We start from the raw sequence: 57,671 nt of genomic DNA, 5'->3' as shown, positions 1-57,671 counted from the left end.
GGAAAATATTAGTAATGAATTGGAGCCATGGGCTAAAAAGAATATGGCTGATGCGTTTCTGAAACTGGAATTATATCAAAATGCAGAAGATATGTATAAGTCTATTTCAACCGATTCAGTGCTATTAAATACAGAAATCGGCTTACAGTTATTTTCCCTTTACAAGAACCAAATGAAGTTGGATTCAGCCTTTACGGTCATAAAAAAAGTGGTAGTGTTGAACCCAGACTATTTAAATGTAACAGAAATGGCCCGTGTCTTTTTTGAAGAACATCATGATTGGCAAAGTGCGATAGAGCTAGTGACAAGCGAAGCGGTACGAACAAAATTTTTCCATTGGTTTGATTTCCTAAAGGGATATGTGGAAGATGGGCATGCTCAATCGATCCAACCTCATTTTTATAAAAAGGTGTTAACGGTCCTATACGAAGTGGATCATAAGCGTTTTGAAATTTTAATCACGCTTTTATCAAAAAACTATAAGAATGATTTTTTATGGATTGAGATGATGAATGAACTGTTTAGTGAAATAGAAGATGGCAGCCATAGCGTTTCGCCGAAGATTTCCATGCTTTTTAAAGAAACTTACTATGACTTAATGGATGGGCAATTTCTGTTAACACAATTAAATAGTGTTATTCCGCAGCTATTAACTAACTGGTTAAAAGTAACAGATTCACAGATTGCATCGGCAGCTATTTTGGCTTGGAATGATCTCTTCCCTACAAGTTTCACTACGCCAACTGTGAATGAAGCTGAGAACATATTCCACCATTCTCCAACGCAGAAAATAAACTCTTTGGAAATCATCCAGTTTTTTGATTCGATTATGAAATGGGCAACGGAAAAAGAAATCAAAATTTCGTACGATATGCATGGCTTAATGGATGAACTACCTGAATTGCGAAGTATAGATGACCTGAATAGCAATATGGAAGCTTCTCTGCCGCAGATTTATGTTAGTCATGATAATAGTGAAAAACTATTAAATTTTATTCGAAAAGCCATCGCAGATCTTTTAGAAAAAAGAGTGCAAGTTGAAAATAGCTTAACCTCTTCTATAAACTGGGGAGAAGAAATGTTAGCTAAATTAAATGGGGCCATTCATCAACTAGAAGATTTAGAGGATGAAAAAAAGAAAACCATTCAAAAATTCTATTCTGAGCTCAGGGAAGATATTAGAACGGAATTAGAGGAAAAAGTACCAAATTTAATACGTGGTTGTTCTGATTTAATTTTAGAGGAAAGTGATTTTGGGAATATTAATCATTTACTTAATGAAGAAATGAATAACCGTATCCAAGAATATCTACAGCAAACAGCTCTACCTAGGTTTTATGAATTACTGACGTACTGGATAAATTTTTCAGAGGAAGAACTGAGGAAAAGTCAGGCATTGCTTGAAGAAAGAAGTGAGGGCTTTAATATACTCTTTGGGGAAGAGAAAATGAAGCTGGAATGTGATTTTAAAGTGGTAGAGGATTGGCGCAGAGATGCTAACCGATTGACAAGTGGAGTGAATGTTGACAAAGTCAACATTTTACTCAAATTCACCCCGACTCAATTTTTACTAAGAAGTGCAGGAAAACTCTTTGGATCGATTTCGCAAAATAATACGATGTTATTTAATAAATACAAGTCCTACGTTGAAAATGAAAACTACGAGGAAGTGACGAATGAAATTGTCACAAAGTTTCTTTTACAATTTGATTTATTTGAAAAAGCTTTAAAAAGGGATATTAAATTATTCTTTAAAAACCCCTTTCAACTATTAAATAAGACGTTGGATGAAACAAAGCAAATGAAGATGAAAAATGAAGCATCACTAACCAAAATGAAAGAGAACCCAGAAATGTTCCGTGATCCATTAACTGTATTTGAAGTAAGGCTAAGACAATATGAATGGATGACGATTGCAGGCAATAACCACACCTCTAATAACTAGTATGAATATTGATAAAAGGTTGTCGAACAGAGGATTCGACACCTTTTTTTTTTACTTTCGATTAGAATTATCTTAATACAGATAATGAGTACATATTTAACAAGATTACTAATACCTATAAAAAACTGAATATTCAGTAAGGTAAAATATTAGGGGGATTTTTATGAAGAAAATGTCAGGGTTATTGTTTGTTATCATTACCTCGCTTGTGCTTATTCTAGCAGCATGTGGAACGAGTAAAACGAATACTAAAGAGGAAAAAAACGGTTCAGGTGGAGAAGAGAAGAAAACACTTAGAGTTGTAACAGATGCGGCTTACGCACCATTTGAATACCAAGACAAAGGTAAAATCGTTGGTTTTGAAATTGATTTTATTAATGCTGTTGCAAAAGAAGCGGGATATGAACTTGAGATTGTACATGTAGGTTGGGATCCGGTATTTATTGAAATCGGTCAAAAAAATGCCGATATTGGTATTTCTTCGATTACGATCAATGACGAACGAAAACAGACATATGATTTCTCCCTTCCGTATTTTCTTTCAACTAATAAGATTCTAGTACCTGAAGATAGCGATATTCAAAACGCTGCAGACTTAGTGGGTAAAGTAGTTGCTGTTCAAAAAGGAACGACAGGTGATGCAGCAGTAGAAGGCATTCTAGGAAAAAATCATAAGGATATCAAAAAATTTGATGATAACAATTTAGCGATTCTAGAGCTAATTAATAACGGAGCTGACGCCGTAGTTGCTGATAACGGTGTAATCGAAGCATATGCAAAAAATAATCCAGATCAAAAATTAGTCGTAAAGGGCGATGGTACTACTTTTGATGCTGAATATTATGGTCTATTGTTCCCTAAAGGTAGCGAATTAAAAGCTGAATTTGATGTGGCAATTAAAACTGTATTTGAAAATGGAACTTATTCAGAAATTTATAATGAATGGTTTGGTATGGACCCAGACCTTGAAACGATAAAGGCAGAGCAAGACAAACAATAACTCAATATGAAAAATGTGAAATGGCGTAACTCTGAAATGCGTTACGCCATTTTGGTATTTGAGGGGGGACATCATGGATTTTCGGTTTGACATCATAGTAGAATATGCACCGTTGTTTTTAAAGGGTACCTTACTGACAATTGGTCTTTCACTAGTAGGAACTGTTATTGGGACGATCCTAGGATTATTTATAGGACTAGGAAATATGATGAAAAATAAATGGTTAGCCTTTCCATTTAAAGTGTATATTACTTTTTTTCGTGGTACACCATTGCTCGTCCAAATATTAATCATTCACTTTGGTGTAGTGACATTTTTCGTTGATGGTACAAATGCAATTTTGGCTGGGATTATGGCTCTTTCATTAAATGCAGCCGCGTATATATCTGAAATCTTCCGAGCTGGTATTCAATCGATAGATAAAGGACAAATGGAAGCTGCACGCTCTTTAGGAATGAATCATGTTCAAGCGATGCGATATGTTATTTTACCTCAAGCTTTTAAACGGATGATACCACCTCTAGGAAATGAATTCATCGTCTTACTAAAGGATTCATCTTTAATTTCGATTGTGGCAGCTCCAGAATTAATGTACTATGTTGGACTTGCAAAAGGACAATATTACCGAGTTTGGGAACCTTATTTAACTGCCGCTGTCATTTATTTAGTTTTGACTGTGACCTTAACTTACTTCTTAAACCGTCTTGAAAGGAGGCTGACAACGGAATGATTAAAGTAGAGAAATTGAAAAAATCATTTGGTCAACATGAAGTTTTAAAGGATATCAATGTTGTCATCCAACCGCAAGAGGTTGTAGTAGTTATTGGTCCTTCAGGGTCTGGAAAATCTACCTTCCTTCGCTGCATTAACCAACTAGAGACGATTACAGATGGGCATATTTTTGTTGAAGGAAAAGATGTTGCCGATAAAAAAACAAATATTAATGAAGTAAGAACAGAGGTTGGGATGGTATTCCAGCATTTTCACTTATTTCCACACATGACAGTTTTAGATAACATCATGTTGGCACCACTAAAGGTTCGTAAATCTTCAGTCCAAAGCTCAAAAGAAAAAGGACTTCAATTATTACAGAAGGTAGGCTTAGAGGATAAAGCAAATGCTTATCCAAGCTCCTTATCTGGAGGACAAAAACAGCGTGTAGCGATTGCTAGGGCACTCGCGATGGAGCCAAAGATTATGCTGTTTGACGAGCCAACCTCGGCATTGGATCCTGAAATGGTCGGAGAGGTTCTTGAGGTCATGAAGCAGCTTGCTAAAGAAGGAATGACCATGATCGTTGTAACTCATGAAATGGGCTTTGCTCGCGAAGTAGGGGATCGAGTTATTTTTATGGATGGCGGAGTAATTGTTGAAGAAAATGAACCGAAGCAGCTATTTGAAAATCCACAACACAATCGGACAAAGTCGTTCTTAAGTAAGGTGCTATAGCTTAATGGGGAAATTCAATCATACTTATGATTGGATTTTTTTGTGTGTTAAAATAGAGTTTATCTAAAGGTAGTCTAGTTTGCTTGGATTTTTGCCATACAGCTATTTAATTTTAAACTTTAATTTTAAACAAAGAGGGTAGTTAAAATGATTCGCTTCGGTATTGTTGGCACAAATTTTATTACTGTACAGTTATTGGAGTCTGTAAAAAATTTAAAGGAATTTACTTTAAGTGCAGTTTATTCAAGAAAAGAAGAGACAGCGAATGAGTTTGCAGCCAAGTATGGAGTAGAGGTTTCCTATACAAACCTAGAGGAAATGGCAAAAAGCGATAAGATTGATGCCGTTTATATTGCAAGTCCAAACTCGTTACATGCCAGTCAAGCGATTACGTTTTTATCGAATGGTAAACACGTACTATGCGAAAAACCAATGGCTTCGAACACAAAAGAGGTAGAGGCGATGCAAAAAGCAGCCCAAGAACATAAAGTTTTACTTATGGAAGCAATGAAGTCCACGGTAACGCCTAATTTTAAAAGTATTCAAGAAAACTTACATAAGATTGGCAAAGTTCGTCGCTACTTTGCAAACTACTGTCAATATTCTTCCCGTTATGACGCCTATAAACAAGGGAACATTTTAAATGCGTTTAATCCTGCCTTTTCCAATGGCTCGATAATGGATCTTGGGGTATATGGCATCTATCCAATGGTTGTATTATTTGGAAAGCCAAAGGCAGTAAAGGCAACAGGGGTCATGCTAGATTCAGGCGTAGATGGGGAAGGGAGTATTCTTTTTCAATATGAAGAGATGGATGCAGTCGTATTGCATTCTAAAATCAATCATTCCTTTATTCCTTCTGAAATCCAAGGGGAAAAAGGAAGCATTCTAATTGATCAAATTTCTACTCCGGATAAAATCGAAATTAGGTACAAGGATGGGACAGTGGAGGATATTAGCCAGGTACAGGAACACCCACATATGTTTTATGAAGTGGAGGAATTTATTCAACTCATACAATCCAATAAGACTGAGTCACAAATAAATTCATTTTTTCATTCGAAACTAACGGCAGAAATTACTGAAGAGGTAAGAAAACAAGTTGGGCTAGTCTTTCCTGCGGACAAACTGTAATAGTCATTATTAGGCTTTCATGTGAAAAATAAAAATACCTCGGAGTCTCCGAGGTATTTTATCTAGGTTTATAACCTTTTAAAGCCTTCTTCAAGTAAATATTCAGTTGCTTCCTCATACGAGTTAAACGTATTATCTAAATTTAATCCAAAATATATATTCCACATCTCATCTTCTTCTATAAGGATAAGGGAGTTGTTTTCGGCATCAATCCATTTTTCTTCCTTATTATCACCTATAATGGCATCCTCTACCGAGCTTTTTGGTGTAAGAGAGAGAATCGACTTTTGAATGATAGAACGAAGCTCCTCAGCCGAGAAGTCACGGATGTTAACCATCCCTTTATCGTCAATTTCATATCCTTGTAAATATTCAGCATATACAAATCCATTTCCCTTTGGGTGTAAATGGTACACAACATTTTTTTTATCTGATGCACTTTCTTCGAAGTGGTAATTCACTCGACCTAGTGACACATTTTTTCGTTGTAATTCTGGGAATGATTCAATAATGGCAATTTTTTCTTCAAAAGTAAGCAATAGACCTTCACATCTTTCTAGTATGATTGGTTCATTATAGCATATATAGAGTTCCTCACCAAAAGTAGTGGAAAAGTACTGAAAGGGAAATAAACCATAGGTAGATATTGCTAATATACCCAATGAGAAGTTAATATTAAACTGTTGTAATAAAAATTCTACAAATTTCGATAAAAAATACCAACATTCTACAAATTTTTCGTATAAAATGGAAGTGATGTCATAGGGTATGGACCTTATTTTCTATCATAAAGGGAGTTTAACATGAGTGCTGAAAATAGACTAAACAAATTCGTAACTGAAGAAATTAAGGCAGCAAAGCTTTTTATATGGTTATTTTATATAATTTTTTTATCATATGACTTGTTTTATTATTATGGGTTGCCGATGGTAAATGATAATTATGAAACAGGGTTCCCAAAAGGAAGTATGGGTATTTGGTTGCATATAATTGTTTTAGGTTTGCTTCCAGTTGCAATTTATTTACTAAAAAGGGGAAATCCCTATGCAGCAAAATACCTAATATTTATTGTCTATAATTCATTAGACTTAATAAGTAATTTAATGCTGTACATTGGAAATGATGGTCCATTTAATTCTGCGAATATCGTTGAAATGTTTGCTATTCTATTTACGCCCTTATTTATGAGTAAAAAATTCTTTTGGGTTGTTTATGGGTCAATTGCATTTAAATATATCGTATACGGATTCGTGTTACAAGATTCATATTTATTATTAGGACTTGTTATATTTACAGTATTAGCTGCAATTTCTTATTTGTTTTTATCTAGATTTATTTCCTATATTAAGACAATGGAAAAAGTTAATGAGGATCTTCGTCAGAAGGAAAAGCTAGCATTAGTAGGCCAATTAGCTACTTCTATTGGTCATGAAATTAGAAATCCTTTAGCCTCATTAAAAGGCTTTACTCAACTTCAGCGTGAAAAATTTCCAGATGAGAAAGAGTTTTTCAAAATAATGGAAAATGAAATCGAGCGAATCAATTTAATTGTTAATGATTTAATGTATGTAGGTAAACCTAAATTATCTGTGATGGTAAGTAATAACATTGAAGGAATTATTGAATATGTTGCTAAAATTCTAAATCCAATTGCACAATCAAATGATGTGATTATCAATATGGATATTAGCCATCTTCCTTTAATAAATTGTGATGAAAACCAGCTTAAGCAAGTTTTCATCAACCTTATTAAAAATGCGATAGAGTCCATGCCATCAGGAGGAGTTATTAATATTTCATCTAAGATAAAAGAAAACGAGACGTTAGCTATTTTAATTGAGGATGAAGGCCAGGGAATAGAGGAAGAAAAATTGCCAAAAATAGGTCAGCCGTTTTTTACCACTAAGGAAGATGGTAATGGTTTGGGATTATTAGTAACTTTTAATATTATTGAGAAACATAACGGTAAGATAAATTTTAAAAGCAATGTTGGCAAAGGAACAGTAGTAGAAATTAATTTACCTATGAATTGAATTAAAATTTTATTAATAAATATGAGGTATAGCATGCATAAACAAAGAATTGACTCCGAGCTAAGAAATGAAGAACAGCGTACATTAACCTGGTTTATTACCTTGTTTTATTTAATTTCGGTATCATATGACTTATTATATTATTTAATTAGGCCGTTGTATTTTACTCATGAAAAAATAGGGTTTCAAAATAATCTCTATTATGTGATCTATGTCATTATCATTGGTTTATTGCCCTTAGTTTATTATTTAAATAGAAATAATAAGGGGTACCTAAGCAAGTACATTATTTCAGCAACCTATTTATTTCTAACGACGGTCAGTGATTTAATTTATTATTTGGGTAAAGATATTGATTTCAAAAGTGGCAATATTGCAGAAATGTTTATTATATTATTTGCCCCAATTTTTGTGAACAGCAGGTTCTTTTGGTTTGTCACATTAGGAACTATGGCAAGATATATTTTGTTAGGTATTGGTCTTCAAAACCCTCAAATAATGACGGCGATTATTGTTGTTTTTGTAGTGTCATTCATTTCATTTATCTTTCTTAATCGGTTTAAAGGGCATGTTGATGCAATTAAAAATTCGTATGATCAACAGCTTATAGGCATTGTAAAAGGTGTAATCGCAACGTTAGAGCTTAAAGACCCATATACAAGAGGTCATAGTGAAAGAGTTGCTGAATATGCACAAGTTCTCGCAAAAGAAACAAGGTTATTCTCAAAGGAAGATTTAAAAGCTTTTAATTATGCATGCTTACTACATGATATTGGTAAAATCCATATTCCAGATCAAATACTTATGAAGCCAACTCAATTAACAAATGAAGAATACGAAATAATTAAGACACATCCTGCAGTTGGGGCAGAAGCGGTAAAAGATGTGGAAGGGTTATCAGCTCATATTAATGTTATTCGCTCACATCATGAGCGTTGGGATGGAAATGGATACCCAGACCAATTAAAGGAGAAAGATATTCCTATATTAGCAAGAGTAGTTTCTATTGCAGATGCCTTTGATGCCATGACTTCTTCTAGATCTTATAGGTCTGCGCTTTCTATAGAAGAAGCGTACTCTCGTATTATTGAAGGAAAGGGTACACAATTTGATCCAGATCTTGTAGAAGTATTTATTAAGTCGTTCTCTAAATGGACAAAAACGCACAGTAAATTCCAGTAGACGAAAATATTTTAGATGGTAGAATGTATATTAGAAAGAATTTTTTTCGGAGGGGTGAAAATAGATGAAAATCCGAAAGCTATCTAAGTTGAAATTAACCTGCTGGTGGTGTTTATGGGGTTAAGATAATAAATATTATCTGAGGATGCAATTGTTTGCATCCTCTATTTTATTTCTTTATCTTCTAATTATATTTTCATAAAAGTGGTGACTAAATGGAAATTAATTATCATTCTAAAATAAAATTGCATCCATTTGAAATTAGAAAAGAAAAAAAGTTTTATATCATAGAGGACCAGACTACAGAAGAATTTTATGAAATGCCCGAGATTTGTGTTGCTGCTATTCATAAAATATCTGAAGGCTTTGGATTGGAAGACATTGAGCGGAAATTAAAGGCAGAATATCCCCAAGAAGATGTTAATATCATAGAATTTGTTGAGCAGTTATTAGAACTTGAATTGGTTGAAGAAGTTGATGGTGAGAAGATAGGAACGGGATTGAGAAAGAAGGAAAAAGAAAAATTAGCTTGGGTCTCCCAGAAGTTTGCTAACCTATTCTTCAATAAGGCCGCTATAATTGGTTATTGTATTTTATTCTTACTGAATATTTTACTTTTCATTTTAAAACCGCAGCTTTTCCCAAGATACAAAGATGTGTTTGTTTTTGACTACATGTTCCAGAATATTATTCTTTGGTTTGTGTTAGGTGGAATTCTGATTCTAATTCATGAATTTGGTCATATTCTGGCGATAAGGGCACACGGGCTCCCAACTAAACTAGAAGTTGGTCACAGATTGTTTTTGCTTGTTCTAGAAACAGATTTATCTCTGGGATGGAAGTTGCCATCAAAGAATCGCATTCAATTGTATCTTGCAGGTTTGGGCTTTGACCAAGTTATTTTATTTGTTGCTCTACTCACTCCATTACTTTTTCCAGAAGCTCCAGAGATTTTTATTAGTGTAATGGCGTTTATTGTTTTTCATGTTGTTATTAGGTTTATCTATCAATGCTGTGTTTATTTGAAAACAGATTTATATTATGTACTTGAAAATGTCACAGGCTGCCATAATCTTATGGAAAATACTAAAGGATTTATTTTTAATAGAAAAAAAGAAGTGACAGTTTTTGAAGGTGAAAAGAGAATAATCTATATGTTTTCAGTTTTTTATATCATTGGATTATTGATGACTGTTTTGTTATTTTTCTTTTATTATTTTCCGCAAGTCGTCTATACTTTATTAAAAGTAACTCCAGGGTTAAAATCACCAATTAATAGTGTAGAATTTTTAGATTCTGTTTTTGTAATTATCCAGGTTGTTATTGTATTGGGACTTCTCACCTACTCGTGGAGCAAGAAATATAGTAGAAAGTCTCGAAAACAAACGGAATGGACAGAATCCATATAAGGTATTGCTTCTTTAGCTATTTTTATATAAGCTTGCGATAAATAATGAATGTTTCTAAAGAGGTAAATTAATGAAGACTGAATTAGTGGAAACTTATGAAATCATGGAGGTTTGTCTGCTTGCTGGAAAGCTTATGCTTCAAAGTGGGGGGGAAACGTATCGAGTGGAAGATACAATGACGCGTATTGCTGCTTCATTTGGAGTGGAGCAATCACATAGTTATGTGACTCCTACAGGAATCGTTTTCTCAATTGAAGCTGTTGAACCGACTAAGACAAAACTCATTCGGATAGTGGAACGTACAACAGATTTAACGAAGGTAGCTCAGGTTAATAGTATTTCAAGAAGGATTAGTAGTGGTGAGCTCACTGTTTCAGAAGCCCATAAGCTTTTAAAGGATATGGAGAGGGTTAGCGTATCGTACGCTCTTTGGATCCAAGTAGCTGCCGCATCGATTTCAAGCGCCTGTTTCTTAATTATGTTTCAAGGAGGATGGAATGATTTTATTCCTGCCTTGTTTACTGGTGGTTTGGGTTATACTTTTTTCGTCTATTTGCATCGAATTGTCCAGATAAAGTTTTTTGCTGAGTTTTTATCAGCAACGATGATTGGCTTATTGTCATTATTATTTGTCTGGTTAGGGATTGGAAATGAGATTGATAAAATTATTATCGGCTCAGTGATGCCTTTAGTCCCTGGCTTGTTAATTACCAATGCAGTCCGTGATTTAATGGCAGGTCATTTAGTGTCCGGCTTATCCAAAGGAGCAGAAGCATTTCTAACTGCGTTTGCTATTGGGTCGGGTATCGCGGTTGTATTATCCTTATTTTAAGGGAGGGATGTTGGAGATGATGGCATGGGAGCAGATTGTGACGAGTTTTATAGCAACTGGTGCTTTTGGTATTATTTTTAATATCCCAAAGCAATCCCTTTTAAAATGTGGATTAGTTGGTATGATTGGTTGGATGATTTATTATTGGCTCGCTTTTTATAAGCTGGACGTGGTGATGGCTACCTTTGTCGCTTCTTTTTCGATTGGAGTTATGAGCCAACTCTATGCTAAATATTATAGGACTCCTAGCATTATTTTTAGTGTTTCGGGTATTATTCCTTTAGTACCTGGAGGAATGGCCTATAATGCAATGAGAAACTTTGTTGAAAATGACTATAATATTGCTGTTGCACTAGCAGCAAAAGCCTTTATGATTTCTGGAGCTATTGCATTTGGACTAGTATTTTCTGAAGTTATTAATCAAGTGATTCGAAAGGCTAGAATGAACGAATTAGTGCAAAGGAAAGGCTGAATGGAAAATCCCTCTTTCAAAAGAAGAGGGATTTTTTTTATTTTTACAAGGGAAAAAGAACTAGAGAAGAAATAGGACATTGTGTAGATTTAATAGTCTGACAATTTTGATATATTTGAAATATAAAAAGGTGGGAGTGGTGATGGTTTTGTTAAAAGTTTTATCAAAGACGGGTTTATCTTTTGTTTTAGCTGGAAGCCTTGCATTTGCTGGATTTCAACCAAGTGGAGTGCCTTCTGATGAAAACAGTACATATGACTTAGGTTTAGCTCATTTCGTTGGGGCAGCTCCAGAATTAACTGAGAATGCAAAGAAGTTAGGAATTGATATATCAAAAGCCGATCCAGCTGAAAAAATAGCCAACCATGGTTCAAAGTTCCAGAAGCCAGGTGATAATCACGCTGCTTATAAAGCAGCGACTGGGGATGTGCCGGTATTAGTTATTTTAGCGAAGTATAAAGAGGGTGATGAGCCTGTAGGTGATATGCCTGGTCAGGTTCCAGCACATTATTATGAGGATTTAATATTCGGTAATGAATACAATCCGTATGAACTAGAGCAATTTAAACAATATGCAAAATTCAATGGTGTAGATGTTCCAACAGATGCAACGATGCAAAATGCCTATAAAGAGTCTAGCAATGGCAAAATAAATCTAGTCCGCAAAGAAAATACTGAATTTGTTTGGGTAGAGATGCCAAAAGGCGCTTCCTACTATTTAGACCAAGAAGGTAAATATGCAGAGAACGGTAAATATGTTCTTGGGAATGTTAACGGAGACGCGCATACGGGTGAATTTATTAGAGATTTGCTAAAAGCGGCAGATGAACAGGTTGATTTCTCTAAGTATGCTGAGGATGGAGAGGTTCCAAATATATTTGTTATCCACGAAGGGACGGGGGCTGAATTCAGTAGCGATCCTGCTCAATTCTGGTCACATAAGTGGAGTCTATTAAGTGCATTGTACTATGGTAAATACTATGAAACTGGTAAGCCTGCGGATGTACATGCTGGAATGAGCCAAGGAGCTTGGATTAATAAAACCGTGGCTGAGGATATGACCTATGACGGAGTGGTCGTAAACAACTACAACATTCAACCAGGTATCGGTGGGAACGTTGCAGGATTTAATGCAGCTACTGGCGGGTATGATGAAGCGTCAAAATCTGGTCCATTCCCTGCACAAACCGGAGTTTATGCGCATGAATTCGGGCATGCTTTAGGATTACCAGATTTCTATGACACCGTTTATTCTTCTGAAGGAGTTGGAAACTACTCCATGATGGCAGGTGGTTCTTGGATGCGTTACCCAAATAATGCTGCGTATTCCGGTAACTCACCAACTCATTTTGATCCATTCTCTAAGATATTCTTAGGGTGGGTGAATCCAATTGTGGTAACTCCAGAAGATGGTGTTCAAAAAATTACGTTACCTGCTATCAATAACGCAAATTCAGAAAATGGAATTGTTAAAATGGAGGTTCCTGGTTCAAACGGAACAGAGTATTTCTTATTTGAAAATGTTCAGCAAGATGGATTTAATAAGGGTCTAAGCCGACAGGGTGTAGATTCACATGGATTAGTTGCTTGGCATGTAGATGAAAATATTATTAATCTTTATCAAACAGCTGGCTTCCGTCCAAATAATGTTGAAAACTGGATGAATAAACGCTTCCAGTATAATCAATCACAAACAGCTAGCAATGGAACAGTTGTAACCCACTATGGATTATCCGTGCTTCAAGCTGATGGAAAGTATGACTTAGAAAAGAATCGAAATCGTGGGGATTCAGGTGATTTCTTTAAGTCGGGCTCTAAAATAACGCCAAACTCTTCCAATGTCCATACTGGTTCTTATTACTTCTGGAAAGGTTATGGTGCAACTCCAGCAGATTCTGGTATCCATGTAACGGATATTAAGGAAAATCCAGATGGGTCGTTAACGGCAAAGTTCTATTATAGTTTTAGTGAAATGAAGTAATGAAACTAAAAAACCTGAGTCCAGAATGTAACTGGGCTCAGGTTTTTGTTTTGATGGAGTTGGATCTAGAAGCTTTGAGATGATTAGATATTTTGTGCATATCTTTCATCAGGAATTTTATTAAGCATCACATAAAGACTAACTGGTTCATTTCCTGTATTCTTGAAGGCCAATTCTTCCTCAGCTGACGTATGGATGATATCACGCTCTGTAACTTCGGTATCGACACCGTCAATGGTGAAAGTACCGTTGCCGTTTAATACTAAGAGGTAAACCTCTGTCCCAGGATGTTTATGCGCAGGAAGCGATTGTCCAGGCATAAAGTTGAGGATAAATACAGTGCTATCCCCTTTTTTAAAGATGATACGTTTTGTGAATTTTTCTTCAGAATATTCTTGGTGTTCTAGAAGTGATTTTTTTTCCATTTTTATGACCTCCAAAGTATGATGATTTATTTTATATATTAATGATAATCAATTTCAATCTTCTTTAACTTGATTCACATCAAGTTAAAGAAAATTTAATAAAAGGTGATGTGCAACACAGTAGACCCTAATCAAATAGTCTATCCTAATAGTAGAATATTATAAAACGAGGTGAACTAGCATGTGCTGTGAAATACATGAAAAAACAGTTTCTTGTGTTCGCTCGGTCCCAGTGTTTAAGGGCTTGAATCAAGATGAGGTCAATGATTTAGGGCAAGTTGTGAAAAGTCGAACATTCACAAAAGGGGACTATATTTTTCGTGAAGGAGATTTATCCGACTGTTTAGTTGTTGTTCATAAAGGAACGATTAAAGTTTCGAAGTTCTCGGACGAAGGAAAGGAACAAATTCTTCGTATTTTATTCCCAGGTGATTTCTTTGGCCAGTATTCATTACTTGAGAACAAAAAACATTATGCCGATGCAGAGGTATTAGAGGATACAACAGTTTGCTTGCTACACAAGAATGATTTCAAGCTAATATTGGAGCGAAATCCAGGTATGGCGATGAATTTTATGATGGCGCTTAGTGAGTTGTTACAAATGGCTGATGAATGGATTGGAACAATAAGTCTACTTGAAGTGGAACGGAGATTAGCTAAGGCACTTTTGCTTTTCTTTGAAAAAGAAAACGAGAAAGAATTTTTTATGCTACCTGTTCCGAAGAAGGACTTTGCATCACTAATCGGAGCAACCCCTGAAACACTTAGTCGTAAACTCGTACACCTCCAATCGATTCAAGTCCTAGAACTTGATGGCAGAAGAGGTATCCGACTACTAGATATCGAAAAACTGAAAGAAATAGCAGGATAATACATGCATAAACGCAGTAAAGCGCTAGGGGACTGTCCCCTAGCGCTTTACTGCGTTTATGCTTTAGTAGGAATGGGGACTGTCCCTCAATACGTTAATGCTTTAGTATAAGTATGCGGAAGTGGTCGGGTGCGATTTCGTTTACTACGGCGTTTAAGCCTAGTTGTTCAATAGCTGCAACTAATGGTTGCCCAGGTAGCGGTAGGTGTACTTCAATAATTGTTCCTAATTCTGCTTCTTTAATAAATTCAATAATCTCTCCACGCGGATGAATCCCCTGTTTAATCAATTCTCTAGCATCAATGATTGCTTTTGTTCCTTCTCTTTGAACATTTAACATGGAATGAACCCCTCTCAAATATATGTTTTATAGATTTATTATAGGTTTAGCTGGATTACATAGCCTTGATTTATATCAAGGAATATTAGTTAGAAAGTAATAAAGATAGATAGTTTAAGTTCCCCTCCATTAATAAGATGGAGTTTTTTATTTGTTAATATTCGAACTATTTAAAAAAGTGGCAATTAGATGTATGATATAAAAATAAACTTCCGATATTTCGTTTTTCTAAAGAATTTTCAAAAGTCAGGTGGATGAACAGTGTTAAAGGTATTTTCTTATTTAAAACCGTATCGACTTCATATTAATATTGCACTCTTTTTAATGTTAGTTGAATTAATGGTTGAACTTGTTCAGCCATTACTCATGGCAAAAATTATTGATGAGGGGATTATGAACCGAGATCTTTCTATTGTCCTTATTTGGGGAGGTGTGATGCTGGGAATTTCATTAATTGCTTTTACATCAGGAATCGTGAACTCCTTTTTTGCGGCTCATACAAGTCAAAGTTTTGGGCATGAGGTTAGAAGTCAACTATTTATGAAGGTTCAATCCTTTTCCTTTGCCCATCTTAGTCGTTATCCAGCATCCTCATTAATAACGCGAATGACAAATGATGTCACACAAATTCAAAATACGGTATTTATGAGTTTAAGAATCATGCTGCGAGCTCCATTGTTAGTCATTGGTGGAGTAGCTATGGCCTTAACGGTCAATGTTAAATTAGCGCTAATATTTGTTGTGCTCATTCCTTTTTTAATAGTCTTACTCGTTTGGGCGATGAAGAAGGCAGGGGTATTATTTAAGTCTGTCCAAGGGAAACTTGACCGTGTGAATGGTGTGATGCGAGAAAACCTCTCTGGAATGAGAGTTATTAAGGCTTTTTATCGAGGTAAACATGAGGAAAAGCGATTCAGCGAATCCAATGATGCTTTAATGGAAAAAACAATGTCAGCTCTAAGATTGATAGAATTTACAATGCCGGCACTAATGGTCATCATGAATTTAAGCATTATTGTAGTCCTTTGGTACGGAAATATTGACATAAATAGAGGGGATATTAAGGTAGGAGAAGTGGTAGCTGTCGTTCAATATGGAACAAGAGTTTCTCAAGCACTTTCTATTGTGTCCATGATCGTAATGGTTTTTTCCCGTGCCAAAGCTTCGACGGAACGTATTAGCGAAATCTTATCCGTTGAGGAAGACCATCTTGAAAATCATGATCCCGATACTACTGCAAAAAATTTAAACGGCCAAATAGAATTTGTAGATGTCACCTTCCGTTACCCAGGGACCACACGTCCTGTATTGGAAAACGTATCATTAATCGCAAAACCCGGTGAAACTATTGCGATTATGGGTGCAACTGGCTCTGGTAAAACCTCTTTAGTGCAGTTGATATTGCGCTTATATGAACTAGAAAAGGGAGAAGTCCTTGCAGATAATGAGAATATTCGAACGTTAGATCTAGAGAGTATCCGCAGACAAATTGGGTTAGTACCACAAGAAGGATTTCTATTTACTGGAACTATTAAGGAGAATTTATCTTGGGGTAAAGAAGATTTAACCAATGAAGAAATGTTAGAAGCAACAAAAGATGCTCAAATCCATGAGACAATTATGAAATTACATGATCAATATTTAACAAGAATAGGTCAAAAAGGAGTCAATCTTTCAGGTGGACAGAAACAACGTCTTTCTATTGCTAGAGCATTAATCCGAAAACCAAAGATATTAATCCTAGATGATAGTACAAGTGCACTTGACTTAAAAACCGAAGCCAATTTGCTTCTTGCTTTAAAAAAATATACATGTACAACGTTTATCATTACGCAAAAAGTAAGTACAGCGAAGGAAGCAGATCAAATTTTGCTATTGGATGAAGGGATGCTGCTAGCAAAAGGGACTCATGAGGAGCTTTTACAACAATCCAGTCTTTATCAGCAAATCTATCAATCTCAATTTGGAGAGGGGGAAAGTCACTATGCTTAAAGAACTAGCTAAACCCTTCCAGTATGAAAAAATTGTTTCCAGTCAGAAGTCGACAGAAAGTAAATCGGGTAAAAAACGGCCAAAAGCAAAAAACTTCTCGCAAACTTTAAAAAGAGTTTGGATGCTATTATCCTACGAAAAAGGATTACTCTTTACCGTCCTATTCTTGGTTTTGCTTAGTTCAGTGTTAGGTTTACTAGGACCATATCTAATTGGAACAGCAGTCGATGAGTATATAGTCGACAAGAAGCAAAGTGGTTTATTGTTCCTATTAGTCTCGCTAGCGGCTGTTTATATTTTTTATTCCCTTTCACTATGGTTACAAAACTATTGGATGATTGGAATATCACAACGAACTGTTTATAAGCTCCGTTCCAGTTTATTTCGCCATCTCCACCAATTACCGATTAGTTTTTTTGATAAGCGACAGCACGGTGAATTAATGAGTCGTATGACGAATGATATTGAAAATGTGAGTTCTACCTTAAATAGCTCTGTCATTCAAATTTTTTCAAGCTTATTAATGCTGATTGGAACGGTAGCGGTAATGCTTTGGCTTAGCCCTGTTCTCACCTTGATTACCCTACTCATAGTACCCATGATGTTTCTAGGGATGAAATGGATAACTAGTCGAACTAGTGAGCTTTTTAAAGCACAACAGAAAAATATTGGAGATATAAACGGCTTTATTGAAGAAACAATTTCGGGACAACGAATTATTAAAGCCTTTTCCCAAGAGAAAAAGGTTATTGATGAATTTCAAATTAAGAATACAAGATTAAAAGGCTCTGGTTTTTGGGCGCAAACCTATTCTGGTTTTATTCCGAAATTGATGAACTTGTTAAATAATATGAGCTTTACCATTATCGCCGGAATTGGTGGTATATTAGCGCTAAATGGCTATATTTCCGTTGGTGTGATGATTATCTTTGCAGAATATTCAAGACAATTTACCCGTCCATTAAATGACCTCGCAAACCAATTTAACACCCTATTATCCGCGGTGGCTGGGGCAGAGCGAGTGTTTGAAATTTTAGATGAAAAGACCGAAGAGCAAGAAGGGGATGGATTTACGATTCTTCAGGATGTCAAAGGGGAGGTGCGTTTTGAAAATGTCACCTTTTCCTATGAAAAAGGTGGAGATACCCTTAATGATATTAACTTTATTGCTAAAAAGGGCGAAACCATCGCTTTAGTTGGACCTACTGGGGCAGGAAAATCCACAATTCTAAACCTTTTATCTAGGTTTTATGAAGCGGTCGATGGTGAGATTTTTATTGACGGTGTAGCAATCTCTACGATTAAACGTCAAAATCTTCGTGAGCATATGGCGTTTGTTTTACAAGATCCATTTTTGTTCGAAGGGACCATTAGGGAAAATATTCGATATGGAAGGCTAGCTGCAAGTGATGATGAGGTGGAAGAAGCGGCCAAATTAGCAAATGCTCACTTTTTTATTATGAGGCTTCCGGAACAATATGAAACCGTTCTAACCCAGGATGGGAGTGGCATTAGCCAAGGACAGAAACAGCTCCTTTCCATCGCACGTGCCCTCGTGGCGAATCCCAAAATCCTTATTTTAGATGAAGCAACGAGCAATATAGATACGGTAACAGAATTGAAAATTCAAGAAGCACTACAACGATTATTAAACGGAAGAACTAGCTTTGTGATTGCGCATCGTTTAAATACAATCCAAAAAGCAGATTGTATCCTCGTTCTAAAAGATGGCAGGATTATAGAGATGGGTAGCCATGAGGAACTTCTTACTAAACAAGGCTTTTACTCAGACCTGTATCAAAGTCAGTTAAACAAAACGAGCTATGCCTTGAATAGTTAAAGCCAAAGAATCCACTGACTTTATTATTTTTTAAGGCAAGAAGGAAAACTACTTAATAATAATGAATTTATTAAATACCACGAAATGATGGAGGTCATTATGAATAACCAATATTTAGAGCAATATGCTCGCTTAATTGTGAAAACAGGAGTAAATCTGCAAAAGGACCAAACGCTTGTCATTTTTTCACCAATTGAAGTAGCATCCTTTACAAGACTTATTGCCCAATGTGCTTACGATGAGGGAGCGAAGGATGTAGTTGTAAGATGGGAAGATGAACAGCTTTCGAAAATAAAATACGTATCTGCACCTGATGAGACTTTAGAAACGGTTCCGGAATGGCAAAAGGAATTTTATTTGTCATATGCTAGAGAAGGAGCCGCTTTCGTTAGTATTTATGCGGAAGATCCTGAATTGATGAAGGGTGTAGATTCAAGTCGTATCCAGAAGGCAAGCAAGGCAATGGGGACAGCCATTAGAGAATACCGAGAACGACGGATGAACAACCAAAATCGATGGGTGGTTGTTTCAGTTCCGACAGAAGCGTGGGCGAAAAAGGTTTTCCCGGAAGCTTCCGAGACAGAAGCTGTTGAACGCTTATGGGAAGTTATTTTCCAAACCGTTCGTGCAGATAAGGAAAATCCAGTGGAAGCATGGAAAGAACATTGTCAGAACTTGAAAAAGCGAAGAGTATATTTTGATGAAAACCCAGTAAAGTCATTACATATTCAAAACTCTTTAGGAACAGACTTGCAGGTGGAGTTGCCCGAAGGAAATATTTGGCTTGGTGGTTCAGAGTTTTCCCCTGATGGAGTAGAATTTGTTGCCAACATGCCAACTGAAGAATTATTTACTGTACCGAAAAAAACAGGAGTAAATGGTAAAGTTGTTGCTTCCATGCCTTTAAACCATAATGGAAGTTTAATTGAAAATTTTTCGCTTGAATTTAAAGATGGTAAAGTGGTGGCTTTCGAAGCTGAAAAGGGATACGAGACGTTAAAGAATATTGTTGAAACCGATGAAGGGTCTTGTTACTTAGGAGAGTTAGCATTAGTTCCTTATAACTCACCTATCTCTAACTTAAATATTTTATTCTATAATACTTTATTTGACGAGAACGCATCCTGCCATTTAGCCATAGGTAAAGCATATCCTGTATGTATCAAAAATGGAGACAAAATGAGTAAGGAAGAGCTTGAGGCGGCCGGTGTGAACGACTCTTTGACACATGTTGACTTTATGTTTGGCACAGAAGACCTTACAATTACAGGAACAACAATGAATAACGAGGAAATAGCTATCTTTAGAAATGGCAACTTTGTTATTTAAAGAGTACGGCTTATTAAAGGTCATGTCATGACAACCGAGTTACATCCTTATAGTGTTGCTTTATATAATGAGAATTTTAAAGTTGGGGGAAGTAGGTAATGGGAGCACTCGAGAGTCATAAGCAAATAGCAAGCCAATGCTTTAATAGAGTTTGGGATTTCTTAGATTTGCAGGAGCGAACTAAGGCTGAGGAGGAGCAAATGATCCACCTTGCCCATACATCTTTCTGGCATTGGACACAAGTAGAGGAACATACTCCACAGAATCTCTCTATAGGCTACTGGCAATTAGCGAGAGTGTATGCTGTTGTGGGGAATGGTGAGCAATCCCAGTATTACGCAGATCGATGTATTGAAGTAAGTTTGGAAGCAAGTATACCTCCCTTTTATATAGGGTATGGCTATGAGGCTTTGGCGAGAGCGTATATGGTTCTAGGTCAAAATGAAATGGCGCTTGATATCTTTCAAAAAGCATTGCGTTATGCTGAAGAAGTTGTTGTTGAAGATAGCAAGAAAATGCTATTAAAGGATTTATATGAAATTAAGGAAGTAATAACTGCATAGAACTAAATAAACAGGCTTGCCCAAAGTACATGAGGCTAGCCTGTTTTTTATTATTATATTCGAACTGGATCTTTTATCATTGCTTGTGCAGCGACAACTGCCTTTGCTTTTGCCTTTTCCATAATATCTGCTGCTTGCTTAGGGAAATGGTCCATCCCTTCTGCGATTACTGGTTCCATAACTTCCATACCTAGGAATCTTAATGCATTGGTTAAGAAACGATCACCATTTTCCAATTCGACCAATGGTCCTGTTGAATAAATTCCGCCCCGTGTTTGGATGTGAATCGCTTTACGATTGGTCAGAAGTCCTTTTGGACCACTTTCTGTGTTAGTAAATGTTTTATCGGTAATGAACAAGTTATCTAAGAATGCTTTTAATATGGCTGGAGAGCCAAGATTCCATAGTGGAGTGACAAAAACATAGTAATCGGCATCGATAAATCTGTCTGCAAGAGCACGCATTTTGGAGATTTTTTCTCTTTCAATATCAGTTAGCTGGTCAAAAGTAAAACCCATAAAAGATAGCTTTGCACGAGCATATAGAAGGTCCATATCCACTTCTGGAATTTCCATCGTATATAAATCCATTTCATCAATGTTAATGTCGGGTTGTTCCTGGCGAATTGCTTCAAGGAACACTTTTCCGATTTGTCGTCCCTTTGAAAGGGCTACGTCTAATTTAGGATTAACGGTAATATAAAGTAACTTCTTCATAAAATCCCCTCCAAGAATAAGCTTTTCTTTTCCTAATAGTACAATGAATTAAATGTTGGATATTACACAAACTTGTGAAGTTCTTGAACAATTTGTGTCATGGTGTCACTTTTTGGAGAAAAGTTAACAATTTTCTAAATAATTGAGTAATTAACAGGAGAAAAGTCCTAAATATAGAAATAGTTAAATATATAAAAATACATGTGTAAGTTGCCCAAATTGAGGGGATATTCTATCTGTTTTATGTTAAAAAAGTAGGGGGAATTCTATGTCATTAAGAATATTTATAGTCAGACGAATTATTCAATCGGTTCCATTGTTATTTATTATTTCTATTATTTCCTATCTATTAATGAGTCTTGCACCTGGTGATGTTGTGGCAATGTTCGAAGATCCTGCGGCTACTCATTTGGCTACTCAACTGATTAGAGACCGAGTATTAGAAAGACTTGGCCTGGATGTTCCGATTCATATCCAGTATTTTAACTGGTTAAAAGGGGTTGTTTTAGAGGGGAACTTTGGTTATTCATTTCTGGATGGTCAACCTGTAATCCATAAAATAGTAGAAAGAATTCCAGCAACACTTTGGCTTACAGTAACTGCTATCATTCTTTCATTAGTTATCTCAATCCCGATTGGGGTATATACAGCTGTTAAACGAAATTCGTTCTGGGATTTATTATTTTCCTTTAACTCGTACCTCGGAATATCGTCACCTGCTTTTTTTGTAGCCCTGCTTGGGATTATAGTATTTAGTTTAAACTTAGGTTGGCTTCCTGTTAGTGGGATGAGAGTGGTCTACGACCATTTTGATTTTTTTGATCGAATTGAACATCTGATTCTGCCGGCTAGTGTACTTGCTTTTGGTATGATTGCTAGTAATACCCGCTTTATCCGGTCTAGTATGCTTGAGGTAATCAATCAAGATTATATTCAGACTGCAAGGGCAAAAGGGGTATCTGAATTTAAAGTCATTGCTAAACATGCTCTTCGTAATGCATTGTTACCCATCATTACCGTTATTGCCATGCAATTACCAATGATTTTGGGTGGCGCTTTTATTATTGAGTATATATTCGGCTGGCCAGGTTTAGGGCGTCTTGGTGTTATGGCAGTATTTATGCGCGATTACCCAATCATCATGGGTACTACCATGATGGTGTCGGTCGGTGTTATCCTTTGTAACTTACTTGCTGATGTCATGTATGCAGTAGTTGATCCGAGGATCCGTTTTCAAAAATCATGACATTCAAGGAAGTGCCGTTACGGTACTTCCTTTTATTAATGTCTCTTTTCGTAAACTTTGTTCTGCGAAAACAGCCATTAATTATTATATTATTATCTATTTCTTTTGTACCGTGTCGTTGGACTCGATAACAATCAAGTTGGTTCTTTACTACTATAATTAATAGTTTGTCAAAGATATTGTAAATCTACAATTCAAGAAAAAGTTATTGTTCTATAGGATGATTTAATCTATAATTCAAAATGTATGGAATATTCGGATAATGAAAAGGGGGATTTTGTTTGGAGAGTTTTGTTAATTCTTTAAATGGCATTTTGTGGAGTGCACCAGTTATTTACACATTGCTAGGTGTAGGTTTAATTTTTTCCATTATGACTCGATTCCTACAAGTCAGACACATTAAAGAAATGGTTAGATTAATGTTTGAAGGCAAAAGCTCCAAAGCGGGTGTTTCATCCTTTCAAGCCTTAACTATCGCTCTTTCCGGTCGAGTTGGGACAGGCAACATTGCGGGAACTGCTACTGCCATTGCAATGGGGGGGCCAGGAGCTGTATTTTGGATGTGGGCAATTGCGTTTATTGGTGCTAGTAGTGCATTTGTCGAATCCACTCTAGCGCAGATTTATAAAGTGAAACAAGATGGACAATATCGAGGTGGTCCAGCCTATTATATTGAAAAAGGAATAGGAATCAAATGGTTTGCAGTCCTTTTTTCTGTATCAGCTCTTCTAGCAATGAGCGTATTAATGCCTGGTATCCAAGCAAATTCAATTGCTTCAGGATTAAATAATGCATTTGGAATGAGTCCTGTTATTACTGGACTAATCATCGTTCTATTATTGGGATTAATTATTTTTGGTGGGGTAAAACGGATTGCGACAGTCGCCCAATATGTTGTGCCATTTATGGCACTGGCCTATATATTAGTTTCTTTAATTATTGTTATTATGAATCTTTCGGAATTACCTGGTGTTATCAAGTTAATCTTCGAAAGCGCTTTCGCTCTTGATTCTGCTTTTGGTGGAATTGTCGGTATGGCGATTTCTTGGGGAGTAAAGCGTGGAATTTACTCAAATGAAGCTGGGCAAGGTACAGGAGCACATGCAGCAGCAGCAGCTGAAGTTTCACATCCAGCAAAACAAGGTCTAGTGCAAGCTGCCTCCGTTTATATTGATACTCTATTAGTTTGTTCGGCAACCGCGTTTATGATCCTATTTACAGGTATGTACAATACAGCAAATCCAGATGGCGGATTTATTACGGAAAATTTAAAAGGTGTAGAAGCTGGACCAGGATTTACACAAGCTGCGGTTGACACTGTACTACCTGGTTTTGGAGCAGGATTCGTTGCCGTAGCACTATTTTTCTTCGCATTTACGACGATTATGGCTTATTATTACATGGCTGAAACGAATATTGCCTACTTAGCCCGTGGGAAAAATAGTAAAGTAGCAATGTTTCTTTTAAAAGTAGTAATATTAGCCGCTTCATTCTGGGGTGCAGTGAAGACTGCAGAATTGGCTTGGGCTCTAGGTGATGTAGGCTTAGGTATTATGGTGTGGATCAACATGATAGCCATCGTGATTTTGGCAAAACCTGCATTATTGGCTTTAAAGGATTATGAAGAACAAAAACGCCAAGGGCTTGATCCTGTCTTTAACTCGAAAAAGCTTGGCATTAAAAACGCTGATTATTGGGAGACAGAATATAAAGTAGATAAAGAAGAAGCTTCTTAAAAAATCAATAAATAAAAGGACTTTGCGGAATAACGCAAAGTCCTTTTATTTATTAGAGAGTTACCTCCGAAGATCTTCTGGCTTAATATGAGAAATAATTCCGTCGTATTTAGTGATGTAAAAAACAATTTCGGGGTGAATGTCAATGTAATGATCATCATTTAGTAAGTAGTAATTCACTCTACGTAGAGGGTCAAACTTTAAAATAGGGTACTGTTGATTATCTTTATAATAAGCATCTACTGCCTTTTGGATTTTATCCATTAATAAAGGGATATTTTTCTCGCTTTCTTCAAAAATGTCATACGTTTCTTTTGACATATAAAATGGTTTTGAAGGTATGCCTTTTAATATGGGAATGAGTTTTTCAAAGTCTATGCTAAAATCGTCGTTTACCAATATGGTTCTATACACACCCTTTGGTAGCTCTTCCGAATAATTACGGATTGCATCACGAACCTGCTCTTTTGTTACCTCTATAATCGGATATTGGATTTTTTTTTCTTCTGACTTTAATCCCCCTTTACTTGCTTTAATGAAAGGAAGGATTAGAATGATTAATATAAATGCTCCTAGAAAAATCATTATAGTAAGCAGCACTATTCATCTCCTTTCAAAATTAATGGAGAATTTAAAGAATTTCATAGTATTCTTAATCTCATTATATCAGAATGATCGGATTTAATTTTCGGAAAATTATTAATAGTTAGTAAAAATGCAAAAATAAGCATTTGTAACAAGTTAGACATAAAGAATGCCTCAATAAGGGTTTTTTCCCCCTATGATGGGGGAATTCCCCCATATATGAAAACACTCATGAACTCTTACAATAAGAGTATCAATCGTGAGTGTTATTTTTTTTGAGGAGGATATACGATGCAGGCCAATACTTCTACTACTAAAAAAGCAGGATCTATCAATAATGCCTTTGCTTCACATTTTGCCAAGTCAATGTTTTTAAGTGTACTTGGACTTTTAATTTTAAGCTTTATCGGCACACGCATGTTCACGCATGTTGATTTAAACCTTTACGGATATATGGTTGGAACAATTGTTTTCATTGGTGGGTTCTTCTACCGATTTATCGCATGGGGGGAAAGGCCACCAGCAAAGATTTTTATCAAAAAAGGGATCAAGCTACTTTTTAGAAAAAGCACCCCACAAACGACCGCTGAACATCTGATCACTTATCGATTCATTTGGAATCGCGGAATTTACCGTTGGACCCAACATATCTTAATCGGTTTTGGATGTATCCTATCTTGTTTCGTCACGTTTCCACTAGTGTTTGGTTGGATGTACTTCACAATGGATGATAATGGCATGTACAACATCATTTTCATGGGTATTCAAGTCATGACAGTATCAGCTGAAGGAATTATTGCACAGTTATCTTATAATGCATTAAACATAACAGCTGTAATGGTTATTACTGGAGTTTGTATGGTGTTATATCGTCGCCTGAAAAATATGCAAGCTCGAGCAGAACAAACTTTTATGTATGATTTTCTTCCTCTTATCATGTTGTTATTAGTCAGTGTTACAGGATTAGCATTAACCTTTATGAACATGTTCTTACACGGTGCAGGACAGCCGTTCATGTCCCTTATCCACCAATGGTCAGTCATTATTACATTAATTTACCTACCTTTCGGAAAGCTTGCACATATTCCATTTAGACCGCTAAGTGTGTTTGCAAGAAATTACCGCGAACATTATATGGAGCAGGCGCCAAAGCCATGTAAAGTATGTGGAGATTACTTCGTTTCAGTTGAACAGTCTAATGACGTCATTAACGTGCTTGGTACAAATGATATTGAATTTGCAAAGAAGGAAGGCTTCCATCTTGCAGAGCTTTGCTTACCATGTAGACGTAAATATAGAATTGCACAATTTTCAGGATTCCCTACACACCAGGTGAAGGTCAAGGAGGCAAATCAAAATGCAAATGGATAATTTTAAAAACCCTAGAGATCATTTCTTTAAAGAAGTTGAAAATTTAAACCATCCGAATGAAGAATTGGTCAAAACACATTGTAGCTATTGCGCGATGCAATGTGGGATGTACTTAAGGGTGAATACGAAAACGAATAAAATTATTGGTGTAGAGCCTCGATACGATTGGCCTGTAACACTAGGGAAAATGTGTCCTAAAGGAGTTACTGCTTACCAACAAGTTAATCATCAGGACCGTATTTTAAGACCATTAATCCGTGATGACCAATCACTTAAAGGTACTAAAGAGGGTTTCCGTGAGGCAAGTTGGGAAGAAGCTTATGATCTAATTGTGAAAAAGTTTAAAGGGCTTCAAGAAAACTATGGAAAAGATTCGTTATCCGTTTATGGTGGCGTTTCGATGACAAACGAAAAGTGTTATTTAACAGGAAAATTTGCCCGTGTTGGATTACAAACTCGATATATCGATTACAATGGACGCTATTGCATGTCGAGTGCAGCTGGTGGGTTAAATCGCTCGCTTGGTGTCGATAGAGGATCGACAATCCCTTGGACAGATATCCATGAAACAGATTGTTTGTTCATTGCTGGAAGTAACACAGCTGAATGTCATCCAACCTCTATGTTCCGAATTTGGGCTGTACAGGAAAGAGGAGGCTACTTAATTATCGCCGATCCTCGTGAAACACCTATTGCAAGAAGAGCGGATGTTCACCTTGATTTAAGACCAGGAACTGACCTTGCTCTTGCGAATGGAATCTTACATTTATTAATCAAAAATGGTCACGTTGACGAGGAATTCGTAAAAAATCATACGAATGGCTTTGAAGAAATGAAGCAGGTTGTAGAAGAATTTACACCTGAACTTACAAGTGAAATCACTGGTGTAGCGAAAGAAAAAATCATTCGCGCTGCTGAGCTTTATGGTAAAGCGCCAAATGCAATTGTCTTATTTGCACGAGGAATTGAGCAGCAAATTAAAGGTGTAGATAATGTTTCTGCTTACGTAAATATGTCTTTAGTTACTGGGAACATCGGACGTCCGAAGGCTGGTGTTGCAACGATTACTGGTCAAGGAAATGGTCAAGGTGGCCGTGAGCATGGACAGAAAGCGGATGCTCTTCCAGGCTATCGCAAAATTGCTAATCCAGAACATGTAAAATACGTATCAAGTGTTTGGGGCATCGAGCCAGAAGAAATGCCTAAAGAAGGTGTTTCAGCGTATGAGATGTTTGGTCTTATGGAACAAAAGACGATCCGCGGATTGTACCTATTATGTTCAAACCCGGCCGTTTCTTCACCAAACTTAAATTATGTCCACCAACAATTGAAAAACTTAGATTTTATGGTATGTGTGGATTTCTATCTATCAGAATCTGCTGAATTTGCTGATGTAGTGTTACCAACCACAACTTGGGCAGAAGACGAAGGAACAACTACGAATGTAGAGGGTCGTACGATAAAAATCAACCAAGCACAAAAGCCATTAGGTGAATCAAAGCCAGACTGGCAGATTCAAGTGGAATTATCGGAACGTCTTGGTCGAGGAAAGTACTTCTCCCATTTAAAAACAGCAAGAGATATTAATGATGAATTCCGTTTAGCCTCTAAAGGCGGTTATGCAGACTACTACGGTGCGACGTGGGAAAAGATTGATAAACAGGATGGTGTGTTTTGGCCATGTAAGGATGAAAAAGATCCTGGAACGCCACATATGTTTTTAGATAAAAAATTCTATCATCCAGATGGAAAGGCAAAACTATTTGCCCTTCCATATAGACCATCAGCTGAAGAGCCTGATCAAGAATATCCGCTACGCCTAACAACAGGTCGAGTGGTCTATCACTACCTATCAGGTAACCAAACTAGAAGAATTAAGTTCTTACGTGATATGTGCCCAGATCCATTTGTAGAAGTACATCCAGAAACAGCGGCAAAATATAATATCTCCCACGAAGAAAGTGTTCGTTTATTCTCTCGTAGAGGAGAAGCCATTTATAAAGTGAAAATTACTGAGGCAATTCGTAAAGATACGGTATTTGTTCCATACAGTTGGGGACATGAACAATCTATCAATCTTTTAACTATCGGTGCACTCGATCCAATTTCTAGAATGCCAGAGTTTAAGGCATGTGCAGCTCAAATTGAAAAAATAGATATGAAGAAGGTGAAATAAATGAACAAGAGGCTCTACTTAGAATTAGAAAATTGTATAGGTTGCAGATCCTGTCTAGCAGCATGTACACAATGTGGTGGACACGATGAGCGAAATAGAAACTATGTGTACGATGTTAACCCGCTTGTTAATACACAAACGATGCCTCTCATGTGCCTTCACTGTGTCAATCCAGCTTGTGCAAGAAGCTGTCCAGCACAGGCTATCCAAATTCATGAAACAGGAGCTGTTCTTTCGGCATTAGTAGAAAAGTGTATCGGCTGTCAAAACTGTACGATTGCCTGTCCATATGGAATACCTAAATTCGATACAGAACAAAACTTGATGTATAAATGTGACTTATGTATTGACCGTAGTAAAGATGGAATTCCTCCAATGTGTGCTAGTGTATGTCCAACAAACACATTGCAATGGTTAACAGATGAAGAAATCGAACGTAAACAAAAGCAATTCAATGTTAAAAATGATAAATGGGTAACGAGTATTCATTTAGAAAATGAAACAAATGTACGTGTGAATCTTCCTGGTATTTTACAGGGAATAACTAAGTTGTACTAAGGAGGGATACTTATGACGGATAAAAATAACCGAATCCCGTTTGATGAAGATAATTATACACATAATATAAACCGTGATAATGAAAGAAAGCTAGATCGCCGTGGCTTTATGAAAACGTTAGTAGGTGCAGCGGGTGTGTTCGCTGTATCCTCCCTACCATGGGGAGCAGTAGCAGCAAAAGAATTATTAGGATTGGGAAATAAAGAGTATCCACATCAAAAAATTGCTGATTTAAATGCAGTAGCTATTGGTGATGCAGTAGAGTTTCATTTTCCTGGAGAACACGATAGTGCCTTATTAATTCGCTTAGGTGATGAGAAATTCGTTGCCTATCAAAATGCTTGCACTCATTTAAGATGCCCTGTTTTCTGGGTGAAAGATAAAAATGAAATGATTTGTCCTTGTCATCACGGTAAGTTTGATGTCGAGACTGGGGCACCAACCGCTGGACCACCAAGACGTCCACTACCGGAAATTGAAGTAGAAGTTAAAGATGGTGCAATCTTTGCAGTAAGGGTGAAACGTTATGAAGCGTAATTATATTAGTGTAGCTCTTCTTTGTGGAATACTATTGCTCAATATCGTATTTACTCAATTCATGGTCCATCAATATTTCTATGAGAATTATGTAAATACGCTAATTTTTATGAGCTTAAATATAATTCTTTTTCCAATAGCCTGGCTTGTTTATAAGCGTGATCGAAGAAAAGCGTAAAGCGCTCAGCTTTCGGCGACGAGCCGATGGCGCTTGGAGCTAGAAATAGAAAAAAAGGTGGCGAGCGTGCATGAATAGTGAAGCATACTTAGATTTTTGTTTTGTGCGAGAAGCACGTGGGGGCTTTGCAGTTGAAATAGAAGCGCTAATGGAATCGGTTTTTCAAGGTATCCGAGTGAATTGGTACTTAGAAGAGAAGAGTGCAGAAGGTGCAGATATCGTAGTAGCAGAAGTGAAGGGGATGGCTCCTTGGAAAACGGAGGAGGAAACCCTTCACTATTTGGAGGAACATGCGGGAGAAGCGTTTTGGGAGTATTTGCAAGGCTACCAAATGTATATTTATCCAAACAATCCAAAAGGGTGTGGAAGCTGTGGAACTCATTAAGGATTTAGAGCCATTTTTAGGTGGAAAAATAGAGGTTGCGATTCACGATGCCGAGACGGATACACAGCCACCTTGGGTCGAAAAACAAATTAAAAAGCTAGAACTATGTCCAGATAAAACACATCTGCGCATTTATTTTGATACGTATTATTTTTTTGCTATTCCTTTGACGAGCAGTGTGAGTTTAAGTGATATGGATTGGTCAGCATACGACCCACACAGTGGTCTTTATTATTTAATTAGAAAAAAATAAAATGAGGAAGGGAGTGCGGAATCCGATGGGACTTTTACCAGAAAAACAAGAAATTAGCTCCTATATTATTCAATCTCAAGAAGAAGAGATTAAACGAATCGCATTGGAGCTACATGAAGGTGTAGGGCAATCATTATATAGCATGTTTACTGGATTACAATTTATAGAAGCTGGAGTGGAGCAGCCACATTTAAAGTCCTATATAAAAGAAATGTCCCAAATTATGGAAAAAACCATTCAAGAGATACGCCTTCTATCTGTTGAATTACACCCTCCCACCCTTACAACCTTAGGACTATTACCAGCTATAAAAAGCTATGTAAAATTGTATACATCTACCTTTGGAATTGAGGTAGATATTAAATCAATTGGTGAAGAACGGTCGATAAATGAAAGCAGTAGCATAGCTATTTTTCGAGTTTGCCAAGAGGCTTTATCGAATATTGCCAAATATGCAGATATATCTATTGTGAAAATGACTTTTATTTGGTCAGAACAGTCTCTTCAAATTAACATCCAGGATTATGGAAGAGGCTTCGAAATAAATGAAATTCAATCCTTTGGTATTGCTGCGATGAAGGAGAGAATGTTTCTAACTGGCGGAGATTGTGTGGTATCCTCTAAGATAGGAGAGGGAACATCAATCGAAATTTCTCTTCCACTTAAAGTTGAAGAGGAACAAAGGGGAGTTAACATTGATCAGAATTCTGCTAGTTGATGACCATGCAGTTGTACGTATGGGTTTGAAAATGCTTCTTAACACAAATCCAGAAATGGAAGTAGTCGGAGAAGCTTCTGAAGGTAATGAAGGAATTCAAAAAGCGCTAGAACTACTCCCTAATGTGGTGGTGATGGATCTAAGTATGCCCCATGGAAAAGATGGTTTATCGGCCACGTCTGAACTGAAAAAGCTAATGCCTGAGGTCAATATTTTAATATTAACGATGCATGACGATGAAGAGTATTTATTTAGAGCGATTCAAGCGGGAGCGTCAGGTTGTATATTAAAAAGTGCCCCACATAGTGAGCTTTTAGCAGCGATTACCGATGTCGCAAAAGGGAATGCTTACCTACATCCATCCGCTACAAAAAGATTAATGGAAGAGTATTTAGGAAGTATGAAAAATGGGCATGCACCTGACAGTTTTAATCTTTTATCTGACCGTGAGAAGGAAGTCCTTACATTAATTGCAAAAGGTTTCTCGAATAAAGAGATCGCTGAGCAGCTAGTCATCAGTGTGAAAACGGTTGAAACGCATAAAGGAAACCTCATGGAAAAGCTCCAAATGAAAACGAGACCTGAGCTAGTGGAATTTGCTTTGAAAAAGGGGTTATTAGGTTATGGTTTGTAAAGGATATGGTCTAATATGGAGGAATTAAAAGAGTGTCTCATTGCCGTTCAAACCTGTTCAGAGGTTTTAGAGGTTATGGAAGCAGATTTTGTTGGATTAGCAATCCAAAATGAAGTTGGACCAGATGTAAGGTGGCATTGTGCGGCTGGAAATATTACAGATAAATATAAAAGAATTACGGTTCGTTACGGGAAAGGTATTGCAGGAAGAGTGATTTCAAGCGGTAGTCCAATGATGATTACGAGTTTTCCTGAGAATATATTAGGAAAATCTACGGATTATCCGATTATGCTAGCTGAGAAATTAGTTTCTTCATTTGCGGTGCCTTTATTTTTTAATGGGATTCCTAAAGGGGTATTGCTAGTTGGTCATCGTAATGGCATTCATAAATTTTCCGATGAAGAACAGCAGCACATCAAAAAATATGCTCTTCTTTTAGAAGAGGCAATCAAAAGCCATATCCATTTATAATACAGGAGGGCTATTATTTATGAACCGTGAACAGAACAAAGAATTAGATAAGATTAGTTCTCCAGAATCTTATGTCCAAATTGAGGACGAATTAAAAAAATCGATGCAGGAATTAGTGGATTTAAAGTTTGCTCTTGATGAATCATCGATTGTTGCGATGACGGATGAAAAGGGAATTATTAAATATGTAAATGATAAGTTTTGTCACATTTCTGGATACACTCGGGAAGAGCTGATGGGGCGAGACCATCGGATTGTAAATTCTGGTTACCACTCCACTGATTTCTTTAAGGGAATGTGGAAAACAATTGGAAGTGGGTCTGTTTGGCAAGGGGAGATTCGCAACCGAGCTAAGGATGGAAATATTTATTGGGTCGATACAACCATTGTCCCCTTTTTAAAGGAAAATGGTAGGCCTTATCAGTATTTAGCCATTCGCTATGAGATAACAGAACGAAAACGGGTCGAGGAAGAGCTTCAAAAGACGATGACTCGAATTATTGAGGTTCAAGAGGATGAACGGAAGCGCATTTCACGTAATTTACATGATGGTATCGGTCAGAATTTATACAGCCATTTGATTACACTTCATCGGCTAAAAGCAGAAATGGACCATCCATTAATTGACCAAATGTTAGATGAAGCGCAGGAGTTGATTGAGGAGGTCCGAGATATTTCTTGGGAGCTTCGTCCTTCTGTGTTGGATGACCTTGGATTAATCCCAGCCATACGTTCGTTCTTAAATCGTTATTCAGAACACTACAAGATTGATGTTTTGTTTGACTGTGCCCTGAGTGGCCGATTAAACTACAATACTGAAACTACTATTTATCGGGTGATCCAGGAATCTTTAACCAACATTCGGAAGTATGCAGAAGTAGACGAAGCTGCTGTAACCATCCGAGAGATGGATGATATAATACGAGTTATGATAGAAGACCTCGGTAAAGGTTTCGTTGCAGGCATTCAATCGCGCGGAGTAGGTCTATTTAGTATGGAAGAACGGGCACGCTCAATAGGTGGAACCTTACATATACAAACTGAACTAGAAAAAGGAACCAAAGTCATATTAGAAGTTCCTAATTAAACTTTTATGAATATTTGTAAGCGCTAGTCTTTTTGCACTAGCGCTTTTTGTTATCCCCATATTCAGTTACTTCCAGATAATGTAGCATGGTAAAATATTTTTCAACCAATTTGAATAAGAGTGATGGTTTCGTGAAATCTTCATGAACACTATGTGAATTATTACCAAAGCGAGAGTTTCATCACACTTTTCATTCCGTCCATTCCTTATAGTAAATATAAATATATTGAAATCTTGGAGGGTCGGTTATGAAATCTAAAGCATGGCATGTTAGGCAATTTAAACGTAAGCCAATTCAATATGTAAGGATGAGTGTTCAAATCGTCTTTAGTATATTTTTATTGTATGTAGGGTTTAGATTCTTTCAATTCTATAATCATTTTGCCTCGTTAGGTATTGAACCGTATGTGGAAAGACCAGCTGCTGTGGAAGGGTTTTTACCAGTTAGTGCGCTTGTTGCTTTAAAGGTATGGATCTTTACAGGGGAGTTTGATCACATTCACCCTGCTGGTTTACTATTGTTTACTTTCTTTATCGGGTCGGGACTCCTATTTAGAAAGACGTTCTGTAGTTGGATTTGTCCGATAGGAACTTTAAGTGAATGGACAGCAAGACTTGGTAAGATGATTTTTAGGAAGAATTTCGATATACCTAAATGGATATCTTGGCTACTTATCCCATTGAAGTATTTGCTACTCCTTTTCTTTATAAAAATAATCGTAATAGATATGCCTATTGACTTTGCATGGGATTTCTTGCAAGAACCATATAATAAAGTATCTGATGTGAAAATGCTGTTATTTTTCTTAAATCTAGGAGGTTTTGCTTTAAAGGTTATTTTAGTTGTGTTTATTCTGTCGCTGTTTTTCCCGAACTTTTGGTGTCGGTACTTATGTCCATATGGAGCACTTATTGGATTAGGAACCATCTTCGGCGTAACGAAAATAGAGCGTAATGAGGATACTTGTATTGATTGTCGCCAATGTACACGTGTTTGTCCGCAAAGAATTAAGGTACACGAGAAAATGGCCGTATTAACGCCAGACTGTACAGCCTGCATGTCCTGTGTGGAAGCTTGTCCAGTAAAAGACACCTTAAACATGACAGTCGCAACTAAAAAAGTAAACAAATGGATCATTCCGTCCGTATTTTTTGGATTATTCGTCCTTATGATTATCATCGCCAAACTAACAGGCAACTGGAACACAAACATAACCTATAAAGAATTCCTTGAACTAATCCCATACATCGACCGTATAGGACATTAACGCATTAACGTACCGGGGGACAGTCCCCCGGCACGTTAAAGTGTTGAAGGACAGACCCTTTTTTGTGTTTTTTCCATATGATAGGTAGAAATGAGGTTTGGTGGAGGGGGAAGGCGAATGTTTTTTGAGCACTTACGCCGTGTTTTGCCGCAGGGGGCACAATTGTTATGGGATGATTGGAGAGAACGTCCTTCCGTTAGGTTGGAGGATATCGATTTGGATGGTAGGGAGGAAATGTTGGTATCGTATTCCTTCCAAAATGATATTTATACTACAATTTTTAATCATAATTATTCCTTTTGGTACCCAACCTCTACTTTAAAGGGGGCTACCTCCTTTCGAGTAAAGGGGATAGATCTTTTTCCAGCTTCGATTAAAGAGATAGGTGGAAAAAGGTGGGGGTATATTAACCATAAAGGAAATTTTGTTACTCCTGTAAAATATGAAGATGCACAGGATTTTCAACCTAACGGGCTTGCAGCAGTTCAGACCAAGGACGAATTCGGTTTGATCAATCAGTTCGGTCAATTTATCGTTCATCCGCAATACAGTTTCATCAATCCCTTTTCCGAAAGCCGTGCGGTAGTGATGGATACAAAAGGTTTTAAAGTCATTAATGAGCGCGGAAAAGTGCTGACGAGTAAGGCATATAGCTACATCAGTAACTATCAAAATGGAAGAGCTTTGTTTGCGGGAACAGCTGAAGACGGTCGTTATTTATATGGCTTTTTAAATAGACAAGGTAAAGAAGTTATTCCATTAAAATATGAATCTGCTACTGATTTTAATGGGGGAAAGGCAGTTGTAAAAGTTGCAGAGGGAAAATATGATTTAATCGACCTAAATGGAAAAACGCTGGGGTCCTTTTCTAATGCCTTTATAGGGGCATTAAGCGAAGGCTTGATGGCTTTTCAGCATGAGGCTGGTGGGAAGTTTGGTTATCTGAACGAGAAAGGTGAAGTTGTTATTGAACCATCTTTTACAGGAGCTCAAGCCTTCAAAAGTGGCAGAGCTGTGGTAAATACTGATGAAACGTTTTTTAAATATGGCTTAATAGATCATACAGGTAAGTATATTATTGAACCAATTTATAATGACATTTTACTCCTTGGTGAGAACCGAATAGCCCTTGGGAAAGCCATTGATGAGAAGATTCCGTTTGCAGGATCTAAGTATTCGATTGCTGATCTTAACGGAAGGATATTAACAGAATTTAAGTATGTAAATGTAATGGACTATAAGAATGGCTATGCTTCAGCTTCGGATACAAAGAATACGTTTTTTATTGATAAAAATGGCCAGATAGCTCCAAACCTGCCGATTGCAAAGGGAAACGGAACTTTAAGTATGGAAGGCGCATTAATAAAAGGAAACATCGATATGAGGTTACGCTACTATAATCCTAAAGGGACATTAGTTTGGTCGCAAAATCAAATTATTCCATTGAATAATCGTTTCCGTGTTATTGAAAAGAAGTATAACCCGAATAAGGATTATTTAGTTTATTATCCTGAGATACAAGGCATGCGTTTTGAAGCGATGCAAAAAAAGGTTAACCAGAAGCTTGCGCAACTTTCAGAGGTGAAGGAAATTGATCCAAATAAGCAGATAGAATACAGTTATAATGGAGATTATGAAGTCTATTTTTTCAAAAATCGACTTGTAGAAATTGAAATGAACGGTTATAACTTTCCGTTTGGTGCAGCGCATGGAATGCCCAAAAAAGTATATGCCCATGTTGATTTAGAAAGTGGTGTTTTTTATCAGTTGAAGGATTTATTCAAACCGGATAGTTCTTATGTGGAAGTGCTAAATGGGATTATCGGAGAGCAGATAAAAAATGATCCACAGTATTCATATGTTTTCCCAAATACGTATAAAGGAATCGCTCCTGATCAGCCGTTCTATATTGACGCAAACAAACTCTACATCTACTTTACCCCATATGATATTGCCCCATATGCCGCAGGATTTCCGACCTTTACCATTCCGTTCAGTGAGATTGACCAGATTATTAATAAAGATGGTGCGTTTTGGCGTGCTTTTCATTAGTTGATTGAGGGTAGGACTCTAAATAGAGTGCTGCCCGTTTTGTATTAATAGAATAAAAACTTTCGATTTCTAGCAGGTAATAACCGAACAGAAAAAGAATATAACATAAAATAAACCGGTTTCAAAGGGGGCTCATTTCATGTCGGTATTGAATTCATTAGAATATGCTGAAAAGCTCGATCAACAGGATCCACTTCAATCCTTCCGGGAGGAATTCTATCTTCCAAAAAAGGATTTATACTTAGATGGTAACTCTCTAGGATTAATGAGTAAAAGGGCTGAAACGTCCCTCCTAGAGTTAGCTGATTCATGGAAAAGGCTAGGTATAGATGGCTGGATGAATGGCAAATACCCGTGGTTCACGCTTTCTGAAAAGCTTGGAGAAATGTGCGCCCCTTTAGTTGGAGCAAAAGCAAAAGAGGTAATCATTACAGCGAGCACCACAACCAATCTTCACCAGTTAGTGGCGACTTTCTATAAGCCAAAAGGAAAAAAAACGAAGATACTAGCTGATGAACTTAATTTTCCGTCCGACATATATGCTATGCAAAGCCAATTGCAGCTTAAAGGTCTTAATCCAAGCGAACATCTCATTCAAGTTAAGAGTCGAGACGGTCGATTGATTGATGAGCAAGATATTATTGATGCAATGACTGAAGAAGTAGCACTAATTATTCTTCCGACCGTTCTCTATCGAAGTGGTCAACTTTTAGATATCGAAAAATTAACTACTGAAGCGCATAAAAGGGGCATTATAATTGGTTTTGATGGCTGCCATTCTGTTGGTGCTATTCCACATCATTTCAGCAAATGGGGCGTTGATTTTGCTTATTGGTGTACATACAAATATTTAAATAGTGGTCCTGGTGGGGTGGGTGCTCTTTATGTGAACGAAAAGCATTTTGGTACAATGCCCGGGCTTACTGGATGGTTTGGTTCCAATAAAGAGAAACAATTCGATATGGAGCATACGTTTACACAAGCTTCAGATGCTGGGGCTTATCAAATAGGGACACCACATCTTTTAAGTACTGCACCTTTAATTGGATCGTTAGAAATGTTTGCGGAAGCATCGATTGAAGCGATTCGCGAAAAATCTCTTAAGTTAACCAACTTTTTAATGGAATTAATTCAGTCGGAATTGGGAGAATTCAATTTCACAATCGGAAATCCACTTGAGGATACCCGTCGAGGTGGGCACGTAGCTTTAGAGCATCCAGATGCAGCCAGAATTTGCAAAACGCTAAAAGAAGTTGGGGTTATCCCTGACTACCGGAACCCTAATATTATTCGCTTAGCACCTGTAGCCTTTTACACGTCTTATGTCGATGTTTGGCATACCGTTCAAATATTAAAACGAATCATGGAAGAGAAGCTTTATGAAAAATTTGAAAACAAACGAGAAGTCATAGCCTAGGGGGCCAATATAAATGAAACTTATAGATATTTCTAGAAAGCTTGGTAACAATGTACCGACTTGGCCAGGTGATACCCCTTTTTCCTTTCAAATCGAATGGTCAAAAGCAGACAGTGGCTCGGTTAATGTAGGGAAATTGGAAATGAGCACACATACAGGAACCCATGTCGACGCTCCCTTCCATTTTGATGATGAGGGTAAACGAATCTACGATCTTGATTTAAGTCTATATGTTGGTAGAGCACTTGTGGTGGATATGCGGAATAAAGAAAGTGTTGGAGCAAGTGATTTCCACGAAGTGGACCTTCAAGACGTGGAAAGAGTGATTTTGCGGACAGACTCATGGGAAGATCCAAATCAGTTTCCAGAAAAGATAACCTATTTACGACCTGACCTTGCAATTTTTTTAGGAGAAAGAGGGGTTCGATTAATTGGCGTTGATGTTCCTTCTGTTGATCCCCTTGATAGTAAAGAGTTACCGGCCCACCATTCACTTCATGAAAATGGAGTTCATATTTTAGAAGCTGTTAATTTACAACATGTCGACCCTGGTTTTTATGAGTTAATCGCTCTCCCTTTACCATTAGCAGAAGCGGATGGCAGTCCAGTGAGAGCTGTTCTTAGAAAGTATTAGACAATCCTTTAGGGATAAGCTAGTATCAATAACGGTACTAGTTTTTTCTTATTTTATTGAAAAGTTTTAGAAAACAGCCTTAGGTAAATACTAATAGGAAACGAAATCCTTACATATAAAGGAGAAACACATGTCAGACAATTTATTTTCATTAAAACCTTTTATTCAAGCGGTTTGGGAAAAATCAGCCTTTGAAACGCCAACTTCCATCCAATCTCAAGCCATTCCGTTGATAACAGCTGGAAGAGATGTCATTGCCGAATCGCCTACTGGAACAGGAAAGACGTTGGCTTATTTACTGCCTGTTTTAGATAAAATTAATCCAGATAGCCAGGGGATTCAAGCGGTAATCCTAGCATCATCACAAGAACTGGTCATGCAGATTTTAGAGCAAGTGCAAAAGTGGTCAGAGGGAAGCGGAATTAGAAGTGCATCATTCATAGGTGGAGCTAATGTTGCTAGACAGCTAGAAAAAATCAAAAAGCGTCCACAGTTAATTGTTGGTACACCTGGAAGAATGCTCGAGTTAATCAAACAAAAGAAGCTTAAAATGCATGAAGTGAAGATGGTTGTATTAGATGAGGGTGATCAGCTTCTTGTTCCAGAGCACATTGAAACAATCAGGCAAATAATAAAATCCAGTCTTGGTGACAGACAGGTCGTTTTATTTTCAGCCACTTTAACGGAACGTGCTGTTAACATTGCTAAAGATCTTACACAAGATGCTGAATTAATTAAAGTGAAAAAGGACGAAACGATTAAGGCTGGAAAGGTTGAGCATATTTATTTTGTATGTGAAAACCGTGAAAAGCCAATGATGCTAGAGAAAATTGGCCGTTTAGACAATATTCGAGGTCTTGCTTTTATTAACGATATTGTTGAAATTAATTTTGTTGCTGAGAAACTTAAGTTCAAGGATATTCAAATAGCTGTTTTGCATAGCGATTTAAAAAAGGATGATCGTAAAGCTGCATTGAAAAATCTTCGAACTGGTAAAATAAAATTATTAATTGCATCAGACGTTGCTGCAAGAGGACTAGATATCCAAGATGTCACTCATGTTGTTCATGTTGATTTTGCTAAGGATATTACACAGTACATTCATCGATCAGGTCGTACTGGTCGTTTCGGTGCAGACGGAATTGTTATTTCTCTTGTAAACGAACGGGAAGAGCGCGAGTTAAAAAAATATTGTCACGAACTAAATATTCCATTGTCTAAAAAAGTATTTTTCGGTGGGAATATTATAGACGAGAAAGACCGACCTATGAAAAAAGAACATGAAGCAAACAAAACGAAAAAACCTTACTCAACAATAAGGAATTTTAGTAAGACAAAAAAATAACATTCGTCATGCTAACGGATTTTAGTTTCCTGTTGCAAAACCCGAATAAAATGGCTCAGTTCACTATACTGAGCCATTTTTTAATATCCATTTTTCCCTAACCGGAAAAACTCCGCATATATACCCCGAACCAAACTCTATTTGGCAGTTTAGCCGAGAAATGATAACCCATATAATAAAAAAGGTTTTTTTCAAAGATATCAAGAATATATTTAGTAATTCGAAAGAAAAGGAGAATAATCCACCGCATGGAAAATCCAAAATTAAAGCAGCTATCAGAAGAATGGTTAATTGAAACAACTGTTGACGAGATGCAACAAAAAATGAACAATAATGAACTAACTTCAAAAGATTTAGTTCTGATGTACTTAAATAGAATCGCGAAATTTGATCAACACGGTCCGAAGATAAATTCAGTTTTGGAAATAAATCCAGATGCTTTACAAATTGCAAGTGCATTAGATTCTGAACGGAAGGTGAGTGGCCCAAGAGGACCAATGCACGGAATACCTGTTTTGATCAAAGATAATATCGATACTAATGATAAAATGCATACGAGCGCTGGCTCGTTAGCATTGGAAAACTCGTATGCACTAGAGGATTCTTTTGTTGTAGAAAAATTGCGTAGTGCAGGAGCAGTCATCCTAGGAAAAACCAATATGACGGAGTGGGCAAATTTCATGGCTGAAGGGATGCCTAGTGGCTATAGCTCAAGAGGTGGACAAGTATTAAATCCTTACGGTCCAGGTGATTTTGTAGTCGGAGGTTCTAGTTCTGGTTCGGGTGCAGCTATTGCCTCTAATTTTGCAGCTGTTGCAGTAGGAACTGAGACATCCGGTTCTATTTTAAGCCCAGCTAGCCAAAATTCTCTTGTTGGGATTAAACCAACTGTAGGACTTATTAGTCGACGTGGGATAATTCCGATAGCGCATACACAGGATACGGCTGGGCCAATGGCACGTACGGTTAGGGATGCTGTACATCTCTTAAATGCTTTAATTGGTCCTGACGAAGAGGACCCAATAACATTAACGAATACCGCTTTAAGTAGTGTTGATTTTACAACATACCTGGAGGTAGATGGATTAAGAGGAAAGCGGATTGGAATTGCACGTGAGAAGTATTTTGATTATCTAGGTGACGAAAAAATACAGGTCATGAATGAAGCTGTCCAAAAGCTATCGGAGTTGGGGGCAGAAGTAGTGGATAATGTTATCATTCCTTCAACAAACCGCAAGTGGAGCTATGATGTTTTAACGTATGAATTTAAAACGGACTTAAATGCCTATTTGAAAAATCTCCACTCGAGCTATCCAATCCGTTCATTGAAGAACGTTATTGAATTTAATAATCAACATAAAGATAAAATGCTAAAATATGGACAAGTGGTTTTATTAGAAGCAGAAGAAACAAGTGGGACTTTAACGGAAAAAGCTTATATTAAGGCAATTGAAGAGGATTATTACCATTCCACTGAGAACGGTATCGATTCTGCTATGAAAGAGCACAATCTTGACGCCATCGTATTCCCAAATAATTACGGGGCATCCATTCCTGCAAAAGCGGGATATCCGTCTATCACAGTCCCGGCAGGATATTCAAACGCTGGAGAACCTATTGGCATTACCTTTACAGGTCAAGCATATTGTGAGCCTATATTGATTTCAATTGCATACTCTTTCGAACAAGGTATAAAAGTAAGAAAAGCACCAAAATGGTAACCGTATAACACAACATTTAATCAAGCATACTACCAATGAAAATGTTAAAAGGAGATGATTTCATGGGTAGAACAAAAAAAGGTAATGCTAATGCCATGCGAAACAATAATGCTAAAAAAGGGCGTACGAGTTCAGAATTAGTTGAATGGACAACGGGTGCAGAGGAAAAGCAATTTAAACGTCCAAACGGAAAAGGTTGATAAAAGAGGCTGCTCTAGCATGCGAGCAGCCTCTACTTTTTGAAAGTATATCAGGAATAACGACAGAATTTCCTAGGAAATTTATTTATTTCCGGATTTTCGACAAGTATAAATGAAGGAATTTAGCGAAATTTAGTCCTCGCCCACACTTTTTAATGGCTTTAATGCCGGTCCAGTCACTACTTCTCCTGTATATGAAAATCTTGAGCCATGACAAGGGCAATCCCAAGTTCTATCTCCACTATTCCATTCGCATTCACAGCCAAGATGTGTGCACGTCGTATCTACTAAATGCAACTCTCCATTTTCATCACGATATCCACCAGCTCTTTTGCCGTTCACGGTAACAATAGAACCTTCATTGTTTTGTAATAATTGAGGATCCAATGGAACAAATTCTAATTTACCTTTTATTAAATGCTTTGCGACATCGGCATTAATGGTAAATATTTTCTTAAGACTTGGGTCAGCTTGGAATCTTGATGGAGAATACAATTCAATAAATCGATTTTGTTTTTCTAGAATTAAATCGCTCAACAACATTGCAGCTGCTGTTCCATTCGTCATTCCCCATTTGTGATACCCGGTTGCAACCAAAATTCGTTGTTTATTTTGTGTAATGGGTCCAATATAAGGAACCTTATCTAGTGTAATTAAATCTTGAGCTGACCAGCGATAAGGTATTTCTTTAACTGGGAAGGTTGTTTCCGCAAATTGCTGTAATGCTTCATAGTGCTTAAATGTATCTATTCCTGTACCCGTCTTATGATTCTCACCACCAATTATAAGGAGGTCCTCACCGTTAAATGGTGTAAAACGAATGGAGCGGACCGGATCATCAGCACTTATATACATACCACCTGGATACGATGCATCTGTCTTAACCGCAATAACATAAGATCTTTTGGCATACATTCTTGCAAAGTATAGTCCTGGCTTATCATAAAAAGGAAATTGAGACGCGATAATAACATAATTACAGCTGATTCTTTTACCTTCTCTTGTCACAACCACAGGCTTGTCACTTTCTTCATTTTCAATATCAGTAGCGGTCGTATGTTCATAAAGCTGCACCGAGTCTTTATTTAGATTTTTCACTAAGTGAGTTAAATACTTGGTTGGGTGAAACTGGGCTTGATTAGCCATTTTTAAACCTGTTTTTATATCAATATTAAAAGGGATGCTATCAATTTGCTCGCCAGCAATTTTTAGCTTTTCATATGCTTGAAATTCATTTTCAATTTTGGGTGCGTATTCCTCTGTGGTCGCATATACAAATGCATCTTGTTCAAGGAAATCACAATCCATTTGTGTCTCATTGATCGTATCTTTTACAAATTGAATCGCTTGGCTATTAGCATCATAATATTGCTTTGCCTTCTCTATACCAAAATGATTAATAAGTTCGTCATAAATCAACCCATGCTGGGCGGTTAATTTCGCTGTCGTATGTCCAGTTGTACCAGTTAAAATTTTTCCTGCCTCAATTAAGGCAACTTTAACATTGCTTTTATTCAAAATATGAGCAGCTGTAATTCCTGTTATACCACCACCGACAATAACAACATCCACTTCTATATCTTGATCAAGCTTTGGAAATGTAGGAAACTCTAATTCTCTCCAATATGATTCAGGGAATTGCGGTAATTTGTTTTGCACATACGTTCCTCCTAAAAATCTTTTATATGGTTATATTTTCTATAAATGGCTTATTTCATGTATGGATTGGAAAAATTTATTTTTCTTACTAATGGGAATTACATTAATATTTCGCAATTATGCAAAAGAATAAGTTATGATAGAATTACAAAAATAGTGAAGAGGTGGATAAGGTGAGTAAGCATTTTGATACAGAGGTATTACATGGTGACAAAAAAGAAAAGCGCAGTATTATGAGTAAAGTGACTCCAATTTATCAGACCTCAGCTTTTGTTTTTAAAGACCTGGATGAATTGGAAGGTTACTATCATGGAAATGGACATTATTTATATTCTCGGGTAGCGAATCCAAATACGGATGAGTTAGCTGCTGCTGTAGCACGTCTAGAAGGAGCTGTGGATGGGGTAGCAGCTTCATCGGGTTTATCAGCCATTTTAGCAGGAGTATTAGCTGTAGTGAAAAGTGGGGATCACATTGTTGCAGCTGATGATTTATATGGCGGGAGCTTTCACATGCTCAAAGAGGAATTAAATGATTTAGGAATTGAAACAAGCTTTGTTTCCTTTTCTGAGATTGATATTGTTGAAAAAACGATACAGCCTAATACAAAGCTTCTATTTACAGAGTCGATTACGAATCCGTTATTAAGAGTAGAAAATATAAAATCTGTAGTTGAATTAGCAAAGAAAAAAAACCTTTATACTTTAGTTGATAACACCTTTGCTACTCCTTATCATTGTAAGCCGCTTACTATGGGAATCGATCTAGTTGTCCATAGTGCTACTAAGTATTTTGGTGGACATAGTGATGTGACTGCAGGTGTCCTAGTGGGTAGAAAGGATTTATTAGAAAAAGCAAAAACAAAAATAGTGAATCTCGGAGCAAACGTAAGCCCCTTTGAAGCATGGCTTACAACAAGGGGAATTAAAACGCTAGCTTTAAGAATGGAAAAACAGTCAAGAAATGCCCAACTATTGGCGGAAGCTTTTTTAAAAAATCCACTAATCAGTAAAACGTATTATCCGTTTGAAATGAGTGAAAATGGTTATGGTGCTATGGTTACGATTGAGCTTGATCGAAGCCTGAATGTGAATGAGTTTTTTCGGTCACTTGGTTGGGTGAAAATAGTTCCTACTCTAGCAGGTGTTGAAACAACGGTATCTCATCCGTTAACAACCTCGCATCGTGCCCTACCTTCTGAAGCCTGTGAGGCATTGGGAATAACAAAAGAGCTAGTTCGAATTTCTGTTGGGATTGAACATGTAGAGGATATTATTTCTCAATTTACTTTAGCAATAGAAAATGCAAAGAAACACTAGAATTAAAAAAAGGAGTGACCTAGAGAGATGTCACAGCCATGGTCACCTGAGATTGCGATTACGCCTCTTGAAGCTAGGGAGATTATTGAAGCACAGTTTCCACAATTAATACCAGTGAGTATTGCAGAATTAGGTAAAGGCTTTGATAATACGGTGTTTATCGTAAATGATATGTATGTCTTCCGTTTTCCGAGAAGGGAAATCGCTGTACAACTATTAAGTATTGAAAATCAATTGTTACCACTGTTAGTGAGACAATTAAATATTGTCATTCCTGAACCAATCTTTTTTGGACAAGCAACTACAGACTATAAGTGGCCATTTACCGGATATAAACATGTCCAAGGGGATTCACCAGGGGTCTTGTCCGATGAAGTCCGAAATTTATCTGCTGTACCTTTAGCTTTATTTCTAAAAAAGCTGCATCAGTTTCCAATCGATCAAGCTGAAAAAATGGGTGTACCGCATGATCGGTTTGAAAGAATGAATATTGGGAAGCGGAAAGAGATGCTTGTTGATAATATAAAAAAAGCTGCCGATCTCCATCTAGTTGAAGAGGATCAAGCAGCTTTGGATTGGCTTAGCACAATGAAGGAAACAAAACTAAATACCCCGATTACTCTAGTTCATGGAGACTGTCATATCCGAAATATTTTAGTAAATAAAGAGGGTGTCATTTCTGGAATCATTGATTGGGGAGACACGCATCTAGGGAATCCAGCCATTGATCTTTCGATTGCCTATAGCTTTTTACCGCAAAGTGGGCGAGAACCATTTTTTCAAAAATACGGTGAAGTGAGTAATGAGATAAAAATGGTGGCAAAGTTTTTTGCGATTTATGTTGGTTTCATCCTCTTGCTTTATGGACACGATATAAAAGATGATCAGCTTATTGCAAGTGCAAAGGAAAGTATTAAACTAGCATTAAATTAATCTTTCTCTTTAGGTAAAGGGTCAACAATGGTCGAGTCGTCTGAATGTAAGGCACCTTTAATACCATAAATTATGGTTCCACCAATAAATCCTAAGCATAGAACTAAACCAAATGTGGCAATCCACCATACAGCCATGAGAACTCCCTCCTTTATTAAGATATATGCAAGGAGGGAGTATTTTTGAATCTTAAATATTTGTTTACATTTAATAAATTTTAATAGGAGTTTGGAGATGTAGTAAAAAAGGCTGCTAAAGCCCTAATCAAGACGATTGACAGAGGAAAATAGAAAATGGAAAACAAGACTTTTCGAGGTGAATCTTTTAGTGATTATGATTGTATCTAGATTTTTCTGGAACACTAATCAAAAAGCTTTAAAAGGAGTATCACGATGCGAAAAGTAATTCTAATATGTTTAATGCTATTATTAATTAGCCCACAAATATCAGTGTTTGGAAAAGTAAAAGTACCGATATTAGTTTATCATTCGATAGATGAATATAATGGCCTAGGATCAATCGAGTTATTTGTAGCACCCGAAAACTTTGAAAAACAAATGTTATATCTCAAAAGTAATGGCTATACCTTGATAACCTTTGAGCGGTGGCAGGATATTTATAAGGTAAAAAATCCAATTTTAATTACTTTCGATGATGGTTACAAAAATAATTTGAATGCCCTTAAAATATTCCAAAAGATAAAAGATGACCGTTTTCAGCCTAAGGGTACCCTATTTGTTATTTCCGATTATGTTGGTAATCATAACCGATTATCGAAAGAGGAATTAAAAATGATGGCCGAATCTGGCTTTTTTTCTGTTCAGTCACATACAGCCACGCATCCTGATTTAACTAAAATAAATAATTTAGATAATGAGCTTAAGAAATCCAAAGAAAAAATTGAAAAAATGACAGGAAAACCAGTCATTGCTCTTGCCTACCCTTATGGAAATTTCAATAATAAGGTTGTGAAAGAGACAAAAAAATACTATCGTTTCGGACTTACGACAACACCAGGACCATTTAAAGAATTAGGTTTTGAAAATGAACTTTATCTGTTACCAAGAATTTATGTCAAGAATTCAACAACCCTTGAAGATTTTGCAAAGTTAGTAAAATAAAAAGGTTGATCGTGATTTAATGGGATCGAATCACATACAAAAAATTTTAAAAGAGGGTAACCCATCAATCAATGAGTTACCCTCTTTTAAAATTTATTATGTTTCCTTTTTTGAATAATAACTTACCTTTTTTATATTCACACCGACAAATGTTTCAAGAATACATTGCCCACCAGCTATTGATAAAATCAAGACAATAATCGATGCAATCTTAGGGAAAAGCAAATATCCACCGCCAATCAGTATAGCGCTCCAAATACCTGCACACCAGTAACAGTTCAATAAATATCCGAACATGTTTTTTGGTACATCCTTTAGTTCAACGCCATGTTCTGTTTTTATTTCCTTTTTTGTCATAAACGGTTTACGAATAAATTCAGTAATCTTATCAAAAACAATGAGATGAGTTAATCGATAGCTTGCTAATATTAGCATCAAATAGGTGATCCAAGAAAGCTCAAACATAAGCAAAACCCCTGACTATTAACCTTTATAGTTAGTATGTTTTACTCGTTTTAATGAATTATACAATATCCTCTTAGTAGCCGATTTCGGCTAAAACCTCTAGCATTAAATCTGGTCGATTGGTAATAATTCCGTCTGCCCCGTCTTCAAGTAAGCTACGCATCGTTTCTTTATCATCAATAGTCCAGTATTGAATATTAACATTTCTTCGATTTGCTTCCTTTATGATACTTGGACTAGCTAAGTTAAAGATGCTTTCCTTAGTCGGTATTTGGAAGACATCCGCATTAGGTGTATAAAGGTTTGCTAAAAATAATTTCTTGAAAATGATAAATGTCCGAATCTCATCCTCACCTGCTGATAAGGCGACCTGCCCATCAGAAATTTCCTCAAATTGATTGATGATCTTTTGATCAAAAGAGGCAACTACCACTTGATCTTCTTTTTGATATTTTTGGATTAAGGTCCATAGTTTTTTTGATATTTCTGGAATTAGTTCAGCTGGATTATCATCCTTAATTTCAATCACCATCTTCATATTAGGGAATGATTGGAATACTTCTTCGAGTGAAGGAATGTAAACACCTTTTCCACGATAAGAAAGTTTTCCATCTAGGTCCACAAAATGATAACCAGCATCAAGCTTTTGAATTTCATTTAAAGTTAGGTCATGGACATTTCCTCTTCCGTTCGTTGTGCGATCCACAGTTGAATCATGAATCGTAACTAAATGACCATCTTTAGTAATATGAATATCAAACTCAAGAACATCTACCCCTAAATCAACAGCCTTCTGGAATGCTTTCAAGGTGTTTGAAGGTGCAAGTAATTCTCCACCTTGATGAGCGATGACAAGTGGGCGTTCTGATTGGAAGAATGGATGGGTAGGTCTCTGTTCGACAGGTACAAGATTTAACAAAATATATATAATAAAAATAAATGCAATAACAAGTCCTAACCAGCGTTTTTTTTGTGAAATGCTACGGTTATTTTTAACTATAGGTTGACTCATAAACGAATGGTCGCCTCCTTTATTTCATCATTATAACTTGAAAAAAAATGCAAGTATATTTTATTTAAAATTACCAAAATCTATAATGTGGAGGTGTTCTTAAATTGCTGAAAAAACACATATGGATTTGTTTTGCTTTAATTGTCTCACTATTTACTTTACCAAATATCTCCCATGCTCAACAGGTGTACACCGTTCAGCCCGGGGATTCACTTTGGAAAATTGCGGTTCGCTATCAAGTAGGAATATCCGAACTTATTGCAGCCAATCGCCAATTTGTAAATCCAAATTTAATCTATCCAGGACAAAAAGTTAACATCCCTAATTTCGATTCTATCAAGAGTATTGAAAATCAAGTGATTCAACTGACCAATCAGCAACGGGCCAAATATGGATTAAAACCGTTTGTAGCTAACTGGGAGCTATCACGCGTGGCACGGTACAAATCAAATGATATGAGAGATAAGCGCTACTTCCAGCATGATAGTCCAACCTATGGATCACCATTTACGATGATGAAAAACTTTGGTATTACCTATCGTAGTGCTGGCGAAAATATCGCAGCTGGCCAAAGAACAGCTCAAGAAGTAGTCAACTCATGGATGAATAGTGAAGGACATCGTAAAAATATCTTAAGTCCATCCTACAATCAAATAGGAGTAGGTTACTCAAGTGGTGGCTCATATGGAACCTACTGGACACAAATGTTTATACAAAAATAACGCATTAACGCAGTAAAGTGCTGGGGGACTGTCCCCCAGCACTTTACTGCGTTAATGGGGGTGCCATTTTAACTGTCCTACTTCTTCTAAGCCTCAAGACCTATCTCAAAATAAAGCTCTAGCTCGTTATGAGAAATTTTCAAAATAGGTAAGATGAGTACATAAGAAAGAAAGGAGGAAGTGAAAATGAAAAAATTTGGTTTGTTGGTACTTGGTGGGATTGCTTTAATGGTTCTTTTTTCAACAATCGGTCCTATGATTGGTTTTGCTGTTAGCTTGCTAGTTCTTTACTTCGTTTTCAAGAAATTCCTTAGAGCTGAAAGTACGATGAAAAAGATTGGCTGGGCGACAATTGGGTTAATTACTTTAATTATAGTGGCACATAATTTACCAGCTATTTTAGGTTTAGTTGCAGCTTATGTTCTATATGTAGTTTTTAAGAAATGGAACAAGTCAAAAGAAGTAGCTGTTGTTAAAGAAAGTGATGATCCATTTGCTAACTTTGAAAAGCAATGGAATGAATTGAAACAATACTAATAATAGGGAGAGATAATACGATGACTAACTTATTTACACGATTAAAAGATATGATTACAGCTGATTTGCACAATGTAATGGATCAAAAGGAAAAGAAAAATCCGATTGTTTTATTAAACCAATATTTACGTCAAAGCGAGCTAGAAACTGAAAAGGTACGTAAGCTAGTAGAACGTCAGTATCAATTAAGAGAAGAGTTTACACGTGAATTAGGTTATGCAACTGAAATGGCTAACAAGCGTAAGCATCAAGCTGAAGTGGCGCAAAAAGCAGGTGAACAACAATTGTTCGAATTCGCTACAGCAGAGCAACAGCAATTTGAGGAACGAGTGGTTCGTTTAGAAGGCTCATTACAGACTGTTCAAGGGCAATTAAATAACTTAGAGAAGAAATATGAAGAAATGAAGCATAAGTTAAAGGATATGAACATTCGTCGTATGGAGCTTATGGGGAGAGAAAATGTAACACGTGCCAATCATCGAATGGATCAGGTGCTAGAAACAAATCAACACTCTGATCAATCTCAATCTAAATTTCAGGAAATTGAAAACTACTTAGATCGTTTAGAGCATCAAGTCAACAGCTCTTATTACCGTAGCACAATTGATGCTAAAATAGCCCAACTAGAAAAAGAAATGAAAGTTGAAGAAACTCATTCTATTTCATAGGTAAATCATGGTATTCTAAAAAGGCGTAGGGTTACACTACGCCTTTTGACTAACAATAGATGTAAAAATAATAAATGTATGGAAAAGAAAGAGAGGGGGTAAGTGAATGTTAAAGAAGATTACTAGTGAATATATTAGTTGGATTATACTTATCGGCGCAGTTATCCTCTTAGTGGAAGTAGCCTTTGTAAATCAAGGAATTATTTTCTCTCTTTTTATTTCCATAATCATGGTTTACCTTGGACGAAAATCAATGCCGAAAAAGAGAGGGAAGCTCCTTTTTTGGGGAGGTATCGTCATTTTAATCATAAATATATTTCATATGATAACCTTCCGTTTTTTAGTGTTAGCAATATTCATCCATTTTGTTATCCAGTATGCTCAGTCAAAACGTGCCCCTAATATTGTAAGTCCTGTTGTGTCGGAGCCAACAGAAAATAAACCTCGGGAACAAGTGATCGGGCGTAAACCGTTATTTCGGAATATTCTTTTCGGACAACAACGTACTCCAAACCATGTTTATGAGTGGAATGATATAAACATTCAATCAGGAGTGGGAGACTCTATTATTGACCTCAGCTATACGGTCATACCAAAGGGTGAAACAGTTATTTATATACGGAAATTTATTGGGAATATCCAAATTTTTGTCCCGTATGATTATGAAGTCTCAGTGCAGCATTCAGTTCTGCTTGGTACGACAACCGTTTTTGATTTTCATGAAGCTAAAATGCTCAATCAGGTATTCCATCTTCAGACGCCTGATTATGAGAAGGCTGATCAGAAGGTGAAAATCATAACCTCTGTTCTCCTTGGAGATATCGAGGTGAAGAGAATATGAGTGCACTTCAGAGGCAGGTACTGTGGGGTGCTGGTTTCTCAATTCTCATGATGGGACTTTCATTTTTAGCTTTTTTATACGTATTCCCATTGACTGATTGGTGGGAGCTTTGGGAACGCGATATTGCAGATATTCCATTTGTATTATTTATCCCAGCAGTTAGTATCGGGCTTGGTATCCTTTTTGGCGTTTTTTCAGGAATATTTTGGAGAAAAAATCTATTATCTATAGACAGACTCCTTCATCAGTTGGAGGAAGGAGTTGCCGTTGAACTAACCAATTTAAATGCGTGTGAAGAAGTAGACACGATTCATAAAAGAATTGAAAAAATTTATAAGCAAATAACTGAAAAAGCTAAGGTTTCGCAACGGATGGTAACCGAAAAGGTAGAGGACCAAGAACAACGAATCCAAGAAATCATCTCTCAGGAACGGAATCGCTTAGCACGTGAATTACATGATTCAGTGAGCCAGCAGTTGTTTGGGGCTTCAATGATGATGTCAGCAATCAATGAAATTAGACCTAAGTCAGAGGACCGTGAAACAAAGCAGCTGAGGATGGTGGAAGAAATGATTCATCAATCTCAGTTAGAAATGAGGGCATTATTACTGCATTTACGCCCTGCCGCTTTAAAAGGTAAAACGCTACAAGAAGGAATTGCTGAGCTCTTAGTTGAATTATCTCAGAAGGTTACAATGGAAATTCAATGGAAGGTCGAGGATATTTCCTTAGACAAAGGAATTGAAGACCATCTATTCCGCATTCTACAAGAATCAGTATCCAATACGCTACGTCATTCTAAGGCTACTAAGCTAGAGGTCCTTTTAATCGAGCGAGATGATCTTATTATTATGAGAGTTGTTGATGATGGGGTCGGTTTTGAAGTGAAGGACGACAAAGCAGGCTCATATGGCATGCAAATTATGCATGAACGAGCAGTTGAAGTCGGCGGAACGTTAAAAGTGATTAGTGTGAAAAATAAAGGAACTAGATTAGAGGTAAAAGTACCAATAACACATAAGGGTGAGGACGATGATTAGAGTTTTGTTTGTGGATGATCACGAAATGGTTCGAATAGGAGTATCTGCTTATTTATCTGCCCAACCTGATATTGATGTTGTAGGGGAAGCGGATAATGGTCGACGTGGTGTTGAACTAGCCTTAAGCTTGCGTCCAGATATTATATTAATGGATTTAGTAATGAAAGAAATGGACGGTATCGAAGCAACAAGACTTATCATTGAGCAATGGCCCGAAGCTAAGGTGATCATCGTTACTAGCTTTCTAGATGATGAAAAGGTTTACCCAGCTTTAGAAGCAGGTGCCACTAGCTATATGTTAAAAACATCAAAAGCAGGAGAGATTGCTAACGCTGTTAGAGCTACGTATAATGGGCAATCAGTTCTAGAACCAGAAGTAACCGGAAAAATGATGTTGAAAATGCGCCAAAAAACCACTCATTTACCCCATGAAGAATTAACGAGCCGTGAGTTAGAAGTTTTATTATTAATGGCAGAAGGTAAAACAAACCAAGAAATTGCTGATGAATTATTTATTGCATTAAAAACAGTCAAAACACATGTCAGTAATATTTTAAGCAAACTCCAAGTCCAAGACCGTACACAAGCCGTCATCTATGCCTTTAAACATTCTTTAGTGCGTTAAAGCAGTGAGGGACTGTCCCCCACTGCTTTAACGTGTTAAAAAGGTTTTAATACCATTAGGATGATTAATAGTACTGCAGCAGTATGTAGGATTGCGTTGAGTGGTTTGAGTTCTAAGTTAATCTTTGTGAATTCTTCTGGTAATTCGTTACCGTTATGAGCGTTAATGATTTCTTCCATGCGTTTAATTTTCTTTGGCATAATACCAGCAGCAACTACCTGTACGGCTAAGTAAATGATGATGGATGAAATATACCAAACCTCTGTAAAAAGTGAAGTATTTAAAGCTCCAAGAATAAGTCCAGTTAATAAAAGGGCAATACTTCCAATCTTAACTCCCTTCTCGATCAGGTAGTTAAGTCCTAAAGAATACTTCGCCTGTTCCGCTGTTTTAACCCCTTTTAATACGAATGGCAATGCAAAGCCTGACCCAAGTCCTGTGACCGCTGCAATGACGTGAATAAGTACAATAAATTCATACAATGTCATACTATTTCTCCCTTCATAGTTCCTTAGTATGATATATTGTATTGTTATTAAGGATAGATATTACTCTTTAAAACGTGTTATCTAAAATTTCCACATTAGAAAAAGCTACTAATAGGGAGGACCCCTACTAATAGCTTGACTTTAAGCCTTCTTAGCTTTTGGTAGAATAATTGAAAAGGTGGTGCCTTTTCCTTTTTCACTGGACACATCAATTTTACCGGACATAGAGTGGATAATATTGTATGCTAACATCGTTCCAAGACCAGTGCCGTTTTCTTTATGAGATTTTAACGGACCTCCAAGTTTGTTCAATTGCTCTTTATTCATACCTTTACCATTATCCTCAATGACAAAATAGATCGATTCAAGCATTTCATGAATCGCAATTTCCAGCTTCCCGTTCTGCTTAATCGCTTCGATTCCATTTTTAATAAAATTTAACAGCGCCTGTTGAAATTGGCTTCGATTGCCTTTAATATATAGCTCCTTTTCAAAAGAGGGAATGTAGCTTAACTCGACTTGATGAATGAGAGCATAAGTATGGACACATTTTAAAATATGCTCCATTTCTTCATGAATGTTTAAAAGACGTTCCTCTTTTTCACTATTAGTTGCTAAAACGAGGTAGTCGTCTAATATTTTATTAGCAGAGGCAAGTTCATCTAATCCTGTTTTTAACTGGTAAAGCGTTTGGTTTGTTATTGTATCACCATGCTGAAGTATTCCTAAAGTTTCTTGAACTTTGGTAATAGGCAGTTGCACTTGCTGAGCAATGCTAATCGAAAACTGACTAATTAAATGCATTTTCTCGAATTCAGATACTTCATAATGAATGAGTTCCATTTCTCTTAAAGATTCATTAATATAGATGGTCATAAACATGGTTATGATATTTAATAGCAAAAACGATCCCCATAATCCAAGACCTGTACTCAATTTTGTAAAGTTATTTAACGATTGAGATCCAATAGCAAAGGTGAAAATAGTAAAAGTGATTAAACCGAAGGAATAAGCAACCTTCACATTATAGCTATAATTTTTATAGTGATGATGGGTGAAATAAATAATTGTTGCTAAAAGAGTATTTACAGCAAGAACAAAATAGAAACCATCCATACCTAGTAGATAAAGACGGTAACCTAAAATCATAACTGAAAGGATAATCCCGATTCGGTACCCACCATATAAAAAGGCAAGTATTAGTGGAATGTAGCGGAAATCTAAAATATAGCCATTATTGATTGAAACAGGAGCACTCATACAAAGTAAAATAGATAAACCGCATAGGATTCCAAGTACCAAATTCCGTTGATTAGTGGATTGGATTTTTTTTCGAAAATAAGATTGAAATAAGAGCATAGGAAATAGAATAATCAATATTTGAAAAAGCCAGAGTTCTATAGGAAATTGGACATCAGCAAAAATCAAAAAGCTCACCTCTAATCGGTATTTAAGTTAACTACATTATAAATAGGAAAGATTAATTTAACTGTTAGCTAAATCACAAATTGAGAATCTTAATTATCATTAAAAAAAAATCCACTCTTAGGAGAGTGGACTTTTCAATATTTCATTAATCATCACTTGATAAAATACCAAAAATACGTAACAGACTGATAAACAAATTAATGAAGTCAAGATAAAGGTTTAAAGCCATTAAAGGAACTTCCTCTGCACTTACACCATAATGCTTCATGCGATTAAAGTCGAATAATACATATCCACTAAATACTAATACTCCAACAAACGAGAAAGCGAGCATACCAGTGGAGCTTAACGGCCAGAAGACGTTAAAAATAGAAATGGCGATAAGAGCTAGTAAGGCAGCCATTAGCATTCCGCCTAAAAACGAAAGATCCCTTTTGGTTGTAGTGGCATAAACAGCAAGTCCCGTAAAGACAATGGCTGTAGTTCCTAATGCAGAGATTACGACATTAGCACCAGAAAGAGCTAGATAATGAGAAACTATAGGATAAGTAGTAATCCCAGAAATGAACGTAAAAACATATAAGAACGTGTAAGAAATAGCTTTTCTTTTACGTAAAAAGAAAGCAAAAATTAACATACCAAGTTCTAAAAATACTAATGGCAAAAATAAACTATCGGGCACAAAAGTACCAGTCATCGTTCCAATTACAGCAATTGCTAAAGATAGGGCAAAAGCTCTTAATACAGCAGGAAGATGCTCATTTGTAACAGTCTGTTGAACATACATGCTTTTTCACCTCTTCAATTTAATTTTAATAGATAATACGATATTAAATGCAAAAAGGTTTCATACAATTAAAAAATTTGTCCTAGTTAGAGTCGTGGGATTTTTTCACGGCATCTTGTTTTAGTAAATCGCGAATTTCCATTAACAAAGCTTCCTTTGTATCGGGTTTAGCCGGTGCTTCTACGACAGCTGGTTCTTTTTTCTTAAAACGACTAATGGCTTTAACAAATATAAATATTGCAAAAGCTATAATTAGAAAATCGATAATATTTTGTAGGAAAACGCCATATTTTAGCTCTGCAGACCCAAATGAATAGGATAACTTAGTCAGGTCTATGCCACCAACCAATAATCCTATTAAAGGCGTAATGATATCAGCAACTAAAGAAGCTACAATTTTTCCAAAAGCCGCACCAATAACAACCCCGACGGCTAAATCAATAACATTTCCTTTTAATGCAAATTTCTTAAACTCATTCCACATGTTCATATATCCTCCAAAATTAGTTCTTGTACCATTATAATAATACCACAGTAGATTTATTCTAAACATGAGGGGGTGGCTGATAAATTTTTCCGTTGACAGAAGCGGCGATTTTCAATATAGTTGCTATTGTTAATGAAAATTGTATAAGCTTCCCGTTTAAATCGGGAGAGGTTCATAGCGCGAAACCCTCTATAAAAAACTATGGATTTGACTTGATTTCGTCAACCATATCTCATTTGCGATATGGTTTTTATTTTTAGTCAATCTTTTTAAAGCGCGTACCTCCACGTTTGTACAGTTCTATATTTAAGGAGGTTTTACCTATGGGTGGAAGAAGAGATGATGAACTAACTGGAGTTACTTTGTTAGGTAACCAAGGAACCAAATATGTTTTTGAATATGCTCCAGAAGTGTTAGAAGCATTCGATAATAAACATCCAAACAGAGACTATTTTGTAAAATTTAATTTCCCTGAGTTTACTAGTCTTTGCCCGAAAACAGGACAGCCTGATTTCGCGACATTATATATTAGCTATATTCCTGAAACTAAGATGGTGGAGAGTAAATCTCTAAAGCTTTACCTATTTAGTTTCCGAAATCACGGCGATTTCCATGAGGATTGTATCAACATCATTATGAATGATTTAATTGAGTTAATGGACCCTAGATATATTGAGGTTTGGGGTAAATTCACACCAAGAGGTGGAATTTCGATCGATCCTTACACAAACTATGGAAGACCTGGAACGAAATACGAGCAAATGGCTGAGTATCGCATGATGAATCATGACTTATACCCAGAGAAAATTGATAATCGTTAAATAAAGAAACTCGCCAATTAGATTTAACGGGTTCTCTTTTGGAGTGCAAAACTTGAAAAAACAGCTCAAATAGCATGCTAAATCACATATGATTTAGCATGCTATTTTTAATTGGTATAAAAACGTTTATGACATTTTAGTTTGAGAATTAACATTGAAATTAGCATTACGAATAGCAGAGTGAGAATGACCATTCTCATGCTGTTAGTTTATATGCTAAAACGGTTGTTAATACTTCGTTAAATTTGATAGGAATGGCAGATTTTTAAACATAAAATAGATGCATCTAGGAGAAAGAAGCCTTGTCCTTAATAAGTTGACCTGTGAAAGCAAAATAAGCGGAGTTTTTCCGCTTATATTCAGAATGGAGCTCCTTTCGGGCTAAATAAGCGGAGTTTTTCCGCTTAAGCCAAGAAAAATCCATTAATTTTATGTTTTTTGAGTCAATAAGCGGAATATCTCGAGAGTGTACTGAATTTTGTGTAAATGGTAATAATGGACAATTAAGGAGATGATCATTTATGCAAGATCAGTACAAAGAGTTAATTAAATCATTAGCGAAAGAATGTAATTCAGTTGAGGATATTCAAGATAAGATTAAGGACTTATTTAAGGATACATTACAAGAAATAT

At 36.6% G+C, this 57,671-nt stretch carries 60 protein-coding genes (2 of these 60 cut by a window edge); 47 read left to right on the top strand and 13 right to left on the bottom strand.

The window, feature by feature from the left end:
• From LRP83_RS04835 to LRP83_RS04815, 5 genes are all read left to right on the top strand, one after another.
• Positions 1-1,945, top strand: partial view of a tetratricopeptide repeat protein gene (locus LRP83_RS04835; RefSeq protein ID WP_230495544.1) — the 3' portion only. 200 nt of this gene lie to the left of the window's left edge; only the last 1,945 of its 2,145 coding nucleotides appear in the window; its start codon lies beyond the left edge, outside the window; it ends in the stop codon at positions 1,943-1,945.
• A gap of 163 nt (positions 1,946-2,108) precedes the next feature.
• Complete coding sequence (locus tag LRP83_RS04830; protein ID WP_230495543.1) at positions 2,109-2,945, top strand: basic amino acid ABC transporter substrate-binding protein; 837 nt, start codon at positions 2,109-2,111, stop codon at positions 2,943-2,945.
• A 73-nt stretch (positions 2,946-3,018) separates the two neighbouring features.
• Positions 3,019-3,675: an amino acid ABC transporter permease gene (locus LRP83_RS04825; protein WP_230495542.1), complete on the top strand. Its 657-nt coding sequence runs from the start codon at positions 3,019-3,021 to the stop codon at positions 3,673-3,675.
• Positions 3,672-4,394 carry an amino acid ABC transporter ATP-binding protein gene (locus LRP83_RS04820; RefSeq protein WP_230495541.1) on the top strand — a complete coding sequence of 241 codons (723 nt, stop codon included), beginning with the start codon at positions 3,672-3,674 and terminating at the stop codon, positions 4,392-4,394. Before LRP83_RS04825 ends, LRP83_RS04820 begins: the two co-directional genes overlap by 4 nt.
• 147 nt (positions 4,395-4,541) lie before the next feature.
• Positions 4,542-5,528 carry a Gfo/Idh/MocA family protein gene (locus LRP83_RS04815; protein WP_230495540.1) on the top strand — a complete coding sequence of 329 codons (987 nt, stop codon included), beginning with the start codon at positions 4,542-4,544 and terminating at the stop codon, positions 5,526-5,528.
• A gap of 68 nt (positions 5,529-5,596) precedes the next feature.
• Here LRP83_RS04815 and LRP83_RS04810 read toward each other — a convergent pair whose 3' ends face one another.
• Positions 5,597-6,067 carry a hypothetical protein gene (locus LRP83_RS04810; protein WP_230495572.1) on the bottom strand — a complete coding sequence of 157 codons (471 nt, stop codon included), beginning with the start codon at positions 6,065-6,067 and terminating at the stop codon, positions 5,597-5,599.
• A gap of 264 nt (positions 6,068-6,331) precedes the next feature.
• Between LRP83_RS04810 and LRP83_RS04805 the strand changes: the two genes are divergently transcribed.
• From LRP83_RS04805 to LRP83_RS04780, 6 genes are all read left to right on the top strand, one after another.
• A complete protein-coding gene (locus LRP83_RS04805) occupies positions 6,332-7,561 on the top strand; it encodes an ATP-binding protein (protein WP_230495539.1) in 1,230 nt (409 codons plus the stop codon).
• A gap of 33 nt (positions 7,562-7,594) precedes the next feature.
• Positions 7,595-8,743: an HD-GYP domain-containing protein gene (locus tag LRP83_RS04800; RefSeq protein ID WP_230495538.1), complete on the top strand. Its 1,149-nt coding sequence runs from the start codon at positions 7,595-7,597 to the stop codon at positions 8,741-8,743.
• A gap of 215 nt (positions 8,744-8,958) precedes the next feature.
• Positions 8,959-10,152, top strand: coding sequence for a hypothetical protein (locus LRP83_RS04795; protein ID WP_230495537.1), 1,194 nt, complete (start codon positions 8,959-8,961; stop codon positions 10,150-10,152).
• 70 nt (positions 10,153-10,222) lie between these two features.
• A complete protein-coding gene (locus tag LRP83_RS04790; protein WP_230495536.1) occupies positions 10,223-10,984 on the top strand; it encodes a threonine/serine exporter family protein in 762 nt (253 codons plus the stop codon).
• Between the two features lie 16 nt (positions 10,985-11,000).
• Positions 11,001-11,456 carry a threonine/serine exporter family protein gene (locus LRP83_RS04785; RefSeq protein ID WP_230495535.1) on the top strand — a complete coding sequence of 152 codons (456 nt, stop codon included), beginning with the start codon at positions 11,001-11,003 and terminating at the stop codon, positions 11,454-11,456.
• A 142-nt stretch (positions 11,457-11,598) separates the two neighbouring features.
• A complete protein-coding gene (locus LRP83_RS04780) occupies positions 11,599-13,437 on the top strand; it encodes a M6 family metalloprotease domain-containing protein (RefSeq protein ID WP_230495534.1) in 1,839 nt (612 codons plus the stop codon).
• Between the two features lie 83 nt (positions 13,438-13,520).
• Here LRP83_RS04780 and LRP83_RS04775 read toward each other — a convergent pair whose 3' ends face one another.
• Positions 13,521-13,862 carry a cupin domain-containing protein gene (locus LRP83_RS04775; RefSeq protein WP_230495533.1) on the bottom strand — a complete coding sequence of 114 codons (342 nt, stop codon included), beginning with the start codon at positions 13,860-13,862 and terminating at the stop codon, positions 13,521-13,523.
• A 244-nt stretch (positions 13,863-14,106) separates the two neighbouring features.
• Here LRP83_RS04775 and LRP83_RS04770 point away from each other — a divergent pair, with 244 nt between their 5' ends.
• Entirely contained in the window at positions 14,107-14,733 is a 627-nt protein-coding gene (locus LRP83_RS04770) for a Crp/Fnr family transcriptional regulator (protein ID WP_230495532.1), read from the top strand.
• A gap of 94 nt (positions 14,734-14,827) precedes the next feature.
• On the opposite strand, the gene LRP83_RS04765 is transcribed toward LRP83_RS04770, so the two are convergent.
• Positions 14,828-15,073, bottom strand: coding sequence for an amino acid decarboxylase (locus LRP83_RS04765; RefSeq protein ID WP_230495531.1), 246 nt, complete (start codon positions 15,071-15,073; stop codon positions 14,828-14,830).
• Positions 15,074-15,334: 261 nt separating this feature from the next.
• Here LRP83_RS04765 and LRP83_RS04760 point away from each other — a divergent pair, with 261 nt between their 5' ends.
• The 4 genes from LRP83_RS04760 to LRP83_RS04745 all read left to right on the top strand — a co-directional run bounded on the left by LRP83_RS04760 (position 15,335) and on the right by LRP83_RS04745 (position 20,797).
• Positions 15,335-17,065 carry an ABC transporter ATP-binding protein gene (locus tag LRP83_RS04760; RefSeq protein ID WP_230495530.1) on the top strand — a complete coding sequence of 577 codons (1,731 nt, stop codon included), beginning with the start codon at positions 15,335-15,337 and terminating at the stop codon, positions 17,063-17,065.
• On the top strand, positions 17,058-18,905 hold the full coding sequence (locus LRP83_RS04755; RefSeq protein ID WP_230495529.1) for an ABC transporter ATP-binding protein: 1,848 nt from the start codon (positions 17,058-17,060) through the stop codon (positions 18,903-18,905). The genes LRP83_RS04760 and LRP83_RS04755 overlap by 8 nt, the downstream gene beginning before the upstream one ends.
• A 99-nt stretch (positions 18,906-19,004) precedes the next feature.
• Entirely contained in the window at positions 19,005-20,234 is a 1,230-nt protein-coding gene (locus LRP83_RS04750) for an aminopeptidase (protein ID WP_230495528.1), read from the top strand.
• Between the two features lie 98 nt (positions 20,235-20,332).
• Positions 20,333-20,797 carry a hypothetical protein gene (locus LRP83_RS04745; protein WP_230495527.1) on the top strand — a complete coding sequence of 155 codons (465 nt, stop codon included), beginning with the start codon at positions 20,333-20,335 and terminating at the stop codon, positions 20,795-20,797.
• Between the two features lie 53 nt (positions 20,798-20,850).
• On the opposite strand, the gene LRP83_RS04740 is transcribed toward LRP83_RS04745, so the two are convergent.
• A complete protein-coding gene (locus tag LRP83_RS04740) occupies positions 20,851-21,513 on the bottom strand; it encodes an FMN-dependent NADH-azoreductase (RefSeq protein WP_230495526.1) in 663 nt (220 codons plus the stop codon).
• A gap of 268 nt (positions 21,514-21,781) precedes the next feature.
• On the opposite strand from LRP83_RS04740, the gene LRP83_RS04735 reads away from it, so the two are divergent.
• Together LRP83_RS04735 and LRP83_RS04730 are read left to right on the top strand one after the other, a co-directional pair.
• Positions 21,782-22,759, top strand: a complete 978-nt coding sequence (locus LRP83_RS04735; RefSeq protein WP_230495525.1) for an ABC transporter permease — start codon at positions 21,782-21,784, stop codon at positions 22,757-22,759.
• 281 nt (positions 22,760-23,040) lie between these two features.
• Positions 23,041-24,495 (top strand): alanine/glycine:cation symporter family protein, encoded by a 1,455-nt coding sequence (locus LRP83_RS04730; RefSeq protein ID WP_230495524.1) that lies wholly within the window; start codon positions 23,041-23,043, stop codon positions 24,493-24,495.
• Positions 24,496-24,555: 60 nt separating this feature from the next.
• On the opposite strand, the gene LRP83_RS04725 is transcribed toward LRP83_RS04730, so the two are convergent.
• On the bottom strand, positions 24,556-25,095 hold the full coding sequence (locus tag LRP83_RS04725) for a DUF3939 domain-containing protein (RefSeq protein ID WP_230495523.1): 540 nt from the start codon (positions 25,093-25,095) through the stop codon (positions 24,556-24,558).
• Between the two features lie 276 nt (positions 25,096-25,371).
• Between LRP83_RS04725 and LRP83_RS04720 the strand changes: the two genes are divergently transcribed.
• The 18 genes from LRP83_RS04720 (at position 25,372) to LRP83_RS04635 (ending at position 42,085) form a co-directional block, all read left to right on the top strand.
• Positions 25,372-26,451 carry a hypothetical protein gene (locus tag LRP83_RS04720; RefSeq protein WP_230495522.1) on the top strand — a complete coding sequence of 360 codons (1,080 nt, stop codon included), beginning with the start codon at positions 25,372-25,374 and terminating at the stop codon, positions 26,449-26,451.
• Positions 26,438-28,627: a molybdopterin oxidoreductase family protein gene (locus LRP83_RS04715; protein WP_230495521.1), complete on the top strand. Its 2,190-nt coding sequence runs from the start codon at positions 26,438-26,440 to the stop codon at positions 28,625-28,627. Before LRP83_RS04720 ends, LRP83_RS04715 begins: the two co-directional genes overlap by 14 nt.
• Positions 28,628-29,185, top strand: coding sequence for a 4Fe-4S dicluster domain-containing protein (locus tag LRP83_RS04710; RefSeq protein WP_230495520.1), 558 nt, complete (start codon positions 28,628-28,630; stop codon positions 29,183-29,185).
• Between the two features lie 12 nt (positions 29,186-29,197).
• Positions 29,198-29,722, top strand: a complete 525-nt coding sequence (locus LRP83_RS04705) for a Rieske (2Fe-2S) protein (protein ID WP_230495519.1) — start codon at positions 29,198-29,200, stop codon at positions 29,720-29,722.
• Positions 29,712-29,900 carry a hypothetical protein gene (locus LRP83_RS04700; RefSeq protein ID WP_230495518.1) on the top strand — a complete coding sequence of 63 codons (189 nt, stop codon included), beginning with the start codon at positions 29,712-29,714 and terminating at the stop codon, positions 29,898-29,900. Before LRP83_RS04705 ends, LRP83_RS04700 begins: the two co-directional genes overlap by 11 nt.
• Before the next feature lie 70 nt (positions 29,901-29,970).
• Positions 29,971-30,285, top strand: a complete 315-nt coding sequence (locus tag LRP83_RS04695; RefSeq protein WP_230495517.1) for a hypothetical protein — start codon at positions 29,971-29,973, stop codon at positions 30,283-30,285.
• On the top strand, positions 30,272-30,538 hold the full coding sequence (locus tag LRP83_RS04690) for a hypothetical protein (RefSeq protein WP_230495516.1): 267 nt from the start codon (positions 30,272-30,274) through the stop codon (positions 30,536-30,538). Before LRP83_RS04695 ends, LRP83_RS04690 begins: the two co-directional genes overlap by 14 nt.
• Before the next feature lie 25 nt (positions 30,539-30,563).
• Positions 30,564-31,256 carry a sensor histidine kinase gene (locus LRP83_RS04685; protein WP_230495515.1) on the top strand — a complete coding sequence of 231 codons (693 nt, stop codon included), beginning with the start codon at positions 30,564-30,566 and terminating at the stop codon, positions 31,254-31,256.
• The gene (locus LRP83_RS04680; protein WP_290369491.1) at positions 31,234-31,890 is read left to right on the top strand and encodes a response regulator; all 657 of its coding nucleotides are present in this window, start codon (positions 31,234-31,236) and stop codon (positions 31,888-31,890) included. The genes LRP83_RS04685 and LRP83_RS04680 overlap by 23 nt, the downstream gene beginning before the upstream one ends.
• Before the next feature lie 15 nt (positions 31,891-31,905).
• Positions 31,906-32,361: a GAF domain-containing protein gene (locus tag LRP83_RS04675; RefSeq protein WP_230495514.1), complete on the top strand. Its 456-nt coding sequence runs from the start codon at positions 31,906-31,908 to the stop codon at positions 32,359-32,361.
• 19 nt (positions 32,362-32,380) lie between these two features.
• Complete coding sequence (locus tag LRP83_RS04670; protein WP_230495513.1) at positions 32,381-33,448, top strand: PAS domain-containing sensor histidine kinase; 1,068 nt, start codon at positions 32,381-32,383, stop codon at positions 33,446-33,448.
• A gap of 248 nt (positions 33,449-33,696) precedes the next feature.
• A complete protein-coding gene (locus tag LRP83_RS04665) occupies positions 33,697-34,716 on the top strand; it encodes a 4Fe-4S binding protein (RefSeq protein ID WP_230495512.1) in 1,020 nt (339 codons plus the stop codon).
• Between the two features lie 117 nt (positions 34,717-34,833).
• Positions 34,834-36,768: a WG repeat-containing protein gene (locus LRP83_RS04660; protein WP_230495511.1), complete on the top strand. Its 1,935-nt coding sequence runs from the start codon at positions 34,834-34,836 to the stop codon at positions 36,766-36,768.
• A 139-nt stretch (positions 36,769-36,907) separates the two neighbouring features.
• Positions 36,908-38,185 carry a kynureninase gene (gene kynU / locus LRP83_RS04655; RefSeq protein WP_230495510.1) on the top strand — a complete coding sequence of 426 codons (1,278 nt, stop codon included), beginning with the start codon at positions 36,908-36,910 and terminating at the stop codon, positions 38,183-38,185.
• A gap of 13 nt (positions 38,186-38,198) precedes the next feature.
• Complete coding sequence (gene kynB / locus LRP83_RS04650; protein ID WP_230495509.1) at positions 38,199-38,819, top strand: arylformamidase; 621 nt, start codon at positions 38,199-38,201, stop codon at positions 38,817-38,819.
• A 130-nt stretch (positions 38,820-38,949) separates the two neighbouring features.
• Positions 38,950-40,164 carry a DEAD/DEAH box helicase gene (locus tag LRP83_RS04645; RefSeq protein WP_230495508.1) on the top strand — a complete coding sequence of 405 codons (1,215 nt, stop codon included), beginning with the start codon at positions 38,950-38,952 and terminating at the stop codon, positions 40,162-40,164.
• A gap of 248 nt (positions 40,165-40,412) precedes the next feature.
• The gene (locus LRP83_RS04640; RefSeq protein WP_230495507.1) at positions 40,413-41,885 is read left to right on the top strand and encodes an amidase family protein; all 1,473 of its coding nucleotides are present in this window, start codon (positions 40,413-40,415) and stop codon (positions 41,883-41,885) included.
• A 62-nt stretch (positions 41,886-41,947) separates the two neighbouring features.
• A complete protein-coding gene (locus LRP83_RS04635; protein WP_230495506.1) occupies positions 41,948-42,085 on the top strand; it encodes a hypothetical protein in 138 nt (45 codons plus the stop codon).
• 132 nt (positions 42,086-42,217) lie between these two features.
• On the opposite strand, the gene LRP83_RS04630 is transcribed toward LRP83_RS04635, so the two are convergent.
• Entirely contained in the window at positions 42,218-43,744 is a 1,527-nt protein-coding gene (locus LRP83_RS04630) for an FAD-dependent oxidoreductase (RefSeq protein ID WP_230495505.1), read from the bottom strand.
• A 173-nt stretch (positions 43,745-43,917) separates the two neighbouring features.
• On the opposite strand from LRP83_RS04630, the gene LRP83_RS04625 reads away from it, so the two are divergent.
• Positions 43,918-45,063, top strand: coding sequence for a trans-sulfuration enzyme family protein (locus LRP83_RS04625; protein ID WP_230495504.1), 1,146 nt, complete (start codon positions 43,918-43,920; stop codon positions 45,061-45,063).
• 27 nt (positions 45,064-45,090) lie between these two features.
• A complete protein-coding gene (locus LRP83_RS04620) occupies positions 45,091-45,996 on the top strand; it encodes a phosphotransferase (protein ID WP_230495503.1) in 906 nt (301 codons plus the stop codon).
• Here LRP83_RS04620 and LRP83_RS04615 read toward each other — a convergent pair.
• Positions 45,993-46,133: a hypothetical protein gene (locus tag LRP83_RS04615; protein WP_230495502.1), complete on the bottom strand. Its 141-nt coding sequence runs from the start codon at positions 46,131-46,133 to the stop codon at positions 45,993-45,995. The genes LRP83_RS04620 and LRP83_RS04615 overlap by 4 nt on opposite strands.
• Before the next feature lie 255 nt (positions 46,134-46,388).
• Between LRP83_RS04615 and LRP83_RS04610 the strand changes: the two genes are divergently transcribed.
• A complete protein-coding gene (locus LRP83_RS04610; protein ID WP_230495501.1) occupies positions 46,389-47,117 on the top strand; it encodes a polysaccharide deacetylase family protein in 729 nt (242 codons plus the stop codon).
• 96 nt (positions 47,118-47,213) lie between these two features.
• On the opposite strand, the gene LRP83_RS04605 is transcribed toward LRP83_RS04610, so the two are convergent.
• Together LRP83_RS04605 and LRP83_RS04600 are read right to left on the bottom strand one after the other, a co-directional pair.
• Positions 47,214-47,582, bottom strand: a complete 369-nt coding sequence (locus LRP83_RS04605) for a DUF1360 domain-containing protein (protein WP_230495500.1) — start codon at positions 47,580-47,582, stop codon at positions 47,214-47,216.
• Positions 47,583-47,655: 73 nt separating this feature from the next.
• A complete protein-coding gene (locus tag LRP83_RS04600; protein WP_230495499.1) occupies positions 47,656-48,594 on the bottom strand; it encodes a glycerophosphodiester phosphodiesterase family protein in 939 nt (312 codons plus the stop codon).
• A gap of 107 nt (positions 48,595-48,701) precedes the next feature.
• On the opposite strand from LRP83_RS04600, the gene safA reads away from it, so the two are divergent.
• The 6 genes from safA to LRP83_RS04570 all read left to right on the top strand — a co-directional run bounded on the left by safA (position 48,702) and on the right by LRP83_RS04570 (position 53,027).
• Positions 48,702-49,316 (top strand): SafA/ExsA family spore coat assembly protein, encoded by a 615-nt coding sequence (gene safA, locus LRP83_RS04595; protein ID WP_435531327.1) that lies wholly within the window; start codon positions 48,702-48,704, stop codon positions 49,314-49,316.
• Between the two features lie 186 nt (positions 49,317-49,502).
• Positions 49,503-49,853 (top strand): lmo0954 family membrane protein, encoded by a 351-nt coding sequence (locus LRP83_RS04590; RefSeq protein WP_230495498.1) that lies wholly within the window; start codon positions 49,503-49,505, stop codon positions 49,851-49,853.
• A 20-nt stretch (positions 49,854-49,873) separates the two neighbouring features.
• A complete protein-coding gene (locus LRP83_RS04585; protein WP_230495497.1) occupies positions 49,874-50,521 on the top strand; it encodes a PspA/IM30 family protein in 648 nt (215 codons plus the stop codon).
• 106 nt (positions 50,522-50,627) lie between these two features.
• Positions 50,628-51,362, top strand: a complete 735-nt coding sequence (gene liaF, locus LRP83_RS04580) for a cell wall-active antibiotics response protein LiaF (RefSeq protein ID WP_230495496.1) — start codon at positions 50,628-50,630, stop codon at positions 51,360-51,362.
• A complete protein-coding gene (locus LRP83_RS04575) occupies positions 51,359-52,402 on the top strand; it encodes a sensor histidine kinase (RefSeq protein ID WP_230495495.1) in 1,044 nt (347 codons plus the stop codon). Before liaF ends, LRP83_RS04575 begins: the two co-directional genes overlap by 4 nt.
• Positions 52,395-53,027, top strand: coding sequence for a response regulator transcription factor (locus LRP83_RS04570; protein ID WP_230495494.1), 633 nt, complete (start codon positions 52,395-52,397; stop codon positions 53,025-53,027). The genes LRP83_RS04575 and LRP83_RS04570 overlap by 8 nt, the downstream gene beginning before the upstream one ends.
• A gap of 35 nt (positions 53,028-53,062) precedes the next feature.
• Here LRP83_RS04570 and LRP83_RS04565 read toward each other — a convergent pair whose 3' ends face one another.
• The 4 genes from LRP83_RS04565 to mscL form a co-directional block, all read right to left on the bottom strand.
• A complete protein-coding gene (locus tag LRP83_RS04565; protein ID WP_230495493.1) occupies positions 53,063-53,515 on the bottom strand; it encodes a DUF2269 family protein in 453 nt (150 codons plus the stop codon).
• A 141-nt stretch (positions 53,516-53,656) separates the two neighbouring features.
• A complete protein-coding gene (locus tag LRP83_RS04560; RefSeq protein WP_230495492.1) occupies positions 53,657-54,874 on the bottom strand; it encodes an ATP-binding protein in 1,218 nt (405 codons plus the stop codon).
• Positions 54,875-55,088: 214 nt separating this feature from the next.
• The gene (locus tag LRP83_RS04555; RefSeq protein ID WP_230495491.1) at positions 55,089-55,730 is read right to left on the bottom strand and encodes a Bax inhibitor-1/YccA family protein; all 642 of its coding nucleotides are present in this window, start codon (positions 55,728-55,730) and stop codon (positions 55,089-55,091) included.
• Positions 55,731-55,812: 82 nt separating this feature from the next.
• Positions 55,813-56,214 (bottom strand): large conductance mechanosensitive channel protein MscL, encoded by a 402-nt coding sequence (mscL, locus tag LRP83_RS04550; RefSeq protein ID WP_230495569.1) that lies wholly within the window; start codon positions 56,212-56,214, stop codon positions 55,813-55,815.
• Positions 56,215-56,540: 326 nt separating this feature from the next.
• Between mscL and queF the strand changes: the two genes are divergently transcribed.
• Both queF and LRP83_RS04540 read left to right on the top strand, forming a co-directional pair.
• Positions 56,541-57,038: a preQ(1) synthase gene (queF, locus tag LRP83_RS04545; protein WP_230495490.1), complete on the top strand. Its 498-nt coding sequence runs from the start codon at positions 56,541-56,543 to the stop codon at positions 57,036-57,038.
• A gap of 521 nt (positions 57,039-57,559) precedes the next feature.
• A protein-coding gene (locus LRP83_RS04540) for an IS256 family transposase (protein WP_230495489.1) crosses the window boundary here: on the top strand, positions 57,560-57,671 show its beginning. 1,106 nt of this gene lie beyond the right edge of the window; only the first 112 of its 1,218 coding nucleotides appear in the window; its start codon is at positions 57,560-57,562; its stop codon lies off the right edge, out of view.

The sequence above is a fragment of the Pseudoneobacillus rhizosphaerae genome (assembly GCF_917563885.1).
Classification (GTDB): domain Bacteria; phylum Bacillota; class Bacilli; order Bacillales; family Cytobacillaceae; genus Pseudoneobacillus; species Pseudoneobacillus rhizosphaerae.
The sequence above is the reverse complement of the archived record's forward strand: the minus strand, read 5'-3'. Positions and strand labels throughout refer to the sequence as shown.

Bases quoted from the DNA above. Each gene is read 5' to 3' on its own strand.
- LRP83_RS04830 (WP_230495543.1), top strand. From the start codon at position 2,109: ATGAAGAAAATGTCAGGGTTATTGTTTGTTATCATTACCTCGCTTGTG.
- LRP83_RS04825 (WP_230495542.1), top strand. From the start codon at position 3,019: ATGGATTTTCGGTTTGACATCATAGTAGAATATGCACCGTTGTTTTTA.
- LRP83_RS04820 (WP_230495541.1), top strand. From the start codon at position 3,672: ATGATTAAAGTAGAGAAATTGAAAAAATCATTTGGTCAACATGAAGTT.
- LRP83_RS04815 (WP_230495540.1), top strand. From the start codon at position 4,542: ATGATTCGCTTCGGTATTGTTGGCACAAATTTTATTACTGTACAGTTA.
- LRP83_RS04805 (WP_230495539.1), top strand. From the start codon at position 6,332: ATGAGTGCTGAAAATAGACTAAACAAATTCGTAACTGAAGAAATTAAG.
- LRP83_RS04800 (WP_230495538.1), top strand. From the start codon at position 7,595: ATGCATAAACAAAGAATTGACTCCGAGCTAAGAAATGAAGAACAGCGT.
- LRP83_RS04795 (WP_230495537.1), top strand. From the start codon at position 8,959: ATGGAAATTAATTATCATTCTAAAATAAAATTGCATCCATTTGAAATT.
- LRP83_RS04790 (WP_230495536.1), top strand. From the start codon at position 10,223: ATGAAGACTGAATTAGTGGAAACTTATGAAATCATGGAGGTTTGTCTG.
- LRP83_RS04785 (WP_230495535.1), top strand. From the start codon at position 11,001: ATGATGGCATGGGAGCAGATTGTGACGAGTTTTATAGCAACTGGTGCT.
- LRP83_RS04780 (WP_230495534.1), top strand. From the start codon at position 11,599: ATGGTTTTGTTAAAAGTTTTATCAAAGACGGGTTTATCTTTTGTTTTA.
- LRP83_RS04775 (WP_230495533.1), bottom strand. From the start codon at position 13,862: ATGGAAAAAAAATCACTTCTAGAACACCAAGAATATTCTGAAGAAAAA.
- LRP83_RS04765 (WP_230495531.1), bottom strand. From the start codon at position 15,073: ATGTTAAATGTTCAAAGAGAAGGAACAAAAGCAATCATTGATGCTAGA.
- LRP83_RS04755 (WP_230495529.1), top strand. From the start codon at position 17,058: ATGCTTAAAGAACTAGCTAAACCCTTCCAGTATGAAAAAATTGTTTCC.
- LRP83_RS04750 (WP_230495528.1), top strand. From the start codon at position 19,005: ATGAATAACCAATATTTAGAGCAATATGCTCGCTTAATTGTGAAAACA.
- LRP83_RS04745 (WP_230495527.1), top strand. From the start codon at position 20,333: ATGGGAGCACTCGAGAGTCATAAGCAAATAGCAAGCCAATGCTTTAAT.
- LRP83_RS04740 (WP_230495526.1), bottom strand. From the start codon at position 21,513: ATGAAGAAGTTACTTTATATTACCGTTAATCCTAAATTAGACGTAGCC.
- LRP83_RS04735 (WP_230495525.1), top strand. From the start codon at position 21,782: ATGTCATTAAGAATATTTATAGTCAGACGAATTATTCAATCGGTTCCA.
- LRP83_RS04720 (WP_230495522.1), top strand. From the start codon at position 25,372: ATGCAGGCCAATACTTCTACTACTAAAAAAGCAGGATCTATCAATAAT.
- LRP83_RS04715 (WP_230495521.1), top strand. From the start codon at position 26,438: ATGCAAATGGATAATTTTAAAAACCCTAGAGATCATTTCTTTAAAGAA.
- LRP83_RS04710 (WP_230495520.1), top strand. From the start codon at position 28,628: ATGAACAAGAGGCTCTACTTAGAATTAGAAAATTGTATAGGTTGCAGA.
- LRP83_RS04705 (WP_230495519.1), top strand. From the start codon at position 29,198: ATGACGGATAAAAATAACCGAATCCCGTTTGATGAAGATAATTATACA.
- LRP83_RS04700 (WP_230495518.1), top strand. From the start codon at position 29,712: ATGAAGCGTAATTATATTAGTGTAGCTCTTCTTTGTGGAATACTATTG.
- LRP83_RS04695 (WP_230495517.1), top strand. From the start codon at position 29,971: ATGAATAGTGAAGCATACTTAGATTTTTGTTTTGTGCGAGAAGCACGT.
- LRP83_RS04685 (WP_230495515.1), top strand. From the start codon at position 30,564: ATGGGACTTTTACCAGAAAAACAAGAAATTAGCTCCTATATTATTCAA.
- LRP83_RS04675 (WP_230495514.1), top strand. From the start codon at position 31,906: ATGGAGGAATTAAAAGAGTGTCTCATTGCCGTTCAAACCTGTTCAGAG.
- LRP83_RS04670 (WP_230495513.1), top strand. From the start codon at position 32,381: ATGAACCGTGAACAGAACAAAGAATTAGATAAGATTAGTTCTCCAGAA.
- LRP83_RS04665 (WP_230495512.1), top strand. From the start codon at position 33,697: ATGAAATCTAAAGCATGGCATGTTAGGCAATTTAAACGTAAGCCAATT.
- LRP83_RS04660 (WP_230495511.1), top strand. From the start codon at position 34,834: ATGTTTTTTGAGCACTTACGCCGTGTTTTGCCGCAGGGGGCACAATTG.
- kynU (WP_230495510.1), top strand. From the start codon at position 36,908: ATGTCGGTATTGAATTCATTAGAATATGCTGAAAAGCTCGATCAACAG.
- kynB (WP_230495509.1), top strand. From the start codon at position 38,199: ATGAAACTTATAGATATTTCTAGAAAGCTTGGTAACAATGTACCGACT.
- LRP83_RS04645 (WP_230495508.1), top strand. From the start codon at position 38,950: ATGTCAGACAATTTATTTTCATTAAAACCTTTTATTCAAGCGGTTTGG.
- LRP83_RS04640 (WP_230495507.1), top strand. From the start codon at position 40,413: ATGGAAAATCCAAAATTAAAGCAGCTATCAGAAGAATGGTTAATTGAA.
- LRP83_RS04635 (WP_230495506.1), top strand. From the start codon at position 41,948: ATGGGTAGAACAAAAAAAGGTAATGCTAATGCCATGCGAAACAATAAT.
- LRP83_RS04620 (WP_230495503.1), top strand. From the start codon at position 45,091: ATGTCACAGCCATGGTCACCTGAGATTGCGATTACGCCTCTTGAAGCT.
- LRP83_RS04615 (WP_230495502.1), bottom strand. From the start codon at position 46,133: ATGGCTGTATGGTGGATTGCCACATTTGGTTTAGTTCTATGCTTAGGA.
- LRP83_RS04610 (WP_230495501.1), top strand. From the start codon at position 46,389: ATGCGAAAAGTAATTCTAATATGTTTAATGCTATTATTAATTAGCCCA.
- LRP83_RS04605 (WP_230495500.1), bottom strand. From the start codon at position 47,582: ATGTTTGAGCTTTCTTGGATCACCTATTTGATGCTAATATTAGCAAGC.
- LRP83_RS04600 (WP_230495499.1), bottom strand. From the start codon at position 48,594: ATGAGTCAACCTATAGTTAAAAATAACCGTAGCATTTCACAAAAAAAA.
- LRP83_RS04590 (WP_230495498.1), top strand. From the start codon at position 49,503: ATGAAAAAATTTGGTTTGTTGGTACTTGGTGGGATTGCTTTAATGGTT.
- LRP83_RS04585 (WP_230495497.1), top strand. From the start codon at position 49,874: ATGACTAACTTATTTACACGATTAAAAGATATGATTACAGCTGATTTG.
- liaF (WP_230495496.1), top strand. From the start codon at position 50,628: ATGTTAAAGAAGATTACTAGTGAATATATTAGTTGGATTATACTTATC.
- LRP83_RS04575 (WP_230495495.1), top strand. From the start codon at position 51,359: ATGAGTGCACTTCAGAGGCAGGTACTGTGGGGTGCTGGTTTCTCAATT.
- LRP83_RS04570 (WP_230495494.1), top strand. From the start codon at position 52,395: ATGATTAGAGTTTTGTTTGTGGATGATCACGAAATGGTTCGAATAGGA.
- LRP83_RS04565 (WP_230495493.1), bottom strand. From the start codon at position 53,515: ATGACATTGTATGAATTTATTGTACTTATTCACGTCATTGCAGCGGTC.
- LRP83_RS04560 (WP_230495492.1), bottom strand. From the start codon at position 54,874: ATGCTCTTATTTCAATCTTATTTTCGAAAAAAAATCCAATCCACTAAT.
- LRP83_RS04555 (WP_230495491.1), bottom strand. From the start codon at position 55,730: ATGTATGTTCAACAGACTGTTACAAATGAGCATCTTCCTGCTGTATTA.
- mscL (WP_230495569.1), bottom strand. From the start codon at position 56,214: ATGTGGAATGAGTTTAAGAAATTTGCATTAAAAGGAAATGTTATTGAT.
- queF (WP_230495490.1), top strand. From the start codon at position 56,541: ATGGGTGGAAGAAGAGATGATGAACTAACTGGAGTTACTTTGTTAGGT.